The sequence below is a fragment of the Alphaproteobacteria bacterium genome, assembly GCA_005883305.1.
GTDB lineage: Bacteria > Pseudomonadota > Alphaproteobacteria > Sphingomonadales > Sphingomonadaceae > Allosphingosinicella.
Genome location: VBAC01000002.1, coordinates 223,490 through 281,160, shown reverse-complemented (window position 1 = coordinate 281,160; position 57,671 = coordinate 223,490). Strand labels below are relative to the sequence as shown.

Here is a 57,671-nt window from a genome sequence, read left to right as displayed (position 1 = left end):
GGCCAGGGAAAGCGGGTCCGTCGCCGACTGCGAAACCGCGGAAAGAACTTCGACGTACGTGCCGGCCGCCAAAGCATAGTCTCCACGCGCGTAGACTGCGTCCCGTCCTTCGTTCGCCAGCTCGACGACGACGTCACCGGTCGAATCGACCATGATAATGTCGTTGCCCGCGCCGCCGGCCGCCCGGTCGGCACCCGCGCCGCCATCGAGGAAATTGGCCGCCGCATTGCCGATCAGGACGTCGTTGCCGGATCCGCTGACAGCATTCTCGATGACGGCGCCGTTGGCGATGGTGAAGCCGCCGAAGATGCCGGTGGCATAGGACATCCATCCGCCGCCGCCATATTCATATTGAAGCGTCGCGGCGCGCAGATCGATATTGGCGTCACGGGCGCCGTAATAGACGATGCTGTCATTGCCGCCGGCATCCCAGATCGACGAATAACGGGTGCTCTCGCCCTGATAATAGCCGTCGCGCGTCGTCAGCTGATTGGTGGCGTCGTGCGTGGCCGGCTGCCCGGTCGCGGAATCGATATAGACCCCCCACTCGTTCACGTCCTTGAGGACGTAGGTGTCGTTGCCCGTGGCCCAATCCTCGTTGACGCCATATTTGTCCTGGATGACGGCGATGTCGAGCGCCATCAGGCTGCCGAGCCAGCCATAGCCCTCGTTGTTGGTTTCGGCCTGGCCGTAGGGCGATTTCTCCCACCCGTCATTGTAGGACATCATCGTGTAGACGCCCTGATTGAGGTCGAACGCTCCGGCCCCGCCATCGTCGCCGGGAACGCCGTTGGTCTGCACGCCCTGCATGACGCTCGAGCCGCCGCCGGTGTCGTGCGGATGGGCGAGGCCCATGCCGTGGCCGAATTCGTGGATCAAAGTGACGAAGGAGAAGCCGCCCGGCTGAAGCATCTGGGCGCTCCAGCGCTCGTCGGCGGAGTTGAACTGGGCGACGCCCTCGTCGCCATAATCGGGCGGGCTCATCGACCCGAGCAGGGAAATGACCGGCCCGGGCGTGCCGGGATAGGAGAAATAGAAGAAATCGGCGTCGAAGCCGTCGCCATCCACGCCGGTGGCATATTTGATGCCGGCCTCGGGCCCCAATGGTCCGGGCTTGTATTCGATCGTCGGGTCGCGCTCGTAGAGGTGGGTCGTCGTGTTCAATGTATAATTGGAGACGAAGACGACATCGGCGACCTTGGCGAATTCGTTCGCCGCGTTCAGCATGGCCTGGACTTCATACTGATACGGATTCTGGACCACGACCTGGGCCGGAATGGTCGAATCCGCATTCGCGTACAGATCGCCCTCGCCTGCGAAATAGAGGTAGATGACGTTCTTGCCCGGATGGCCGAGGGCGTTGCCCACGACGGTGGCCGGATCCGCCGGCGGCTGCCCGGACGAGCGCGGGCCGTCATTGCCGTCCGGATTGTGCACCGCGACATGCTCGCGGTTGACCATGACGCCGCCCCAGTCGATCGAATGGAGCGGGCTCGAAATGTCGTAAGGCGTGGTATAGGTGGGCCCGGTCGCGGTTTGGGCGAAAATCTCGTAATCGCCGGCGAAATCCCCGATCCCGTCGCCGGTATTGTCGTAGGAGGTGGCGTTGACATAGTAGGTGCCCGAATAGGTCGCCTCGAACGTCATGAGCGCGTCGAGCCCCTGCGGCGTGTTCGGCCCGCCGCCGTCCGCGATCCCAAGCAGATGGCCGGTGGAATCGTAGATTTCGAGATAGGCGTCGGCGAGCGGGACGCCGTTGCCTTCAACGCCCGGAATGCCGCCGACACGGGCATATTCACCGAACTGGTAGGTATGCCCGGCCGTCAGAGTGACCGCGAACCAGTCGTTGTCGCCGGGCGTGTCCAATGCCGCCAGGACGTGGTTGGCATCGTCGACCACGAGCGTGCCGGTGGTGTTCGGGGCGGCCGTATAGGTGTCGATGAGGGCGGTCGGGCCGGGGACGTACCAGGCCGATTCGACCGGCTGGTAATTGTCTGGAAGCCCCGAATCGCCGGCCGCGTCGGCCTTTGCGGGAATGTTGTCGGTGGCGGTCAGGACATTGGGCAGAAACGGCGGCCTGAGGTCGCCCGCGCCGTCGATCGCGAAGGCGGTGGCCGCGCGGTGCGCCGCCGGCGCGCTCGGGATCAGCGCGATGCGCAGAGCGTCGCTCTGGCGGGCGAGCTCGAAGATGGAGTCCTGGTTACGAGTACGGAGTGCCGACATGGTTCTGCTCCCTGATATCGTTTGAGAAGGAGAGCGGCAGGCGGCGGCGCAGGGGCGTGGGGAATTCGGAAACGCGCGACAGGCAACAGGCCGCGCAGCGGGATCGGGCGCGGGACGGCGCGAAACGGCTCCGCGCCATCATCCGATCTGTCTGCCGGCAAACAAGCTGTTGAAAACCCCTGCCAAAGGATTGCGGCCGCCAATGCCGCGGAGCAATCCTTAACCGGCTTTCAACCAAAAGGTTCCCCGGTCCGGCGGCGGCTCACGCTCCATTCTATTGCATCCGGATTCGAGTTGAAGCCTTGCCGGCCGCCTTGCGGAGGGGGGGACTCTAGCGTAGGGTCACGATATTCACGAAACCGGCACTGCAACCTGTATTTTGCGAGCGGCCGAAGGGGGCATCGAGCGCGTATCCATTTTTCGCAAAGACATAATGGGAGGACGACAATGAAATTCCGTACCCTACTTGCAGCGAGCGCAACGGTCATTTCGCTGGGCTTTACCGCTTCGCCGGCCGCGGCGCAGGCCACTCGCACCTGGGTTTCGGGCGTCGGCGACGACGTCAATCCCTGCAGCCGCACAGCGCCCTGCAAAACCTTCGCGGGAGCGATTTCGAAAACCGCCGCCGGTGGCGAGATCAACTGTCTCGATCCCGGAGGCTTCGGCGCGGTTACGATCACCAAATCGCTGACGATCTCGTGCCCCTACACCGAGGGCGGAGCGCTTGCCGGCGGGAACGGCATCACGGTCAATCTGCCGCTTACGAGCGATGTGGTCTTCATCCGCGGCCTCGATATCTTCGGCGTCAACCCGCCGAGCAACGGCATTCGCATGATCGGCGTCGGAACGCTCCATGTCGAGGATTCCGTTATCCGCCGTTTCAATGCCGCGAGCAGCGCGGGAATATCGATCGCTCCGACCGGAACGGCGACCGTGACCATCACCAATACGACGGTGGCCACCAACGGCAACGGCGCCACCGGGGGCGGCGTCGTGATCGCGCCGACCGGCGCGGGCGTCGTCAGCGTCTCTATCGACGACAGCCGGATCCTTGGCAACGCCAATGCCGGCGTCATCGTCTCGGGCGCTTCGACGGTCATGATCACCGATTCGACGGTCAGCCACAATCCGAGCTTCGGCATTCGCACCAGCACGGGTTCACCGACTGTCCGCGTGGGCACGACGACGATAACCGGCAACGGAACGGGGGTCTCGGTCGGTGCAGGCACGATCGAAAGCTATTGCACCAACCAGCTCAACGGGAACAGCGGCGACGGCGCTTTCTTCGGCGCTTGCCTCCCTCTGAAATAACCCCAATCCGTTCACTGCCTTTGCTGCCGGCGCCTTGCGCCGGCAGCTTTCTTTTTGGCATCGGGCACCGCCCGGCAACCATCGACGCGACCGGACGTCCTGACTCTCACCTTTCATTCAGCTAAGTGACGATAGATCTTCGTGATGTCTGAAAGAGCGCTCAAAGTCATGCGACACCTCTGGGCCCTGTTGCTCACCACGCTGCTCGCCGGGTCCGTCTCGCTGTCCGCGCAAGTTCCGTCCTGCTCCAGGCCGGTACAGCGTCCTTTCCGCATATTCGATGCCACCGCCTATATCGGCCGCCCGGATTTCTCCCGTTACGGCATCGAGCCGATCCACATCGTCGATCGCGGCATCTGGCCGGACGGCCGTCGATCGGGCCCGCCCGATCCGGCTCTCGTGAGGCGATACGTAGAGGGCCTGCCGCGGGACAACGCCCCGATCGTGCTGGATTTCGAGCAATATGACCTGACCGGGAGCGACCAAGCCGCAGGGACAGCCCGGGCCGATCTGACGGCGATCGCCGCCGCGTTTCGAGCGGCTGCGCCACGCCGGCCGATCGGGTTCTACAGCATCGTCCCGATCGCCGACAGCGTCCGGCCATTGGCCGGTGCCGGCTCGCCGCCCTATCGCGAATGGCAGCGCCAAAACGATCGAATGCGCTCGATTCAGTCGCGCGTCGATTTCCTGTTCCCGCCTGCTTACACGATCAACCAGGACCGCCGCTCATGGGAGACGATGGCGGCCAGCCAGATCTGTGAGGCCCGGCGGCTCTCCTCCAAGCCGGTCTACGTCTTTTTATGGCCGGAATTCCATGAAGCCTCGAGCCTTTCCGGCCAGTATCTGGATGCCGATTTCTGGCGGCAACAGCTCGAGACGGCCTATCGGCTCGCCGACGGCGTGGTGATTTTCGGCGGCTATGACATTCGCGCCAATCACCCGCGGCCGTGGAACCCGAATGCACCTTGGTATGCCCCGACGCTCGACTTCATCCGCGAGAGGATGGAGGCGGGACGCTAGCCCTTCAGCGGCGTTCAGCGGGACCCCATTCCGGTCAGCACCGTACGGGCGGTGCGGATCAGGATCAGGATGTCGAGCCAGGGCGAGTAGTTCTTGATGTAGTAGAAATCGTAATGGAGCTTGTGATTGACCTGATCGAGCTCAGCGACGTGCCCCTGGTTGACCTGGGCCCAGCCGGTGATGCCGGGCGGAACGATGTGGCGATAGCGGTAGAACGGGATTTCGTGCTCGTACCAGCGCGAGAGTATCTCCGCTTCCGGTCTCGGACCGATCCAGCTCATCTCCCCCTTGAGGATATTGACGATCTGCGGCAGCTCGTCGATGCGCGTGCGGCGCAGGAAGCGGCCCAGGCCCGTCACGCGCGGATCGTTTTGCTGGGTGATCGCCTCGTCGCGATCCGCGGCGCCGGGATTGTGCCGCATCGTGCGGAACTTCATGACCCTGAAGGGCAGGCCGCGGTAGCCCACGCGCTCCTGACGGAACAAGGCGGGGCCGGGGGAATCCAGCCGGATGAGCAGGGCGATGAACAGCAGGAAGGGCGCGAGAAGGGCGCCGACGACCAAAGCGCCGACGAAGTCGACGAAGCGCCGGATCCGGAGATAGGCCATGAACGGTATAAGAGAGCCGAGGCTGTTTTCCGACAGATGCTCGATCTCGACCATGCCGGTGATCGCTTCGCGCAACTGCTTGACGTGGAACACGGCCAGCCCGTCAATCGCGCTCTCCGCCAGGAAGGCCTCCCATTTCGCCGGGATTTCCGCGCGCAGATCGGCGACGAGGGCGTCGTAGCGCCCATTCAACCCCGGCTCCGTCAGCCATTCCCAAGTGAGGCCCCGAGCCTCGGGAAGGTTCTCCACGCTCCCGAACGGGACGACCCCGATCCGGGCGCCGCCGTCGCGCTCCGCCAGCACGTAGATGGCCCAGAACCACGTCACGCACAGCAGGAAACTGCTCAGGAACGCGCCGCGGCTGTAATCCAGGCGAAAAAAGAAAAACAAGGCGAGCGTAAAGGCATAGCTGGCGAGAAATGAAGGAACGACGTAGAAATTGGTTCGCATCCCGGGGAATACGGTGATGCTCCTCAGGAAATAATAGCCGAGGATGATCGATATAAGAACGCCGGTTCCGCTCTGCTGCACCACGGAAACCGGAATCTCTTCGGTCGTGTATCGCAGCACCGCTATGGGAATCGCCGCGGCGAACAAGAAGCCGCCGCCGAGCTGAACCCGCATCCGCGTCCACAGGCGCGCGGGCCTCACTCTTTCCTGCGCGACCATCAGCATCCCGAGTCCAGTCTCTTGTTCGCCATTCTTCCAACCGATCGCACTTCCCTCGCCCCGCGAGAGACGGAGGCGAATCGATCCGGCAGGCCGCGGGCCGCGCGACCCATTACCACAAGATCGAGCCGCTCCTGTCGCGCCCCCTGGCCGTCGGCGCCCGAAATCCGTTCGAGGCAGCGGGCCTGCCCTCAGCGACCCCACCGGCCCATGCGGGCGGCGTCTAGCTTCGGCATCGAGAATTTGCCAGTCAAAACTGAGAGATCGGCCTGCGGCTTGGGGGTTCAGGGCGCCATCCTGCGCCGCGGGCGCGGACGAAACCTATTGACGGAGCCTGCCATCCTTCGTGTATTCCACCCGAGTGACCCTGAGGCCGAAGTCGACGCGTGTCATCCTGGACGCGCCTGCCAAGATCGCCCTCGCGGTGATCGCCTGCACATGGCTGTTCGCCTGCGTCGCGGGGGGGTCGGCCCGGCCGGACGTTGCCTGGTTGCTCCTCGTTCGGCTGGCGGCCGTCATAGGGTCGGCGCTTCTCCTGCTGGTCGTGCCGTGGGGCCGCCTGCGGGCACAGCGGCCGTTGCTGCTTTTCACCTTCGCGGCGGCGGCCGTCGTCGCGCTTCAGCTCATCCCGCTTCCGCCGAGCGTCTGGGCTGCGCTGCCGGGCCGGGGGGCCTATGCAGCGCTCGGCTCGGGCGATCTGGGCGCGCCGGTCTGGAGACCCATCAGCCTCGCTCCGGATCTCACCTGGAACAGCCTCCTGTCCCTTTTGCCGCCTTTGCTTTTTATCCTGGCGGTCCCGGCGCTCGATCTGCATGCCCGGCGCTGGCTCCTGGTCGCGCTCTGGATCACTATCCTGCTCAGCGGTCTGCTGGGCCTTCTTCAAATGGCGGACGGCCCTGACAGCGCGCTGCGATTCTATCGATACACCAACGCCGACTCCGGGACGGGCTTCTTTGCCAATCGCAACCATCAGGCCGCTTTTCTGGCCATGGGCATACCCTTGGCCGCCTGGTGGGCGGGCCGAAGCGACGTTCCCCAGCGGACGCGTCGCGCACGTTGGATGATCGCCGGCTCCTCCTTACTCTTCGTGCTGACGGCGGCGGTGATGACTCAATCCCGAATGGGCGCGGTGGTCGTCATTCTGGCCCTTTTGCTGACGGCCGCCTTCATCATTCGCAGCGCCGGACTTCGCAAGGCAACGTTGGTTGCGCTGACCGCGGCAGGCCTTGCGGCATCCGGCCTCGGTGCATTGGCGCTGACCACCTGGTCGGACTCGCGTTCCGACACTTCAGTCGTCGGGCAAGATCTTCGCATCAAGGTGCTGCCCGAGACGATCGACGCCGCCAAGGCATTCTTTCCCGTCGGCGCGGGTTGGGGAAGCTTCACCTCCGTCTATCCCCGTTTCGAAAGCACCGAAGACCTGTCACCGCAATATCTGAACCATGCCCATACGGAGATTACGCAGATCCTGATCGAAGGCGGCGTGGCAGCGATCCTGCTGCTGATCGCCTTCCTGGGCTGGTATGCACTGTCCGTACGGCGCGCCTGGTCCCGACGCGTCACGCAGGGGGCCTCGGATGGGCGACTTTGCACGATTCTGGTCGCACTGCCGCTGATCGCGAGCATTACCGACTATCCGTTGCGCACGCCGCTGATGGCATGCGCGCTCGCCGGGGCGGCAACGATACTGGCGATGGTCGTGCGAGAGAGCGCGGCGAGCCGACCGGCGGCGGCGGAATGAGGGGTTTCGAGTTCCACTATTGTAGGTTCTGCCATAGTTGCTTTATGGCGCGCGCCGGGGGCTCGTCGAACGCTCGGCCGGCAATCAGGAGAATTTGTTCGTGCGTTTCAAGGCATTGACGCTGCTTCTCGTTGCGGCTTTCACAACGAGCTGTGCGCACACGCCGCCACTTTCCGGCCCGAGCCTGGCCGTGCTGCCGGTCACGGAATTGCCGCCTCCAACGCCGGCTATGGCCGACGGGTCCGAGCGGCCATATCTAATCGGCCCCTTCGACAAGGTGGAAGTCGATGTATTCGGAGTGCCGGAGCTTTCGCGTCGGGAAATTCAGACGGACGCGGGCGGGCGGATATCCTTTCCGCTTGTCGGCACCATCGATGCGAACGGAAAGACGGCTGAGCAAGTTGCGACCGAGATCGGCAACCGCCTTCGCGGCCGCTATGTCCGCGACCCCCAGGTCACGGTCAACCTAACGGAATCAGTGAGCCGCGTCGTGACCGTCGACGGGGAGGTGCGTGAACCTGGCCGTTACCCTGTGGTCGGACGAACAACGCTTATGCGTGCGGTCGCCCTTGCCCGGGGGACCACGGAATTCGCCGCCCTGAGCGAGGTCGTGGTGTTCCGCGACGTTGGCGACCAGCACATGGCCGCGCTTTACAATCTCGGAGCGATCAGAAACGGTCAGTATTCGGATCCGGAGATTTTCGCTGGAGACGTGGTGATGGTGGGCAATTCGCCGGGACGGCGACTGTTCAGAGATATTCTCCAGGCGGCGCCGCTGATCACGACACCGATCATCGCGCTTCTACAGAACAACAATTGACGCAGGGACGGCTGATACAAAGCTCATGAACGAAATGGCATCCACGTCCTCTGCTACTATCGGCCGCGTGAACGGCGGCGCCGGCGACGCATCTCTGCTGGTAATCCGCGACGTGCAGGAAAACTCGACGCTCGTGCGCTACGGCCGCATCGCGCGCCGCTGGAAATGGGTCATCATGGGGTCGATCGCGGCCGGCGTCGCGGCGGCGCTGATCGTCACGTTCATGATGACTCGGCAATACTCCGCGACGACGAGAATCGAAATCGCGCGCGAGGAGGCGCGGATCGTCAACATCCAAGGCGTCCAGCCCGAGGCGGGCACCGTGGACCAGGAATTCTATCAGACACAATATGGTCTGCTGAAATCGCGGGCGCTGGCAGAGCGCGTAGCACGTGAGCTGTCGCTGGCCGACAACCGCGCTTTCCTCGACCAGCACGGGATCACCGACACCCCCGGTTCGCTGGTCAACGAGCGACCGCTCGACAACAGCGCAGGCGCGCGCCAGGAGCGGCTGGCGCGGGTTGTCGGCCTGTTGCTCGACAAGGTCTCCGTTTCCCCGCTGCGTGCGTCCCGCCTCGTCGACGTCACCTATACCGACCCCGATCCCGCGGTCGCTGCGCGCGTCGCAAATGCCTGGGGCCGGCTGTTCATCCAATCAAACATAGAGCGACGCTTCGAGGCGACCGCTTATGCCCGCAACTTCCTTGAGCGGCGGTTGGCCGAGCTTCGGCAGAGACTCGACGAATCCGACCGCGCGCTCGTCGGCTATGCTTCCGCGCAGCGGATCATCAATATCAACACGCCCTCCGGAAACGGGGTGACCGGGGAACGGCCGATTACCGCGGACGATCTCGTCGCATACAACACCGCACTGGCGGAGGCGCGCAACCAGCGGATCACGGCCGAAAGCGTGCTACGCGGCGGGGCCGGTGCCGAGCAGAACGTCAACAACCCCACGCTCGGCGCCTTGCGCCAGCGCCGGGCCGAGGTCGCGGCCGAGCATGCCAGGCTGCTGACCCAGTTTGAGGCGCAATATCCAGCGGTCGAGGCGCTTGCGGCGCAGCTGCGGCAACTCGACCGGACGATCGCCGGTGAAGAGCGCCGGGTCATGACGGGCCTGCGCAGCCAAGTGACCCAGGCCGCGGCGCGGGAGACGGAGCTCGCCGCCCGGGTGGAAGCGCTGAAAACGAGCCTCATCGACCTGAGGCGCCGCAGCATCCAGTACAACATCCTTCAGCGAGAGGTGGATACGAACCGCACGATATATGACGGTCTGCTCCAGCGCTACAAGGAGATCGGAATCGCGGGCGCCGTCGGCACCAACAACATTTCGATCGTCGATCAGGCGCGCGTTCCCGAAGGTCCGTCCAGTCCCCGGCCGCTGATCAACCTGCTCCTCGGACTCATGCTCGGTGCCGGCCTCGGTGCAGCGCTGGCCCTGGCGCTCGAGCAGATCGACGAGGCGATCACCGATCCGGGCGAGATGGAGACGCTGCTCGGCGTGCCGAGCCTCGGCGTCGTGCCGAAGGTGGAAACCGGAGACCCGATCGAGACGCTTCAGGATCGCCGATCGGCCCTGACGGAGGCCTATCTCACCATCCGCACCAATTTGCAGTTCGCGACGCCGCACGGAGTCCCGCGCTCGCTGATGATCACGAGCACCCACGCCGCAGAGGGCAAATCGACCACCGCGCTGGCGCTGGCGCTCGTACTGGCGCGGCAGGGCCTGCGCGTCCTGGTCGTCGACTCCGACATGCGCTCGCCCTCGCTCCACCACCGCTTCAAGATCGGCAACGAGAAGGGGCTCAGCAACATTCTCAGCGGCAACGCGCGCTGGAATGAAGTGGCGCAGGATGCCGAGTTCGCCGGCGTCAAGGCGATCACGGCCGGGCCGCACCCGCCCAACTCCGCAGATCTGCTGTCGGGTCCGGGCCTCGGGACCTTGCTCGCCGAATTGATGGGTGCCTTCGATCACGTCATCGTCGACGCGCCGCCGATGCTTGGGTTGGCCGACGCGCCCTTGGTCGCGAGCAAGGTCGGCGGCGTCGTTTACGTCGTCGAATCTTTCGGGGTGCAGTCGCGCTCGGCGCGCATCGCGATCAATCGGCTCCGCAATTCCGGCGCACACATTCTCGGGGCGGTTCTGACGAAGTTCGAGAGCAAGAAGGCGGCCTATGGCTACGGATATGATTATGGCTATGGCTACGGCAACGACAAGGAAGCCTAAGGCCTCCTTCGGCACGGCCGGCTGATCGGGCCGAGGGTGCGCAAGGCGCTGATCCGGGCAGGCATTGTGCTGGGAGCGCTGGTCCTGGCGTGGCTTTCGGTTGCCGTCACTTTGTCGAATGCGCTGGCGGCCGCGGCGCCTTCGCTCGCGCTGCAGATCTGGCCCGGGCACGCCGCAGCTCACGCTCGGGCGGCGGACACGCTGATCGGTGCCGGCCTGCCAAGTGCAGCCAGCGAACAGCGGGCGCGCATTGATCAGGCGGCGCGAGAGGCTGCCGCTGCGCTTCGCCGCGACCCTTCTTTGGCAGGGCCGGCCCGAATTCTGGCGCTGCAGGCCGCCTTGCAGGGGAATGCGCGCCGTTCGGAAAGGTTGATCGAATATTCCGAGCGAATGTCGCGGCGCGACATTCCCACTCAGTTCTGGCTTATTGAAAATCGCGTTGCGGCCAATGACGTCCGCGGGGCTCTCCGTCATTTCGGCATTGCGCTGCAGGTGGCGCCGAGCACCAGGGAGGTGCTCTTTCCAGTGCTCAGCTCCGCGTTGACTCACGCCGATCTGGTGGGCCCGATCGCGGATCTCGTTCATCGCGGCGATTCATGGCGCTCGGACTTTCTTTATCACGTAAGCCAGAATGCGGATCCAGCCAGCGCGGGATCGCTCTTCCTGACTCTCGCCCGGCTCGGCACGCCGCCCGCGCCCCCTCATCTGCAAGGGTTGATCGAGCGCCTCGTGAGGGGAGGCAACTTCACCGGCGCGGCACGGATTTATGCTCTCGTGGACCGCCGTTGGCGGCTCAATGATCCGCCAGCCCAGCTCGACGGCGATTTTGCCCGGGAGGGGGATCTTCCCCCGTTCGGCTGGGAACTCAACCAAAACGTCGCCTGGCGCGGGGAACGGCCGGATCGGCCCGGAAACCCCTCGCTGCTGATCAACATGCCTGGAACCGGCGAGGATTGGGCGGCGCACAAGCTGCTGCTTCTGCCTACCGGGGTGTACCGGCTGTCCGCCTCATACGGCGTTTTCGAAGGCCAGGGAGGAGCCCTTCGCGTCGAGATTAGCTGCTCGCGCGGCGGGACGGTGGCCGCCGTCGTGTCCGCTCCGGCGAACGGACCCGTCGGCACCCTGAGCGGAGTGCTCGCAATACCTCCGGGATGCACCCAGCAATGGCTGACGATTCAGGCCATCGCGGCGGCCGACGCGACGGTTCCAGCGAAGCTGTGGCTGGACAATCTCGGTCTGGCCCGCTCAGCCGGGTAGAAGGCGCTGCCGCCAGCCGGCCTCAGGCAACCGCGGCCAGCACGCGTTCGGGCAAGTCGCTGAGCGGGAACCGATCGATCGAGCCCTCATTCTCGAGACCGCTGTCGGCGAAGTAGCCGATTCCGTTATGCGCCCCGTTCTTGAGGGCGACGAATACGACGTCGTCCTTGAGGCCGGAAAAAGTCTCGTTGCCGACTGAAAAAACGAAGTCCTCCGCGATGTCGTGGGAATAGATCAAGCTCACGAACAGGCTGTCGCCCCGATTGTCGCATTCGAACAATGCCTCGCCCTCCGGCCCCCGCGCGGCGCCAAGCCGCCGTTCTGCGTCCCGCGCCTCGGATGCATCACGAAAACTGACGAGGAAATCCCGCGACATGCGAGGTGCCACCTCGGCGAAGGAAACCCCGATCCGCCGCAGGAAAGCGGCATGGTCCCGCAGCCGCCAATAATAGGTCACTTCGGGATGAGGATCCTGATGGAGGCCTGTCGCCAGCATGATCCGGTAGTCGGGGAACGCCCGCTGCACTTGCCCCAGCACCCGGTCGTACAATGCATAGACGTCGAATACCGGATCCTGACCTTCGGCGATGTACCATTCGGGGTTCCGCAGCGGACCCCGGTAGACCGTCGAGGAGAACATATAGTGGTGCTGGATATGCGCCGCGCCGTTCAGGAACAGAGTGGCGAAATCGGGCTGGGTCCGGCGCACCAGGCGAACGAACAAATCGGCGAGCAACTGATCCAGAAAGGCGGCGCGAAGCCAAGGCCGCCGCCGGGCAGCCGCCGCATAAGCGAGATAGTGCCCGTAATTGACGGGTCGGGCCGCCCGGGCCGCACCGCTGATGAGGTGGACCAGCGAGTGGGCGTCGAGCCTTGCCTCCGCATTGTCCGATACGGCCTGGACGATAGCCGCGTACAGTCGCCGATAGGCTGGAGGCGCGTCGACCCGCGTGCGCGTCCAGGGATCGGGGACGAAGAAGGCCGGGGACTTGAGGTTGTTGCGGGCGTTCATCGGGCTGATCGCGCCCACCTTGCGGCCCGCCTGCTCAAGCCGTTCCCAAATCTGAAGATGATCCGCCCCGGCCATATCGCCGAGCCGGAACACCCGATGGTCGCCAAAGGGCAGGCCCGTATGGGCGGTTACCCACTGGATCCACGGCTCAAGCAGCTCATACGTCTCTTCAGATATCGTCTCGTGATAGCCGTGCGCACCAAGGAAAGCAGCCAGGTTGGGCAGCTTTCCTTGGGCGACATAATCCTCGATCGCGCCGAAATTCACTTCATTCAGCTCGAGAAACAGCAATTTGCGTTGCACGGCGCTCATCTTCACCTCTTTCGCGGCGCTGTTACCATCCTACCGGCCGCTCTTCAAAGGGGGGTGCCTCGTGCGTTTGGCCGGCGAAGCCATTCGACGTCGATTCCGCTTTTCGGCCAGCGATCCACGCCGTTCAGGCGGCGCCAAATCCGCAACGGGAAGCGAAGCAGCGTCCGCGCCGGGGCCGCAGAGTAACCCAGCGCCCGGATGGACCTTTGCTTGTCCGCCGAGATCCGCCTTATCGATTCAAGCCCCTGGGTCGAAACGCCGCCCTGCCGGAAGCAGGTGAGGATCCGCCCGGCTACCAGCCACCGCGCCCCGCGTCCAAGGATCAGGCGGGCAATCAGATCGAAATCAGCGCCGACCCGGAAGCTGATGTCGAACCCGCCCGCCGCCAACAAAAGCGCGCGCCGGGCGTAGAAGGAAGGATGGGGCGGCATCGCCCCGATCGTCAGCCACCAGGAGCGAAAGCCGCGAGCCGAATAAATATAGGGCGTCGGCCTGCCATCGGAATCGACCAATGCGGTGTCGCCCAAGATGCAATCGGCGCCGCTTTCGGCTGCGCGGGCGATGAACCCGAGGGCGTCCGGTGCGGCCAGAAAATCATCCGCATTGAGAAAGCCGACATAGTCGCCCGTGGCCAAATGAAGACCCTTGTTCATCGCATCATAGAGACCGTCGTCGTGGCCGCTGACGAACCGCAGTCGATCGTGCCGCAGGCGCTCGACCAACGCGGCCGTCCCGTCAGTCGAGCCGCCATCGACGATGATATGCTCGAAATCGGCCCAGTCCTGGGCGGCGACCGACCGGATCGTATCCTCGATCGTCCGCTCGGCGTTCAAGCACACGGTGACGACGCTGATGGTGGCGCCGCTGGCGGCTCGATCCCCTTTCATCCGCGCGCGTACGCCTCGCGGAAGACGTCGGCCAGCGCGCGGCCGAAACCTGCATGGCGCGCTTGGGCCCGGAGCCGGGCCTCGGGGCGATCTCCCACCAGATCGGCCTCGTCCATTCCCTCCACGACTGCCAGGTGGCGGCACAGCTGGTCCGCGTCGCGGGGATCGAAAAACAGCGCATCGTCCAGCGCCTGCTCGCGATGGACTTCTATGTCCGAAAGGATCATCGGCAGGCCGATCGATTTCGCTTCCTCTACGGTCGTGCTCCATCCTTCGAACAGGGACGGATTGATCAGCACCGCCGCGCTGCGCATGAGAGCCTGGAGCTGATCGTAGGGCACCGAACCGAGAAGCCGGACCTGCTGATCCAGACCGTTCTCCGCGATCACATCCCGGATCCGGTCCAGGTGGCGTGGGGCCCGGGGATCCACCCCATGACCCGTCATGGCGAGGACCAGCCCGCCGCCCTGGTCGCGTAGCTTGGTCATAGCCTCGACCGCGAGCAGATGATTTTTGTGCACCCAAAACTGATTGGGAAGCAGCGCGAAGCGGGCCGGCAGGCCGAGCGGCGCGATGCGCTCGCGGGCCTCACCGTAGCTCAACGGCGGCGGTGCCGGCACAGCGAAACGCACCACACGCGTCCGCCCCCGGCTCGCCGGATAATGATCGACGCAATCCGCTTCGGCGCTGGCGCTGCTCAGCATGATCGTACGCCCGGAAAGGATCTGCGCACGAAAGCCCAGGCTCCGCCGCAGCCGCCCGCCCCGGGAGAACAGACGCGGCAGGTGCAGGTGCTGGAAATCGGGCATCCAGGCGACGGCCGGCAGGGGAAAGCGCCAGCCGAAGAAAGTGGCGGGCTCGAAGACGACGTCGATCGCCTCGCGGCGGAACAATGCGAGCGCCTCCCGGTCGAGGCCGGTCGCCAGGGCGCGGACCAGGCGGGCGGATTTGCGGGCCGCATCGAAGACCGGATCCTGCACGATCCGAGTCCCCGGCAGAGTGGCGATGGCCGCCAGCCGGGCAGGCGCCACGTCGGTTCCGATGAACAACACGGTTTCGACGTCGTCGCCGCCGCCGCGGGACAAGGCCGCGACCATGTTGAGCATATAGTGCCAGCCGCCAAGCCAATGATTGCCACCGATCGGTGGAATTCCGATCCTGATCACGCGCCGGCACCCGTCCTGCCGCGGAACCAGCGCACATAATCGGCGATTCCGGTTTCGGGCGTCACGTGCCAGTCGAACCCCCAATCGTCGAGCCGCTTGCGACCCGCTACCAGGCTGAATGGGTCGCCGAGGCGGCGCTGCCCGTCGAACGAAACGTTCGGCCCGTCACCCCACGCGGAGCGGGCCATTTCGGCGATCGCGCGTACCGTGACGCCTTCCCCGCGGCCGCCATTGGCCAAGGCAACGTCTTCCGACGCGCGCGATGCTGCCTCCCGCAACAGCCGGGCGACATCATCGACGTGCAGCCAGTCCCTAAGCTCCTCGCCCGAGCCGCCCAGAGTGACGGGCTCGTCGCGCTCCAGCTTCAGGCAGAGTTCCCACAGCAACTGCTTGCTGAGCTCCCTGCCGTACACGGAAAAGGGTCGTACGATCGCGATCCTGAGCCCGAAATTTTGCGCGAAGGATCGGCAAAGCTCCTCCATCACGACCTTGTGGGAACCGTAAGGAGAAACTGGGCGAAGAGCAGCATCCTCATCGATCGGCCCGGCATGGCCCTTGCCGTAGACCGCGGCGGAAGACACAGCGACAATCGCCGCGGACGGAGCGTTCAGCCGGGCCCATTCGAGAAGCGCGGCGGTCGAATGCGCGGTCCGGCGAAAGTCTTCCAGCGGCGCCACGAGAGACTTCGCCACCGACGAGCCGCCGGCGAGATGGTAGATCGATTCCGGCGCGCCGCCGAGCGCGGCGAGGCGCTCGAGGCTTGCCGCATCGACTTCACCCTCGACCCAGGCGCTCACCCCCCACCGGGCGGATTCCGCCTTCGGCCAAGCGCCGTGACCGATGCCCCCGACCTCGTCGCCGGCTTCGGCAAGGTGCTTGGCCAGATGCCGTCCGATGAAGCCGTGAGCGCCGGTGATCCACGCCGTTGCCATCAGCCGGCCGGCGCTTCGCCGATCCTGTCGAGGTCGGCAACGGTCAGCATCGAGCCATTGGTGACGTCCTCAAGCGGCATGTCGGCGATGATCGCCCTTCGCTCGGATTCGCGCGGAAAGGTCAGCGCACCCGACCGGTCTCTCGCCTCGCGGAACGGGGTCGGACGGAAGGTTGCGCCGATACTCGCAGGACGGACGACATCGTTCAGCAGGTCGTCGCGAACGAAGAAGGCGTTGCTGCCCGCGGAATTGCCGCCCACGAGGCTGTAGCCGCGGCGCCGCGCCAGCCAATCGAACGCCCCGAGGCTGGCGCCGTAATAGATGTTCGAATGGTGCGCACTAGTCCGGAAGAAGGCCGCGTCGTAGGGCACGGTCACGGTCGCCGTCGGGCCGAACACCCCGTTATATTCAACGATCAGAATGGCCGGGCGAAGGTGCTCCAGCGCAGCGAGCACGTGCCAGTCGACGCCATCGATGTCGACGGAAAGGATGCCGATCTCGTCGAAACCGGAAGTGGCGATAAGCTCCGCGATGTTTTCGCGCGTGATGAAGGCGTTGATCGCCCGCAAATCGTGCTTCCAGAAATAGCTGCCGGACCTCAGGCGCGCGATATTCTTTTCGGAGCCGTCGATAACGAAGCCGCGCCAATTGTCCTTCATCATCAGGAAGCGGCAATTGGATTCGGAAAAATCCTCGACGCCGAATTCGACGAACGTCCTGTCCGGGATGTCCAGATTGGCAATGAGGTGCTGGATGATTCCGTCCTCGCCCCATTGTGAGAACACCTTGAATTCGTAGTCGGCAAGGGTCTCGCGGCGCGCGCTCCGATTGAGTTCGGCGAGGATCCGCCCCTGGTTGATGCGTACCTCGTCGAGATTGCGCTGCAGCAGGCCGATCGACCTCAAATGGCGCCAGGCGCTGGCTATGCTCGTCGGCAACTTAAGATCCCCCTTCCGAGCGGCCTAGTTCGGCCCGCTTACTTGTTCCGCCGCGGCAGAGATAACCATGACGTAGGTCATCATATGGCTGGCTTTGTAGCCGAACAGCTTGCGAACGGTCTTGCGGATCAGGCTCTTGGCGGTCCCGATGGGGCGCCCGGATATGTGGCGCTCATAGGCGGTCGAAGACGGATAGACGTCATGCGCTGCGACCGAAAAGCCGCTGGTTTCCAAGAGATTGATCAGCGTCATCGGGTGATAGTAATTGATGTGCCCCATCCCGCGATAGACGCGACCCCTGGCGCCGCCTTCGAGCGGGGCGACCAGATAAAGGTGCTTCGCCACGCGGGCGACCTCCCGCAGGAACAGCCGTTCGTGCTCGACATGCTCGATGACGTGCGCGCACACCGCGGTGTCGAAGCTTCGGTCCGGGAAAGGCAGTTTGTAACCGTCGAATAACTCCGCCGAGCGCAGCGATGGAAGCTTGCGATCGAGGATTCTCGCGATGCCGGCCTTGGAAATTTCGACCGCAACGATCTCGCTGGCGAGGCCGCGCCGGTCAATCTCGGTCGAGACCGCTCCCTCACCGGCGCCGACGTCGAGCGTTCGGCCGAGATTCGAGCCGCCGAGCCGGACGATCTGGTCGACGCTGTCGCGCGCGGCCAGGTCCCGCTTCAGGTCCTCGAAGGGATCCGGCTGGTAATAATCCTCGTAGAGATCCGAAAGGTGGGGCGATACGTTGGACAAAGGGGAGTGCTTTCCGATTGCTGCCGCTGGGGCTGGCTTAGCCGCGGGCCGCGCGGACGATGGTCGCCGGGTTGCCGGCGACGACCGCGTCCGCCGGCACGTCCTGCCGCACGACCGAGCCGGCCGAGATGATTGCCCTGTCGCCGATATTGACTCCGCGCATGATGATCGCATTGGCTCCTATCCAGACATCGTCGCCGATGACGACCGGCCGGTCCCCGAGATCGACCGTCTGGCCATGACGATTACCGATCGTCGCCTGAGCGTGGGCGCGCCGGGCCAGATGGTCGATCGGATGCGTGAAATTGTCCATTATCATCACATTATGGGCAATCAACACATAGTTGCCGATGGCAATTGACGCTCCCGACCAAATTCGGCTGTTCTGGCCGACATAGCACCATTCCCCGAGCGCGATTCGGCCGCCATGGCCGAAAGTCATCAATTGCCCGAGCACGAGACTGTTGGCGCCGATCGAAATCGCCTCGCTGCTCGGCTGGTGGTTGGCAATCTTGGCTTCCAGGGCGAGGCGCGCGCCTTCGCCCAGCCGGCACGTCCTGCGGCCCACCAGTCGCGCCTTGACGATCGATGGGTTGATGAAATTAGCTATTCGCACAGTCTCTGAAACGCTTCCCATTGGGCGGATTTGCTATAGCGGGTCGAAATCATCGCGTGCGCGCGCCGGGCCATGGCTTCACGCTCCCCATCCCGTTCGAGCAGCTGCTCTATCGCCGCGATCATCTCCCGCTCGTCGCTATAGTCGAGGAAGGTTTCCCCCGCCACCATCCCTTTCGGATAGTCCCCGGCATCGCTGACGACCGCGGCCCCGCAGCCCATTGCCTCCCACATGCGCATGTTGCCTCGCGCCCGTCCCGCCATGTCGATCGCGCCGTTGAGCACCAGCTTGGCCTGGCCGATCATCGCATAAAGGTCGCGCCCGTAGGCCGGGGCCGTCGCGACCGAGCGGATCTCGGCGGGGCGCCGATGGCGGCGCAAGGGGCCGGCCAGGCCGAGCGGGGTTTCGGCAAGCCGGGTCAGCCGCGAAGGATCGAGGCAATAGACCACGCGATAGCCGCCACCGATAGTCGCGGCCCGGCGCAAGGCTTCGGCCCGACCGCGGTGGTGGCGCGAGAAGCCGCCCACGAACAGCAGGTCGACCGGCCGTTCGTCGCGCGCCGCGTAGGTATCCATTTCGGGATCGTGACCCGGCGTGAACAGCTCGGCGCGCACGCCCTGGGCGCGATACTGGTCCAGCAGGCTCGGGAAGTTGTTGACGATAATGTCGTGATCGAGAAAGTCCGCCCCCTCTGACGGCGCCGCGCGCCAGGCGATGGTCCTGCGGACCGAGCCCGGCAGGCGTCTCAGAAACGCGTTGCCGAAATTCACTGGATCGCAATTGTAGAAGACCTCCGTCCGGTGCGCCTCGATCTGGGCGAGCAGGATGTCGTCCGGCCGCGCCGTGCCCGGAAGGCCATTCTCGCGAGCCCACGCGCGCTGCAGGTCTGTGTCATTGCCCGCCGTCAGGAAGGCGGAGGGATCGCCGGCGAGGCAGGGCTCCAGCAAATGGATCGCGCCGAACCGGTCGTCCAGGAGTATTGCGCGCATCTCGTCAAACGACGCCGCGCCCCGGCGCAGCGCGCGCAGGCGGGGCTTGTAGCTGGCCTGGAGCCCGTAGGTCTGGAAAATGCGCATGATCGCCCGGGGCCTTGTCGGCGCGTCAAATGGACGGCGCGTGCCGCGCCGGGCCGGCGGCCGCTGTCGCCGCGTCCCGCCGCACCCAGACCAGAATCAGGCCGATCATCGTCAGCAGGCTGCCATGGCCCCAGATGCTGCCCGAAAATTGCGCCGCCATGAAGAATTGAATGACGAGCAGGGCGACGAGCAGCCGGCCCTGCCTCATTCGCGCCACGGCGGTTCGAGCCGCCTGGAACGTGAAGATGAATAGCGGGATGAGACCGGCAAGACCCATCGCCATGGCTGCGTCGAGGATCAGATTGTGCGGGTAATCGAGCGTTGCGAGCTCGATATAGGCGTTGCCGACGAAAGGGTGGTCGAAGAAATCGGCGATCGCATAATCCTGGCTGAGCAACCGTTCCGAGACTGACGCGTCCCAGCCGACTGTCGAGAAGCGGTCGAGGATCACAAGCTGGTCGGGCGAGGATCGCAGCGCGACCGCCGCCACGGCGGCCAGAGTCAGCAGCACCACCCCCCAGCGGCGCGCGATGACGCAATAGACGACCACGCAAACGCCGACCGCGACGAACGGGCCGCGCGATCCCGCTTGGATCATGGTCGCCACCCCGATCGCGGCCGCGACGGCGATGAGGATCTTTGGCACCAGCCGGCCCGGATGGTACCAGGCGACGACGCAGGAGATCAGCAAAGTCGCTCCGACGTGCCCGATGCTGATCGCGTTGACGGTCTCGAGGCTGAGCCGGCCGCCGGTCTGCTCGAGCGAGTTGACGATCTCCGATTCCAGGCCCAGCAGGCCGATCAGCAGCAGCAGGGTGGCGGCGACCAAGGCGGCGGCGAATGTCGGCCGGATCAACTGATGCTCATCGAGCGTCCGGCCTGCGAAGAAGACGGCGAGGACCGGCGGCAGCACCCCGCCAACGTAGAATATGATCGCCAGATCGGCGCGATAGATGCCGAAGGCGAAATTGTCGACGTAGAGCCGGACGAGATAGGCCAACAGAAAAACGGTGAGCGCCATCGGAAATATAGGGGTTTGATTCCGGACCAGCGCGGCCACGATCGCGAGCGCCGAGAGGGCGGCGACGATGCCGCGATAGCCGTAGGTGACCGTCGTCGGCTCGACAAACGGCACGAAGATGGTCGAGGCGCCGGCGATCGGATAGCCGACGATGACCAACGGAATGAACCAGGCCATCAAGAAGGCGAGAGGGTCCCACGCGACGCGGCCCCCCTTGCGGCCCGGGATGTCGGCGCCGTCTGCGGATGGCGCGGCCGGGAGGGCGCCCTGCTCCATCATGCCGCCTCGCTCCCGCGCGGCGCTCTCTCGCGCAGCCAGCGGCGGATGGACATCATGCGCGAATGGAACTGGCGGTCGCTTTTGTAGGCGCTGTGCGGCACCGGCGGGGAGGCGAGCAGCCCGGCGAGCTCCTCGGCGGTGATGCCGAGCTTCTTGGCCACGAACCGCATGTCGAGCCGCGCGTGGCGCTCGTCGATCGGCGGTCGGGCGACTTCGTCCAATGCTTGCTCGCGCGTCATCTGCCCCGAGACGATCAGGCTGGAGAGCTGGAGGCGGCGTTTGTCGACCATGTGCTTCCGCGGCAAATAGATTTCCTGGTAGAATTTTGTGAAGCGCGATTCGCTGTGCTTGCTGCCATAATCGCGCCACCCGTAGCGCGCGTCGAGCACTCGCTTGGCCTCCTCCTTGTCGTAATCGAGGAAGTTGAGCGGCTTTTCGATCACCGGCCGGCGAAGGACGCGGGTCGTCCACAGATATTCGCTGATGCGCATGACCGGATAGGTCTTGAGGGGGACCGTCCCGAATTGCCTGTGAATCGCGGCAACGTGGGTGCCGTCGATCGACGGGGGCGCGTCGATGCCGGGGATCGATACGGATTCCGACGTGAAGTTGACGCCGCTGAGAAACGTGCGGATGCCGAAGCGCCGCGCTGATCTGAACAGAGTGGCGAAGAAGGCGTGATCTTGCGGGAAATCCTGGTTCAGTACGCCGGCGCGCAGGAACGCGAGCTGCAGATCGCGCATCTCCTGCCATTCGATCACCTTGGTATGCAGATCGAGATCCAGGGCGCGGACCAGCGTCTCGATGTTGCGCACCGCAGGGGCGCTGTTCCATCCTCCATCGACGTGAACCGCCAACAGCCGCAGCCCATATTCCGTGACCATATGATGGACCAGGTAGGCGCTGTCGATGCCACCGCTGAGGCCGACCATCGCATCATAGCGCCGGCCTTTGCCTTCCGCGCGAAGGCGTTCGACCAGCCGCTTCATGCGTTCGGCGCCTTCGGCATCGGGCCACCATTCATGCGGGCGGCGTGCGAGTGCCTCCCGGCAGCAGTTGCACTGCCCGGTTTCGTCGAAGCGAACGCCCCCTTCGCTTTCATCCATTATGCAGAAGCGGCAGACCTGAAGATTGGTGGGGCGAGCCTTCATGATGTGGCCAGCTCCACCGCGTCGGGATAGCTGATCAGCACGGCGCGCAGTCGCCCGATGAAAGCAAAAGCGCTGCCAGAGGCCGCGGCCGAGGCCCCGGCGCGTAGAGCGTCGAGCAAATGGGGGGTCTCCCCAGCGCCGCCAAGGGCCACTAGCGGAACTGGAAGAGCGCAGGCTATTTTCTCAATCAGATCGAGGTCCATTCCTGCGCGCGTGCCATCGAGATCAATCGATTGCAGGATGATTTCGCCCACGCCCGCCTCAACCAGACCGCGGGCATGATCCAGCGGATTACGGCCAAGTGGGATTTGGCCGGACTGGGTGTAGCAGACCGCGGCGGTTCCGGGGCGACTTCGATAGTCGACGCACCCGACTACGGCTTGCTGACCGAACACCGCTGCCATCTGGCTGATCAGCCCCCGGTCGCACGTTGCCGAACCGATCACGAACTTCTCGACCCCCGCCGCGGCCAGCGCCTGGCACGGGCCGAGCGAGGTGAGACCGCCGCCATAGGAGAGCGGCATGAAACATTCCGAAGCCAGCTCGGTGACGAACCCAATGTCGGGTCCGCGCCCATCGACGGCCGCGTCGATATCGAGGACGCAGATCTCGTCCACTTCCTTTTCGTTGAACAAGCGCATCACGTTGAATGGGTCACCGATATAGGTGCGCTCGCCGAATCCGACGGTCTTCACCAGGCGGCGATCCCGATCCACCAGAAGGACGGGAATCAGGCGAGGGCGGCGCGCAATCATAAGCGTGCGAAGGCCGCCAACAGGCGCATGCCGAACCGGTGGCTCTTTTCCGGATGAAATTGGACGCCGTGGATGTTGCCGCGCGACACAGCCACTGTCACCGGGCCGCCATAATCGATGGTCGCGGCGATATCCGACCGGTCGTCGCAGGCGAGATGGTAGGAATGGACGAAATAGAAGCGTTCCCGGGCGCCTGCATCGCGAAAAAGGGGCGCGCCGGGCGTTGAATCGAGTTCCGCCCAGCCGATGTTGGGTACCTTAAGGCCAGTATTCGGATCGGGAGACAGCCGCCTGACCGAGCCCTCGATCAGGCCCAGACCCGGCATTGCACCCTCTTCGCTGGCACCGGCAAGCAGCTGCATGCCGAGGCAGACGCCGAGCAAGGGCGTGCCGCCCTCCGCCGCCTCGCGTAGCGGATCGTAAAGGTCACGCTCGTTCAGGGTGGACATGGCCCGATCGAAGGCGCCCACGCCCGGAAGGATCAGCTTTTCGGCCGACGCGAGTTCCTCGGGCCGGCTGACGATGCACGCATCCACTCCCAGATAATCGTACATGTTTTGCAAGGAGGCGACATTCCCCACTCCGTAATCGACGATCGAGATCATCTCACGCGGCCTTGGTGAAGATAGCGTCGCCCCAGCACAATTCGCCGCGGTGATTATGGTGCAGGTCGTAGAAATTGTGCAATTGGTAGCCGTGGGCGCGCAGCTTGGCGATGACCTGATCCGCGTGCGCGGCGCCCTCGTAGAGCTCGGCGAACTGGATCTCGGTGTAAATGAGGCCAACGGCGCCGCCGGCGAGCATCCTCTCCGCGCCTTCGAGTACCAGCAGCTCGGCGCCCTGGGTGTCCATCTTGAGCAGGTCGATGCGCTCTATCTCGTGACGCAGGCAGAAATCGTCGATCGTATCCGTCTCGACGTCGATTGCGCGCGACGAGGCTTGGTATGCGTCGAACGTCGCGCCCGTGGCGCGCGGCTTTAGGAGCGAGCTGGCATCAACCCAGTTGGCGAGGTTGAATCGCGCAGTGCCCTTGCGGTTGCTCATTGCGCAGCGGTGGCCGTGCAGCCTCGGGTGCCGGGCCGCATGCTCCATCACGCGTTCGAAGCTTTCCGGCACTGGTTCGAACGCGTGAACGTCCGCCTCGGGATACCAAAGTGCATATTGCGCTGCGTCCCGGCCATCGGCGGCGCCGACTTCAAAGATGGTGTGGACGGGCGACGAGAGCAGTCTCCGTTGCTCCGAGGCGGCGTCGTCAATGACGACGCCGGGGTCTAGCCGGCGGATCTGATAGCCCGCGCGATTGGCGAGCGATTGGATGAACAGCTTCAGGGCCCCGGCTGCCATAACTTTCAATCCTGTCCCGGCTGGATAAGGGGCTCGGCTACGGTGTCGCCATGCTTTTGCAAGGCGTAATAAGCCATTGCGAGATATGCGACGCAAGATCCGCTGGTGACCAGCGAATGCAGAATGACCGCTGTCATGGCCGAAAGGCCAAGCAGTGGCACGGCCGTCCAGAGCGCGAGCATCGCTACGAGACGGCCAACCTCCCAAGCCATTTGCGTCTTCTGACGGCCAAGCAGCATGATCGTCATATTGACGGCGCCTGAGATCAGCAGCAGCCAATAGGCTGGCGCCAGGATCCTCGCGAACTCGCCGGCGACCTCCCATTGCGGGCCGAATGCGGTCGTGAAAATGATCGGGCCGAAGGCGAGCAACAAGAAGACGGGGAGAACGCCGAGCCACGCCATTCCCACCACCACCTTGCGGAATTGTGCCGGGGCCGACTGGGCGGGGTTGCGAACGGCTTCTGCGAAACCCGCCATGTACACTTGTGAGACGGCGGTGATGATGAGCGCGATGGGGATGGTGAGGCCGCGTTCGACCAACCCGAACTGTCCCGAGACGAAGGCCGAGAAGCTGGCATAGATCATCATTGGCGTCAGTACGCCGCCAAGCGTATTAACGATGCCGCCAGGGACGGAGATGAGCGGAAATTCCCGAAATTTCGAAGCGGCTGCCAGAATGTCGGCCTTGCCGACGGGCGCGAACAGGCGGCGGTCTCGCCGCCACGCCCATCCAAGGAGGAAGGATGCGAGCGTAAAGCGGCCGAACAGGTCGGCGAGGATGATGCCCGAGGTGATCGGCGCCGCCGCGCCCAGCCCCGTGCCGGCCGCAGCATAGGCGCCGCTTTGCGCAACCTTGCTGTTGGCGCTAACCGAGAATGCGGATTCTCGCGTCACCAGATAGCTCATGCACTGCGCTGTGCCGCCAACCAGCAAAGCGACAGGAATGAGCCATATCGTGAAGGGAAGCGCCGCCGCGGAGCCCGGCCATCCAGTGGCGGTGATCAGCCCGGCCGACAGGGCGACGAGGACAGTCATCGACAGGATGACGCCGAAGCACAGCCGCAGCAAGGCGCGAAGCTCGCCCTCGTCTTCGGCCCGCAGCAAGGCGACCTCGAAGCGCATCGAGGCGACGACAAGGAGTATCGCGACGATCGACTGGAACAACTGGTACGCGCCGAACGCCTCCGGGGCGAACAAGCGCGAGAGGATCGGCAGGATCAGGAAGCCGGTTGCCTGGGCGATGACCGTCCCGCGCAGGACGATGGCGATGCTCCTCAGCATATCCCGGCCGCAATCCGGGCCCGCACGCGATCAACGAAAGGCTCCGGAAGCGAGCCGCCGAACGCCGACTCCACTTCCATCGCGGAGTCGGAATAGGCTCGGACGATCATTTGCGCGGGATGGCAAAGCCGCGGCGCCCCGCCCAGGAACGCACCCCAAAGGCTGAAGCCCGACCCGGACGATATCACCGCGCTTCCCCGGCCGATGTCGAGCAGATCGGTAACCGACTGGCGCCCGCGAATGCGCCGAACGCCCGGCTCGGCGAGGATCGGCCGTAACTCCTCGTCGCGACCATCCGAAAAGAGTACCGCCGGAACAGTCTCTCCGATAGCGGCGCGGAGCGCCCGCAACCGATCCGCATACCAATCGACGGGAAGGCGCACGTTGTTTCGCCCCCCGAGGATCGCTGCATCGTCCGCCGCGGAGAAGTCTCCGGCGCGAACGTGAATCGCGATGAACGGCCCGGCGTGGGGCTGAGGACGAAAGCGGGGGCGGGTCATCGCCTCCAGCCGCTCGCGCAACAGCGCTTCGTAGCCGACCACCTGGTCGAAGGACTTCTTCTCATTGTCGGCCAGCGCATTGAAGAAGCGAACCACCAGCGGCCGCCCGTGGGCGGCCATGCCGGGCGTTGGGCGACCCTCGTGGACATCGACCGTGCGCGCTGTGGCTAGAAGCCAGGCGCGCTTCATCCCGGCCAGGTCGCCGGCCGGACGGAACAGCCGGTGGTAAGCGCGCTTGTCGAGCTCGCCGCGCAGATAGGGACCGATTCGTGGCGTGAACCAGACGGGCGCGATCATCTTCGCTCCGCTCTCGCGGCACCAAATTGTGCAGCGCGCCCAGGACAACATCGAATGGGCAAGTCCGGTGCGTCCGATCACCGGGAAGCCGTAGAGATTGCCCCTCGGCACGGTCAGCCCCTGCAGAATCGGCCGATCGAGGTCGCAACACGTTCGATCTGCTCCTCGCTGATCTCGGCGAAGATCGGCAGCGACAGAATTCGAGACTGCATCGCGTACGAATGGGGGAATTGCTCCGGATGATGATCGAAGCGGGCATAAGCCGGCAGGAAGGGTAAAGCGGTCGGGTAGTTGATCACCGTCTGAATCCCATCCGCCTTGAGGTGGGATGCGAGGCCGTCGCGGTCCTCATGCTCGATCACATAAAGGTGGTAGACGTGCTCGCGCCCCGCTGCGACGGGTGGGGTGCGCACCGCGTTGCTGGCGAGCAGGGCGTCGTAGCGTCTCGCGGCGGACCGCCGCGCCTGGGTCCAGCGGGCGAGATGGGGCAATTTGACACCAAGAATGGCGGCCTGGAGGCCATCGAGCCGGCTGTTGATCCCCTCGATCTCGTGCACGCCCTTGATCACTCCGCCATGGCGGGCGAAGCGGGCCATCCTGCGCGCCAGATCGGCGTCGTCGGTGGTGATCGCGCCGGCGTCGCCCATGGCGCCGAGATTCTTGCCCGGGTAGAAGGACCAGGTTGCCGCATCGCCGAAGCGGCCGACTTTCTTGCCCTGGTAGGTGGCGAGATGAGCCTGGGCGCAATCCTCGATCACCCAGAGGTTGCGGCGGCGAGCGATCTCCATGATCGGAGTCATGTCTGCGGACTGGCCGTAGATGTGAACGGGAATGATCCCGACTGTTCGCTCGGTGATCTTTTCTTCGATCCGTGCCGGATCGATCGTGTATGTTTCCGGATCGATGTCGACGAACACCGGCACTGCGCCATGCTGGCTGATGGTCTCGGAGGTCGAGATCCAGCTGTGAGCGGTGGTGATCACCTCGTCGCCCGGGCGAATGCCCAAAGCGTGCATCGCGATGTAGATTGCCGCGGTGCCGTCAGCACAGGAGACGCAGTGAGCAGCCTCCATCGCCTTTGCATAATCCTCCTCGAACTTTTCGACGAAAGGGCCGCGCACGAAGGCCGAACGCGCGATCACGGCGGCGATCGCCTCGTCGATCTCATCCTTGATCGACAGATATTGGGCGTGAAGGTCGGCGAACGGAACGATGGTCATTCGGAAAAAGTCCTGATTCAGGGAAGGTCTTTGAGGAAACGCGCCGGGTTTCCGGCGTAAACGCCGGGCTTTTCAATCGACCGGGTGACCACGGCGCCGGCCCCGATAACGACACCGTCGCAAATCGTCACCGGCATGATCGTCGCGTTCGAGCCGATCGATACGTTGTCGCCTATCACGGTCTCTTCCCAAAGATCGCGGTTGCCACGAGCGGGACCCCCTTGCGTGAAGCGGTCGTTGACGAACATCACACCGTGACCGACGAAGCAATCCGCGCCGATCGTAACGAGTTCACAGACGAAGGCGTGGCTCTGGACCCTCGTGCGGGCGCCAATCTTCACATCCTTCTGGATCTCGACGAACGGGCCGATGAAACAGCCGTCGCCGATTTCGCAGCCGTAAAGATTGCTCGGGCCGATGACGCGCACGCCCTCGCCAAAGATGACGTCCGCGATTCCCGCCTCGCCGCTCTGGAAGGAGCAGCTCACCTGCCCGCGCCCAGCCGGCTGTGCCGCGCGTTGAGCCTCAGCGACACCTCCTCGCCGGTCTCGATCGATTCGTAAAGGGCGGTGATCAGCTCGAGGCTGCGCCGGCCTTCGAGCCCGTCGACCAGAGCCGCGGAATCAGTCTGGAGGCAATGAACGACATGCTCATAATAGGCCTGGTGACCATAGCCGTAGACGTTGGGCGGGTTGACCGAAAAGTCGGCCAGGACCGAGCTGTCTTCGGGCCTGTCTTCGGCGAAGCGCCATTCGAGCATCTTGTTGACCGCGAAGCCTCCGATCACCACCGTTCCGGTAGCGCCGAGCACGGATAGCGACCCTTCGAGATCCTTTGGACGGGCGGCGTTGGTGGCCTCGATCACGCCGAGTGCCCCGTTCGCGAATTCCAGCGTGGCCACGGCCGTGTCCTCGGCCTCGATCTCGACCAATGCGGTTTTGGCGCGGGCGTGAACCGACCGTACGGGGCCCATGAACCATTCGAGCAGATCGATATGATGACTGGCCTGGTTGGAAAGGACGCCGCCATCCTGCGCCCAGGTGCCGCGCCACGGATCCTGATCATAATAGGCTTGGTCGCGGCACCAGCGGACTCGGACGGTGCCGAGGACGAGTTGACCGAAGCGGCCCTGCTCCAACGCCTCGCGCGCCTTCATCACCGGCACATTGAAGCGATTCTGCTTCACCACGAAAAGCTTGACCCGCGCGGAATCACAGGCACGGATCATGGCGTCGGCGTCGCTCAGGCGGAGCGCCATCGGCTTTTCGACGACGACGTGAAGGCCGGCCTGCGCCGCGCGGATCGCATGATCGGCGTGCATCCCGCTGGGGGTGAGGATACTCGCCACGTCGCTCTCGACCTCGGCAAACATCCGCTCCATGTCGGTAAAATGGGCAACGCCATATTGCGCGCCGAACGCCGAGGCCCGCGCGGGGTCGACGTCGCATACGGCGGCGAGCCGGGCGCCCGCGATCTGCCCCTTGCCGAGGAGTTCCGCATGCCGCTTGGCAATGCGGCCACATCCCACCAAAACGAATCGCAGCATCTAAACTTGCCCTACCTCAAGCGAAATGTCGGCCGGCAGGTCCCGGCCGAAGGGTCGCCCCGCGCGACGCCTTGCTTTTGCCGTCTCCTGAAACAAGAAAGCCTCGCATACAAGGCACCAAGCGGAGCCGGGATAGTCCTCAATCGAGCAATCGGCTCGCGGCCAGCTCGTCCCAGGTTCTCCTGATCCCATCCTCGAGCGAGATCGAAGGGCTCCAACCAAGAGCGCGGATCTTTCCGACGTCGAGCAACTTGCGGGGCGTTCCATCCGGTTTGGTCGGATCGAGCTCGATTCTCGGCTCGATGCCGGCGATACGGCAGACGAGGCGGGCGAGCTCGACGATCTTGATATCCTCGCCGGTACCGACATTGACATGTTCGTCCCCGGAATAGTTGCGCATCAGGAAAACGCACGCATCCGCACAATCGTCGGCATGGAGAAATTCGCGCCGCGGCTCCCCGGTGCCCCATACCGGCAGCTTGTCGGCCTGCCCGGTCTTGAGTCGATGCGCTTTGCGGATAAGCGCCGGGAGGACGTGGCTGCTGGCAGGGTCGTAGTTGTCGCCGGTTCCATACAGGTTGGTCGGCATGGCCGAGATGAAATCGCTGCCATGTTGGCGCCGGTAGGCCTGAACCAGCTTGATGCCGGCTATCTTCGCGATCGCATACCACTGGTTGGTCGGTTCGAGCGGGCCGGCAAGCAGCTCGCTCTCCTTTATCGGCTGCTCCGCCAGCTTGGGATAAATGCAGCTCGATCCGAGGAAGAGCAGTTTCTCGACGCGCGACCTATGGGCGGCCTCGATGACGTTCGCGGCGATCATCAGATTGTCGTACAGAAAATCGGCCGGATAGCTGTCGTTGGCCAAAATTCCGCCGACCTTGGCTGCCGCGAGGAAAACCAGGTCGGGCTTCTCGCGCGCCATCCAGGCCGAGGTAGCCGCGGGGTCGCGCAGATCGACCTCGTCGCGACCGGCCGTGAGGATGGTGCACCCCTCGCCCGAAAGCCGGCGGACGATGGCGCCCCCGACCATGCCGCGATGGCCGGCGACATAGACTCGCTTGCCGGCGAATTCCGTCACCTCAGGCTTCCTTCATCACCGCGGCGGTCTGCATAACCATCAAGTCTGCGCGAACCATTTCACGGGCGAGGTCTCGGGCGTCGGTCTCGTGACGCCAGCCGAGTTTCTGGTGAGCCTTACTCGCATCGCCAAGCAGCAATTCCACCTCGGTCGGGCGGAAATAACGGGGATCAACCTCGATCCGACACTGCCCCGAGCGCGCGTCATAGCCTTTTTCCTCGACGCCTTCGCCGCGCCACTCGATCGGAATGCCGACATCCTCAAACGCCCATTCAACGAAGCTGCGAACCCGGGTGGTGACCCCGGTGGCGAGGACGTAATCGTCGGGCTGGTCTTGTTGCATCATCATCCACATGCCGCGCACATATTCGCGCGCATGGCCCCAGTCGCGCTGCGCATCGAGATTGCCGAGGTAGAGCTTTTCCTGGCGCCCCAGGCTTATGGCGGCGGCGGCGCGAGTGATCTTGCGGGTGACGAACGTCTCGCCGCGCAGCGGGCTTTCATGGTTGAACAAGATCCCGTTGGAGGCGTGCATTCCATAGGCCTCCCGGTAATTGATCACGATCCAGTAGGCATAGAGCTTCGCGGCGGCATAGGGCGATCGCGGATAGAAAGGAGTGCTTTCGCGCTGCGGCACTTCCTGGACCAAGCCGTAGAGTTCCGACGTCGAGGCCTGGTAGAAGCGGCAGGTTTTCTCCATTCCGAGGATTCGGATGGCCTCCAGCAGCCGAAGCGTTCCAAGCGCGTCCGAATTGGCAGTATATTCGGGCGTCTCGAAGCTCACCATCACATGGCTTTGCGCGGCGAGATTGTAGACCTCGGTCGGACGCACTTCCTGCATGATCCGGATCAGGTTGGTGGAATCGGTGAGATCGCCATAATGGAGATGGAAGCGCGCATGTTCGACATGCGGGTCTTCGTAAAGATGCTCGATGCGGCCCGTGTTGAACGATGAGGACCGGCGCTTGATCCCATGTACGTCATAGCCCTTTTCAAGCAAAAGCTCGGCGAGGTAGGCGCCGTCCTGGCCAGTCACACCGGTGATCAAAGCAGTCTTAGCGGCAGCGTTCGTCATAAGAATCCAGCAACTCCAGTCGATCTCGAGATTTCCACGGGGAAAGGCCGTGTTCACGGCCCCTTGTCGCCCGTGCCGCAATCAGGGAATGGCGCTCTTACAGGCGCGGCGGCGCCTGTTCAACCGGCGCGCCGCTGCTCGTATTCGCGATACCAATCGACAAATTTGGGTATGCCGACTTCGACCGAGGTCGCCGGGGTGAAGCCGAGATCGCGCTGGGCCGCATCGATGTCCGCATAGGTTTCGGGCACGTCGCCCGCCTGCAGCGGCTCCAGTCGCATCTCCGCTTCGCGGGCGCAGCTCCGCTCGATCAGCGCGATCACCTTCATCAGTTCCTCGGAACGGTTGTTGCCGAGATTATAGATCCGGTGGGGCGCTTCGCTGCCCCCCGCCTTAGGCAGGCGGTCGTCGGCCGGCGGACGATCGAGTGCAGCCAGAACGCCACTGACAACGTCCTCGATATAGGTGAAGTCGCGTCGCATCCGGCCTTGGTTGAAGACCTCGATCGGCTGCCCGGCCATGATCTTTCGGGTGAAGTCCCACACCGCCATGTCCGGTCGCCCCCACGGCCCGTAGACCGTGAAGAAGCGAAGGCCGGTCATCGGAATTCGGTAAAGATGGGCATAGGCTTCGCTCATCAGCTCGTCCGCCCGCTTCGTCGCGGCATAGAGGGAGACCGGTCGGTCGACCCGGTCCTCGACCCGGAAGGGCAGGCTGGAATTGCCGCCATACACCGAAGACGAGGAAGCGTAGACGAAGCTGGCGACCCGGCGCGCCCGGCCGACCTCGAGCAGATTGAGGTGGCCCATCAGGTTGGCCGACACGTAAGCGCGGGGATTCTCCAGAGAATAGCGCACTCCGGCCTGGGCTCCGAGATGGACGATCCGGTCGAATTCGGCGCCACGCAACGCTGAATCGAGCGCCTCCGCGTTCGAAAAGTCGAGCTTCTCGAAGCGAAAACGCCCCGTTTCGAGCCCGTCCAGCTCGGCGAGACGGTCAAGCTTCAGACGCGGATCGTAATAGGCGTTGAGATCGTCAATACCGACCACTGCCTCGCCGCGTTCGAGCAGAGCGCGCGACACATGATAACCGATGAATCCGGCGGCGCCGGTTACGAGAATGCTCATGGCGTGTCCTTAGACGTTCGCCGTGGCGCTTACAGCTTCCATCTGTCCATGCCCCCCGGGAAGGCGTCATCGGGCCAGATGCCGTGGAGATCGGCAATCAGCCCTCCGGGGCGGGCGAGCGCCGCTGCCTCCTGCGCGGTCATTTCACGATAGCTGCGATGCGCCACTGCGGCGACGACGACGTCATACCGACGCGAAAGTGCGTCCGGGTCGATCGCAAGGCCGTATTCATGGCGGGCAAGATCATCGGAAGCCAGCGGATCGTGGATGGTCACCTGGTGGCCGAGCCATTCCAGCCGCCGCACGACATCGACGACTTTGGAATTCCGCAGGTCCGGAACGTCGGGTTTGAAGGAAAGGCCGAGGACGAGAATGTCGCCGGGCCGGCTGTTCCGGCGGCTGTGGATCTGATCGGCGATCCAACCGCCCATGCCATCGTTGATCGCGCGGCCGGCGAGGATCACGCGCGGCAAATGTCCCAGGCTTTGGGCGCAGTGGCTGAGATAATAGGGGTCGACTCCGATGCAGTGGCCCCCGACCAGGCCGGGCTGGAAACGCAGGAAGTTCCACTTCGTCCCGGCTGCGTCCAGCACATCGAGTACCGACAGGCCGAGCTTGGCGAAAATCTGGGTGATTTCATTCATGAAGGCGATGTTGATGTCGCGCTGGGCGTTCTCGATGACCTTCGCGGCCTCGGCCGTCATGATCGACTTGGCGCGGAAGGTGCCGGCCGAGGTCACCCGATCGTAGATGGCGGCCACGCGGTCGGTCACTTCCTCGCTCTCGCCCGCGACGACCTTGATGATCCGCTCCACCGTATGCTCGCGGTCGCCCGGATTCACCCGTTCGGGGGAATAAGCGAGGAAGAAGTCGGTTCCCCGCTTCAGCCCGGAGGTGCGCTCGATCAGCGGGCCGCAGAGGTCCTCCGTAACTCCGGGATAGACGGTGCTTTCGTAGATGACGATCGCGGGGCGGCCAGGCTCGATCAGGCGTGCTACCGATTCGGTCGCGGCGAGCAGCGGCGCCAGGTCGGGCCGGTTGGCGTGGTCTACCGGGGTTGGGGCGGTGACAAGATAGACGTCCGCGCCCCGCGCCTCGTCGGGCTGGTCCGTCACGCTCATGCGCGAGGCCTGAAGGCGGTCGGTCGACAGCTCGAGCGTGCGATCGTAGCCGCGCTTGAGCTCGGCGACTCGCTGCGGATCGATGTCCAGCCCGATCGTCGGGAAATGCTCGGCCAGAGCGACCGCCAGCGGCAGGCCGACATAGCCGAGGCCGATTACGACGATTCGGGGCGTTTCCGGGAAATCCATGCCGCCCCATAGGCGCACACGCGTAAAGCCGCGGTTAGCGCGGCATCTTCCGAAGGCAAAAAAATAGCGGCCCGAAAGCCGCTATTTTTCAAATTCGCGAACCGAATCAGGGGCTGTGCGGGCCGTCGCCGTTGCCGCCGGTCAGCGCGAGAAGGCCGAGGATGACCGCAATGACCGCGATCACCGGAATGATGAAACCGCCGCGAATATCGTTCGAGTCGGCGGTGGTGGCGCCAGTGCGCGCGGAGACGGACAGCGGGGCCGCCGACTGCGCAAGGACGGGCGTGCTTGCCATGGAGACCGCGAGCGCCGCAGCCACGGTTGCCTTCTTGAAACTCATCTTGAACTCCCTGTTGAGCTGTTCGGCCTTGGCAGTGCCACAGTGATACAATGTTGACAACCCCAAATTTGCCGCCGGTTTTGCGCCTCGCGAGTGACTGTTGCCCATTTGCCCCTATGACTGTTGCAGGACGATTCCGCAATTCAAACGGCCGGGTTTGAACTTCATGCCGGTTGGCGGTTACCAGCCGGTTACCGGCGCCGATTCCGCGCCGATGCGAAGAGAGGATCGATGCGCAAGCTGCTCGTTGGATTGATCGGCGCCCTGGCCGCGGGATCGATCCCGCACGGCGCGGCGAGAGGACAGGCCGCCACCGAGCAATCGCTGGTCGCGATGCGCGCTCTGGACCAGAGGGTGGCGACGATCGGGCATCGCCTCGCGGTCGCCAATCTCGACCTCTGCCGGCAACGGATGAACCTGCCGGGCTTCGCCGTGCACGACCTCAGCCAATACGGGCCGGATTTCCGCGCCGCGGCGATCGCCGCCTTCGGGCTGGACGCCGGTCCCGGAGTGCTCGCGCTGGTCCCGGACTCCCCCGCGGAGCAAGGCGGCCTGCGGCTCGACGACGTCCTGCTCGGCATAGACGGCCGAAGCCTTGCCGGCGCCGGCCCGGCGAGAAGCAGGACGTTCGACCGCATGGCCGAGATTCTCGATATCCTGGAGGCCGCGTTCGCCGATGGATCGGCCGATATGCAGGTGAGACGGGCGGGCGCGTCCCTGTCCCTCCACATCGGCAGCGCCGCCGGATGCGCGACCCGCTTCCAGCTGATCCCCTCGCGCCGGCTGAACGCCCAGGCCGACGGCCGCTACGTGCAGATCACGACGGCGATCGCCGACTATGTCGCCGACGACGACGAATTGGCGGCAGTGATCGCGCACGAATTCGCGCACAATGTCCTCGGCCATCGCGTGCGGCTCGATCGGGCGCACGTCTCGCGCGGCTTCTTCGCCAATTTCGGCAGCAATGCGACGCGAATCCGGGAGACCGAGGCGGAGGCCGACCGGTTCAGCGTCTATCTCCTCGACCGCGCCGGCTACGATCCGGAGGCGGCCGTGCGTTTCTGGGAGCGATTCGGCCGCAGGGGCCTCAACTTTCTGGGCAGCCCGACCCATCCCAACTGGCAGCGCAGAATCTCTATGATCCAGGCCGAGATAGCCGCGATCCGGGCCGCCCGCGCGCAGGGGCGGATACCGGTGCCGCCGCTCTCTGCGCCGGCGGAGTGATCAGGTCGACAGGTACCAGCGCTCGTCGCCCTCAAGGCCGATCGCCGTGAGCTTGCCGGAGGCGAAGGCGCCGGTGTCGATGCCGATGCGGTTGCCGCGTTCGTCGATTTCGTCCGTGATGCTGTGGCCGTGGACCACGATTTTTCCGAAGCTGGTTCGGCAACGCAGGAAGTCGTCACGGATCCACCGCAAATCGGCCGGCTTCTGCGCCTCGAGCGCGACGCCGGGCCTGATGCCGGCATGCACGAAAAGATAATCGCCGGCCTCGATCCAATGCTCGAAACCGGCCAGGAACGCGATGTGCGCGCGGGGAACGGCTGCACGGAAGGCGGCCATCAGTTCATCGTAATCGAGGTTCCGGTAATCCTCTTCGGAAATCCCGTAGCTGAGCAAGGTTTCGCGCCCCCCGATCCGGATGAGGAAACGCAATGCTTTCAGATCACCCTCCAGCGCCCGCAAAAAGACCTCTTCGTGATTACCCATCAGAAAGCGCGTCGCACGCTGGCGTGCGACAGCCATCAGCCGCTCGACCACGCCGCTCGACTGCGGGCCGCGGTCGACCAGATCGCCCAGGAAGATAAGCTCGGTCTGGACGCGGCGTCGCCGCGAGTCGTCTTCGTCGATCATCGCCAGCAGCCGATCGAGCAGGTCGAGCCGGCCGTGAATGTCGCCGATGGCGTAGATTCGCCGGTCGGGCGGAATCGAAAGCGGCGCCGGCTTGGCGCGCGATACGAGATTGAGGAGGGTCCGAACCGGCATTTTCCTCGAGCGTCTCAATGGTTCAGGCGGGGACGGGCACATAGGGGGCGGCGCGTGCGACTTCAATCCGCTGGCCTTCTCGATGGAGTCGGGACGGATGGGTTGATCGACCGGCGCGAGCCGACTATCCGGCTGGAAACTCTAAGAATCGGATGGATTGATCGTTGACTGAAGAATGGTTGTGGGCGGCTTGTATTTGTGCCGTTCCGTTTATCGCTTTCGCTGCATTGGAAGCTGCGGGGGCGGTCAAGCGCCGCCGGATCGAGGCGCTGGGCCGGCGCTCCAAATCCCGACATCAATGGTGATGCCAAGACCGGCCTGGTTTCGCCTGTGGCTGCTCGCGCTTACGCTATTCGTTTTCCACGCGCCCGCCGCCGCGGCCGTCGAGATCGCCTTCTATTCGCGCGAGCTCGGCGGCAACAATTTCCCGCACGCTTTCGTCGCCCTTCGCGGCACCGTCGACGCGACCGGGGAAGCGGTCGACACGAGCTACGGCTTCACCGCCAAGGCGGTGACTCCGGCCCTGCTGTTCGGCTCGGTCCCGGGCGAAGTGGTCGTTGAGGGCGAGCGGCAGATCGCGCGGAGCGACCGCCAGTTCGCGCTCACGCTCTCCGACGAGCGCTACGCCGCGCTGATGGCCGTGATCGAGCGCTGGCGCGACGCGCCGCAGCCCTCCTACAACCTCAACCACCGCAATTGCGTCCACTTCGTCGCCGAGCTCGCCGAGGCCGTGGGCCTCAGGGTCGAGCGGACCGAGCGGCTGATGAAGCGGCCGCGCTCCTTCCTGCTGCATGTGCGCGAGCTCAATCCCGGGCTGCCGCCGCCGGTCCCCACCACGCCCCCGACAGATGCGGCTCCAGCCAATTAGGCCCCGGCTCCCCGGCCAAGTTTTTCAACGCGTTGAACTTTCGCGCTCGTTGCACGTTCGAAACGGGTTGTTGCCCTTTGTGAGAGTGGGCGGGGCTGTTTGAAGGAAGCACGACTCCTGGTTGCGGCCTTGGCCGGCGCCCTCGCGGCGCCCGCTTTCGCGCACGCCCAAACAGCGCCCCCGCCGCCGCCGGACGATCGGCCGATCGTCCCGGATTCCCAGTTCGAAGAGGCGCTGCCGCCGCTCGATCCGGCGTTGAACGCCCCGCTCGAGCCGATCGATCCCAACGCTTCTCCGTTCCCGCCGGTGCCCGGACCGGTCGAGGACACCCCGCTGGGCGACCCGGCCCTCAGCGAGCCGCTGCCGCCGATTTCCGGCTTCGACGTGCAGCCCGCCCCGGCGGCCGAGGCGGCGCAGGGAGACGACGACCAGCCGCCTCCGGTCCGTTACGCCCTCGTCGTCGAGGGGATGGCCGATACCGGGCTGGAGGGCCGCTTCCGCGATCTTTCGGCGCTCGAGGACGCCGAGGGCGAGGCGGTGAACGGGGCGATGGTCGCGGCGCGCGCGCGCGAGGACGAGGCGCTCGCCGTCCGCCTGCTGCGCTCCGAGGGCTATTACGACGCGGTCGCGACCTCGGCGATCGAGCAGGCGGCGGACCAGCCCGGCCGCCTGACCGTGACCATCACCGTCGCCGCCGGCGCGCGCTACACGCTCGGCGCCATCGCGGTCACGGGGCCGGACACCGTCCCGCCCGGCATGGCGCGCGACTTCCTCCGGCTCAGCACCGGCCATCCGATCCGCGCCCTCGATGTCGAGGCGGCGGAAGCGAATGTGATGCTTCGCCTGCCTCAGGAAGGCTATCCCTTCCCCGAGCTCGGCCTTCGCGACATCCTGCTCGATCCGCAGACCCATGTGGGCGACTACACGCTCCCGCTCGATCCGGGGCCGCGCGCGCGCTTCGCCGGCTTCACCACCGAGGGCGATCTGGCGTTCGACGCGCGCCATGTCGGCGTTCTCGCCCGCTTCCGGCGCGGCGATCTCTACGACCGGCGCAAGGTCGACGACCTTCGCGAGGCGATGGTCTCGACCCGGCTGTTCCGGACCGTTTCCGCCGAGCCGGTGCTGACCGGCGAGACGGCCGAGGACGGCACCCAATATGTCAACGTGCTGGTTCGCCAGGAGGCCGGCCCGCCGCGGACGATCGACGCCACCGCCGGCTACAGCACCGGCGAAGGAGCCCGGGTCGAGGTGGCGTGGGAGCATCGCAACCTGCTTCGGCCCGAAGGTTCGCTGCGCATCGCCGCGGTCGCCGGCACTCAGGAACAGGATCTCAACGTCCGCTTCCGCCGCAACAATTGGGGCAAGCGCGACCGCGCCCTTCTGCTTCAGTTCGAGACCGGGCGGCGCGATTATCCGGCGTTCGAGGGCTACACGACCCGCCTCTACGGCCTGATCAGCCGCGAATCGACGCCGATCTGGCAGAAGCGCTGGACCTACGCCTATGGCGCCGAGATCCTCGCCACCAACGAGAACCGGGTCGACCGGGCGCACGTTTCGCTTTCCGACGCCTATTTCATCGGCGGGCTGATCGGGCAGATCGGCTACGACCGCTCGAACAGCCTGCTCGATCCGACCCGCGGCTTCCGGCTGCTCGCGCGGATCAACCCGGAAGGGTCGCTCGGCAACGGCACCGATTATTACATCCGCAACCTCGTCGAAGGCAGCGTCTATTATCCCGTGGGCGAGAGCTTCGTCCTTGCGGGACGGGCGCGGTTCGGATCGATCTTCGGCCTTCCGCGCGACGAGCTTGCGCCGTCGCGCAGGCTCTATTCGGGTGGCGGGGGATCGGTGCGCGGCTTCGGCTTCCAGGAATTGGGGCCGCAGGAGATCGTCGCCAATCCGGATTTCGACCCCGACCATCCCGAGGACCATCCGGCGACGATCCGGGTGCCGCTGGGAGGCCGCGGCCTCGCCGAGTTCGCCGCCGAGGGACGCTACCGTTTCGGCAATTACGGCGTGGTCGCCTTCGTCGACGCGGGCTCGCTGACCGAGCGGGAATATCCGGACTTTTCGGACATGCGCTTCGGCGTCGGAGTCGGCGCCCGGCTCTATACCAATTTCGGGCCGATCCGGCTCGACGTCGCCACCCCGATCGGTCGGCGCGAGGGCGAGGCCCTGGTCACCGTCTACGTCTCGATCGGGCAGGCCTTTTAGATGGCCGGCGAGGAGCAGGTGGTGGTCGTCCGCCGCGGGGGCTGGCGCAGGGCGGCCAAATATGCGGCCTTCGCGCTGCTCGGAATCGTGCTGCTGCTCGCCGCCTTCCTCGCCTGGCTCAACACCGACCCGGGCAGGCGGTTCATCGTCCGCCAGATCAACGCGTTCGAGACGGTCTCCGGGCTCCAGGTGCATGTCGGCCGGATCGAGGGATCGGTGTTCAGCCGGATGCGGCTGGTCGATCTCAGCCTCGCCGACCCGCAGGGCACCTTCTTCCGCGCGCCCGTGGCCGACGTGGAGTACCGGCCGTTCGCCTATCTGCGCAATCATATCGACCTTCGAGAGCTCGACATCCCGGCGGCGCGGATGAACCGTCTGCCGGCGCTTCGCGCTGGCGACCCCAACGCGCCCTTGCTGCCGGACATCAGGATCGACGTCGGCCACCTGCGGATCGGGCGGCTGCTGATCGACCCGGCGGTGACCGGCCGGCGGCACCTGCTCGGCCTCGACAGCCGGATCAGGATCGCCGAGCGCCGCGCCCAGATCGGGCTCAACGCCCGGACCATCGCCGCGCCGGGCTTCGCCGGCGGCGACCGCGCGATCCTCAACCTCGACGCGGTGCCGGAGGCGAACCGGTTCGACGTCGCGCTGGCCCTGCGCGGCCCGGCGGACGGCTTCATCGCCGGGCTGATGGGGACGAACAGGCCGGTCGCCGCACGGATCGCCGGACGCGGCGACTGGAACAGCTGGCAGGGCCGGGCCCAGGCCGCGCTCGGCGGCCAGGGGCTCGCCGATTTGGCGATCGGCGGACGCCGGGGACGCTTCACGCTCACCGGCCCGATGCGGCCCGGCCTGATCCTCACCGGCCCCGCCCAGCGCCTCGCGGGGCCGCTCGTTCAGACCAGCCTCGTCGCCACGCTCGACCAGCGCCGCGCCGACATCCGCCTGCGCGCCTACAGCCGCTCGCTGGCGATCGCCGCCGAAGGGCTGGTCGATCTCGGCCACAACCGCTTCCAGGACCTGCGGCTGGCGACGCGGCTGACCGAGCCGGGGGCCATCGCTCCCGATCTCAGCGGCCGCGACGTCCGGCTCGCCATGGTACTCAACGGCCCGTTCCGGACTCCGGGCGTCGCCTACGAGCTGACGGCCGCCAGCCTGACGATGAGCGGCACGACGCTCGAGAACCTGCGCGCGGTGGGCAGCGCCCGGGTCCGCGCCGACGACATCGTCATCCCCGTCTCGGCCCGGGCGAGCCGGATCCTCGGCTTCGACATGATCGCCGGCGGAACCTTGCGCGACATCCGCCTCGACGGGCAGGTCGGCATCGCCGGCACCCGGCTCGTCTCCGACAACATGATCCTTCGCTCGGACCGGGTGAACGCCCGGCTCGCGCTCGCCTTCGATCTCGCCGCCGGCCGCTACCTCGCCGCGCTTCAGGGGCGGGTGAACAATTACCTGGTCAACGGCGTCGGCCTGTTCGACGTCAACACCGATCTCGACATGACCAGCTCACCGGCCGGCTTCGGGCTGACCGGGCGCGTGGCGGCGCGCAGCCGGCGGATCGACAACGACACGATCCGCGGCCTGCTCGGCGGCGACGCGACGATCACGGCGCGCTTGGCGATGGAGCCCAACGGGCTGGTGCGGGTGGCGAATGTGCGTCTCGCATCGCCCGACCTCCACGTCGCCTCGGGGGGCGGCCTCTACCGGCGCGACGGCAGCCTCGACTTGCGCTTCAACGGCGTCAGCGACGCTTATGGCGCGCTGTCGGTCCACGTCACCGGGTCGGCGCGGGCGCCGCAGGTCGCGCTGGAGGCGGCCAATCCGGGCTTCGGCATCGGCCTTGCCCACGTCACCGCCAATGTCCGCGCGGTCGCGGGAGGCTGGGCGATCCTCGCGCGCGGCGATTCGGCTTACGGGCCGTTCACAGCCGACGTGCGCGTGCTGAGCGGACGCGGGCCGATGACCATCGCCGTCAACCGGCTGACCTTCGCCGGGATCGACTTCCGCGGCCGCCTCGTGCGCACCGCTGCGGGGCCCTTCGCGGGCGAGCTGACCATGGCCGGGCAGGGGCTGGACGGAGTCGTCCGGCTTGGCGCCGCCGGGCGCTACCAGCGGATAGACATCGCCGCGACGGCCAATGGCGCGCGCACCCCGGGGCAGGTGCCGATCCTGATCCAGCGGGCCATCGTCAACGCGACGATCATCCTCTCGCCGCAGCCGACCATCCGGGGCGACGCGCAGCTTGCCGGCCTCAGGAGCGGCGCGCTGTTCGTCCAGCGGGCGCGGATCCGGGCCGATCTCACCGGCGGCAGCGGGCCGGTCCAGCTCTTCGCCGAAGGGCGCAGCGGCGTGCCGTTCCGAATCGCCGCCAACGCGGTCGCCTCGCCGGACATGATCCGCGCCGCCGCGCAGGGACAGATCAACGCCATCGGCTTCCGCTTCGCCCAGCCAGCGGTGATCCGCCGCGCCGGCGGCGAATGGCGGCTTCAGCCGCTCACCGTGGCGCTCGACCGCGGACGAATCCGCCTTGCCGGCACGTGGGGCGACGGCCTCGTCATCCAGTCGCGGCTCGACAGCTTCGATCTGTCGATGCTCAACGCCTTCTCGCCCGGCCTCGGCCTCGGCGGGCAGGCGACCGGCAGCCTCGATTTCTCGCAAGCCGCGGACGGCAGCTTCCCGCGCGCCGAGGCGCGGATCAACGTCGCCAACTTCACCCGCACCGGAATCGCGGTCCGCTCCGCCCCGGTCGACCTGTTCCTGGCCGGAAGCCTGCGTCCTGAGGGCGGGCAGATGGGCGCGGTCATCCGCCGCGGCGGCGCCGTGATCGGCCGCCTCCAGGCCCGGCTTCAGCCGCTCGGCCCGGCCGCCGGATCGTGGACGACCCGGCTGCTCGCGGCGCCGCTCGCCGGCGGCGTGCGCTACAACGGGCCCGCGGACGTACCGATGTCGTTCGTCAACATGCCGGGCCACCAGCTGACCGGCCCGATCGCCATCGCCGCCGATTTCTCCGGCCGGGTCCAGCAGCCGCAACTGACCGGCGTGGTCCGCGCCAACGATCTGACCTACCACAACGAGACTTACGGCACCCGGATCACCAACCTTGCAATCGACGGGCGCTTCAACGCCTCCCGGCTCGAGATCGTCCGCCTCGCCGGCCGCGCCGGGGACGGCACGATCGAGGGGCGGGGGAGCATCGGCCTGGCTTCGGCCGCGGGCTATCCGATCGACCTTCGCTTGGCCTTCCAGAACGCCCGGCTCGCGCGAAGCGACGATCTCGCCGCGACGGCGACCGGCAATCTGGCGATCGTCAACAATGCCCAGGGCGCGGTGATCAGCGGAACGCTCGAGCTCGGCGAGGCCCGCTACCAGATCGTCCGCCAGGCCGCGGCCGAGGTGCCGCAACTCGCCGGGGTGCGCCGCCGCGGCGAGCCGCTCCGGCCGCCGGGCGAGCAGGAGGCGGACGACGCGCTGCCGAGCGTGTGGCGGCTCGACATCCGGCTCAACGCGAACAATCGCGTGTTCGTCTCGGGGATGGGCCTGGAATCCGAATGGCGTGCCGAGCTTGCCGTCCAGGGCACCACGGCGACGCCGGCGCTCGTCGGCAATATCGACCTGATCCGCGGCACGCTCGGCCTCGCGGGACGCAGGTTCCGGGTGGACCAGGGCCATATCGCCTTCCTCGGCAGCCGGCCGCCCAACCCGCAGATCGATCTCGCCGCGACAGCCGAGATCGAGGATGTGAACGTGACGATCAACGTCAGCGGGCGTGCCAACAACCCGCAGATCGCCTTCACTTCCTCGCCCTCGCTTCCGCAGGACGAGGTGATGGCGCGGATCCTGTTCGGCAGCTCGGTCACCCAGATTTCCGCGCTTCAGGCGGTCCAGCTCGCCGCTTCGCTCAACTCCTTGCGCGGCGGCAGCGGCGGCCTCAACCCGCTCGGCCAGCTTCGCTCGGCGACCGGGATCGACCGGCTGCGGCTGATCGAGGCCGATAGCGCCACCGGGCGCGGGACGGCGGTCGCCGCCGGCATGTACCTCAGCGACGACATCTATGTGGAGATCATCACCGACGCCAAGGGCTTCACCGCGACCCAGCTCGAAATCTCGCTCTCGCGCTCGCTCAGCCTGCTCTCGCAGTTCAGCACCAACGCCTCGAACAATGCGAGCATCCGCTACCACAAGGATTATTGAGCCAAGCCATTCAGTCCAAATCGTTTCACCGGCGGAACCGCGCCCGTGTGACGGCGTTTGTGGGCGGGGATCGGTGGAGGCTCATGAGACTCGAACTCGACCATAGCTCGCTCACGGCGCTGAGACGGCAGACGGGCGCCTATGCGGTCGTCAGCGACGCCGACGACCGTGTGCTGCTCGTCCGCGCCGGCAACGGGCGCTTCTATCTGCCGGGCGGCCGGGTCGAGCCGTTCGAGACTGCGGAAGAAGCGGTTCGGCGCGAGATCGAGGAGGAATGCGGCTGGTCGGCCCGGATCACCGGGCGGCTGGGCGCGGCGGCTCAGCCGATCTTCGGCGGGGCCGTGATGCTCGACTCGAGCTACTGGAGCGCCGAACTCGTCAACCTCGTCCACGAGGAGCCGGAGCATCTGATGCTGTGGACTCCGCGAAGCGAAGCCGCGTCGCGGGTCCACCGCGCGGGCGATGCGAACGCCATTCTCGGAAAGATGGTGCCCAGGGGCGGGATCGAACCACCGACACCGTGATTTTCAGTCACGTGCTCTACCAACTGAGCTACCTGGGCGTATCCGCTCGATGCGCGGAAGCGGCGCTATAGAGGCGCTCAGCGCTCGCTGTCCAGCCCGTCCTCGCCATTCGGCAAAGTCTCCGGACCGGCCGGCGGGCCGGGCACGCGATAGCCGTCGCCGAGCCATTTCAAAAGGTCGCGGTCCTTGCAGCCGCGCGAACAGAAGGGCTTGTGCGCGGGCTCGGCCGGCTTGCCGCACAAGGGGCAGGACTCAGCTTTGGACGGTCTGGACATGGCCGGCGGATATGGCGAGGCCCGGCTGGGCCCGCAAGACGATCTCGCCGCCGGTCCGGCGCGCAAGCGCCTTCAGCCAGTCCGGCCGCTCCTCGAGGAACGCGACCAGGCGGGGCGTGGCATTGAGGGCGACGGCACCGGTTTCGCGCCCGGCACGGCGCAGGAGCGCGCGCGCGGTGGCCGCCACGGGATCGCCCTGGACCAGCTCCGGGATGCTCGGCCGTTCCCGGCGCCGGACGATCTGAAGGAAGCCGAAGCCGTTCACCGCCGTGCGCTCGAAGGGCTGGGGGAGAATGCCGTCGACCGCCGCCGCGGCCCGCTGGCGCCTCTCGCGGGGCAGAGTGGGAAGGTCGATCCCGATTGATCCCGTTATGCCCAGCCGTCGTATCGCCTTCGCCGCCGCTTCCGCCCCGACTTCGGCCAGCTCCTCCGCCGGAAGGCTGCCGTCGACGTCGAACAGGGTCATTGCCGGCGTGACGCTCATCCGCAGGGCGCCGCCGGGAAAGGCGATTTCGCCGGTCCGCGCCTGCTCGAGAAGCTCGGACCAGCCCGCCTGCTCGAACAGGTCGAGGCGGTGCGCGGGAAGGGCAGGGGATCCGACGCGGTCAGCGAGAGACGGCCCGGCCCGAAACGCCAGCTCGGTCGGGCGGACCTTCGGCGGCTTGGGACGGCCTCGCTCGGGGATCGTCTCGCGCAGCACCTCGGCGCGGAATGCCGCCCCTTCGCTCAGCCTGCCGACCGGCGAGACCATCGCCTCGGTTCCGTCCTCCAGCGTGGCGCTCCCCGCGGCGCTGGATAGCCTCGCCGGGACCACCGCTCCGGCGCGCAGACCGGGCAGCTCGATCGCGGCTTCGACGATCTCGCCGCCCTCGACGAGGATCGCGCGGTTCTCGCCGATCCCTTCCTCGTAGAGCCACTCAGCCAAGCGGATAGCCCGCCGCTCGGAGCAGGGCGCGGGTTTCGAACAGGGGCAGCCCCATCACGCCCGAGAAGGAGCCGGACAGCGCGCGGATCAGCGCCTCGGCGCGGCCCTGGATCGCGTAGCCGCCCGCCTTTCCGTGCCATTCGCCGCTCGCGAGATAGGCGGAGAGCTCGTCCTCGCTCAGCCGCTTGAAGGTAACGATCGAGGTGGAGAGGCGGTGCCGGGCGCGGCCTTCGGCGTCGATCAGGTTCACGGCGCTGTAGACCCGGTGCCGGCGGCCCGAGAGATGCAAGAGCGCGGCGCGCGCTTCGGCTTCCGTCTCCGTCTTGGGCAGGATGCGACGGCCGGCGGCGACCACGGTGTCGGCGGCGAGGACGAGCGCGCCTCCTTCGCGCACCGCCTCGGCCTTGGCCGCGGCGATTCGCCGCGCATAGGGGATGGGAAGCTCGCCCTTGAGCGGAGTCTCGTCGATCTCGGCGGGAGTGACCGCATCGGGGGTCACGCCGATCCGCGCAAGCAGATCGAGCCGTCGGGGCGAGGCGGAGGCGAGGATCAGCCGCATGATGCGGGCCTACGCTTATTTGAAGCGGTAGGTAATCCGGCCCTTGGTAAGGTCGTAGGGCGTCAGCTCGACCAGCACCTCGTCGCCGGTCAGCACGCGGATCCGGTTCTTGCGCATCTTGCCGGCGGTGTGGCCGAGGATCTCGTGGCCGTTCTCGAGCTTAACGCGGAACATTGCGTTGGGCAGAAGCTCGACCACCTGCCCGCGCATCTCGAGAAGCTCTTCCTTGGCCATTCAAATCCCTGGGGTCCAAAAAATGCGGGGAGGCCTTAGCCGCTCGCCGCAAAAATGCAAAGCCGGGCCCTAGCGGGTTCCCGACGCCGCGATCCGCGCCACCGCGGGAGCGGGCGGCGGGCCGGCAGGATTGTGCCGCGCGAGGAAGGATTCGACCCGGCGCATCCAGTCGGCCGCTTCCGGAGCGTCGCTGAAACCATGGCCCGATTTGGGGAAGAAGACGGATTCGACCGGCGTCGGGTTGCGCCCCAGCGCGCGCACGAACCGGTGGCCCTGGTCTACCGGCACGGTCGGGTCCTGCTCGCCATGGCCGAGCAGCAACGGCACGCGAAGCATCTCAGGGTGCCGAAGCGGCGATATCGCGTTGAGGTCCAGCCGCTCCTCGCCCTGCAGCTGAAGGCGAAGCTCGCGGGCATAGCGGCGGGCGAGGAAGAAGCGGCTGTCGTGATGGAGCATGGCGCGAAGGTCGGTCGGCCCGGCGAAGCTGATCGCGCAGCGATAGCGATCCGGGCTGCGCATCGCGCCCCAGATCGCCGCATAGCCGCCGTAGGAGCTGCCCATGATGCAGGCGCGGCGGGGATCGGCGATGCCCTCGCGGACCAGCCAGTCCATGCCATCCTCGATGTCGTTGAGCATCCCCCCGCCCAGCTGGCCGTAGCCGCGCTCGACAAAGCTGCGGCCGTAGCCGGTGGAGCCGCGGAAATTGGGCTGAAGAACCGCATAGCCGCGGCTGGCGAGGAACTGGACTTCGGGATCGAACGACCAGCTGTCGCGGAAGAAAGGGCCGCCGTGCGGCAGGACGATCAGCGGCAGGTCGCGCTCGCCGCGCCCGGGCGGCAGCGTCAGATAGCCGCGGATGGTGAGGCCGTCCCGGCTCTGGTAGCTGACCGGGCGGACCGGCGCGAAGCCGCGTCCGACGAGATTGTCGTAGGGGCTGGCGAAAATCTCCATTCGCCGCGCCGCCTGGTCGAACACATAATAGGTGCCGGGATCGTCGGCGGCGGACGAGAAGATCAGCACCCGGTTGCCGTCGCGGCTTCGGTTGACGATCGAATTGGTGTGGTCGGGCAGGCTGCGGTCGATCCTGGCCTGAAGCCGCTCCATGTCCTGGTTCAGCCAGCGCACGCGCGGACGATCGTCCTCGTAGACGACTCCGTCGAGCCGGCCGTCGGTCCCGTAGATCGCGCGCGTGACGTCGACGTCCGGGTGGGAAAAGAGCGCGGCGCCGCGCGTGTCGGTGGCGAAATCGTAGTCGTAGACCGCAAAGCGCCCGGTTTCGGCATTGGTGACGATGGTCCCCCGGCTGGTGTTGGTGACGAAGCGGACAGCGTCGATCACGCTGTCGTCCTCCAGGTTGCGATGAGTTTCGACGAGCGCCAGCGGCGCGGTCGCCGAGCTGCGATAATAGATACGGGTGCGCCGCTCGCCGTAATCGACGCCGACCCGGACCACCCCCTCGCTGTCCGCGAACCAGCTGTAGACGCCGCGCTGACCGGGCTGAACCACGGTCGTCGCCCCGCTCTCGAGGTCCACGCGCACCACGCTGGGCGGGCGATCGAACCGCTCCCCGTTCGAAAGCAGCACGTAGCGGCCGGCCCGGTCGATGAAGATCAGCTCCTGCAGGAAGCCCGCATCCGAGCCGAGCGGGGTGAGCTTGCCGGAGATCAGGTCGAAGCTCTGAATCCGCTGCAGGCGGAGGGGCACAAGCTCGCCTGGGCCGGCGATGACGATCGTCGTGCCGGTGGTGACGAGCAGCTTGGTGTCGCTCGCCCAGACGAACGATTCGCTACCGCTTACCGCGATCTGCTGGGGGACCTGCTCGGCGCCCTCGCCAAGCGTCCAGATGGCGATGCCCTCGGTGCCGTCATGCGACACCCGGCCGGCGATTCGGCGCCCGTCGGGCGACAGCAAGGCGTCCGAGAGGAACGGGAGCCGGGCGAAATCCTCGATCGACACCTGCGGCGAGGGCGTCGCGGCGGATGGCGGCGCCTTGCCGCGCTCGGGCGGCTGCTGCGCGCCGAGCGGCGTCCAGACGGTCAGCAATGCCGCGCAGATCAGCGCGGAAAAGCGCTTCGGCACCGATGCAAGTCCCCCCGAAACACGATAAGCCCGTGCGGCAAGCGCTGTAAAGACAAGAAAAAGCCCGCCGGACCGAAGTCCGGCGAGCCTTTTTCGCGACCTATTCGAAACGATCAGCCGGCGTGGCCGGCCAGAGCCGCGAGCAGAAGCAAAGCGACGATGTTGGTGATCTTGATCATCGGGTTCACCGCCGGGCCGGCGGTGTCCTTGTAAGGATCGCCGACCGTGTCGCCGGTCACCGCGGCCTTGTGGGCCTCGGATCCCTTGCCGCCGTAATTGCCGTCCTCGATATACTTCTTGGCGTTGTCCCAAGCGCCGCCGCCCGAGGTCATCGAGATGGCGACGAACAGGCCGGAGACGATCACGCCGAGAAGCATGGCGCCGAGCGCCGCGAAGCCCTCTTCCTTGCCGGCCACCTGGGCGATGATGAAGTAAACCGCGATCGGGCTCAGCACCGGCAGAAGCGAGGGAGCGATCATCTCCTTGATCGCCGCCTTGGTCACGATGTCGACCGTGCGCCCGTAATTCGGGCGGCTGGTGCCCTCCATGATCCCCGGATTCTCGCGGAACTGGGCGCGGACGTCCTCGACCACCGAGCCCGCGGCCCGGCCCACGGCGGTCATTCCGAGCGCTCCGAACAAATAGGGCAGCAACGCGCCGAGCAGAAGGCCGACGATGATGTACGGATTGCTGAGCGAGAAGTTGACCGGGCCGGTCAGGCCGAGCTGGGCCTGGTAATGTTCGAGGTCGGTCGTGTAGGCGCCGAACAGGACGAGCGCGGCGAGCGCGGCCGATCCGATCGCATAGCCCTTGGTCACCGCCTTGGTGGTGTTGCCCACCGCGTCGAGCGCGTCGGTGCGGTGGCGGACCTCGTCTTCGAGGCCGGCCATCTCGGCGATGCCGCCGGCATTGTCGGTGACCGGGCCGTAGGCGTCGAGGGCGACGACCATTCCGGCCAGAGCGAGCAGCGAGGTCGCCGCGAAGGCGACTCCGAGGATTCCGGCGATCTGGAAGGTCGCGATCACCGCGATGACGATCACCAGCGTCGGCAAAGCGGTCGATTCGAGGCTGATCGCCAGGCCCTGGATGACGTTGGTGCCGTGGCCGGTGGCCGAGGCTCGGGCGATCGACTTGACCGGGCGATAGTTGGTGCCGGTGTAATATTCGGTGATCCACACGAGCAGCCCGGTGACGGCGAGGCCGATCATCATGCACAGGAACAGGCTCTGGCCGGTGAATTCCTTGCCGAGGTCCATCGAATCGGCGGCGGCCGGCAAGGTACCGATCACAGCGCTCATGTCGCCGGCGAACGAGCCGGTCAGCGTATAGGCCGTGGCGAGCCAGATGGCCGGGATCGACAGGACCACGGTCAGCCAGAAGCCCTTGTAGAGAGCGCCCATGATCGACTGGCTCTTGCCGAGGCGGACGGCATAGGTGCCGACGATCGAGGTGATGATGCACACGCCGCCGACGATCAGCGGCAGCGACATCATCCGCGTCAGCATCTCCGTGTCGAGGTTGCTGAGCAGAAGCGCGATCGAGACCATGGTCAGGCCGATGGTGACGACGTAGGTCTCGAACAGATCGGCGGCCATTCCGGCGCAGTCGCCGACATTGTCGCCGACATTGTCGGCGATGACGGCCGGGTTGCGGGGATCGTCCTCGGGGATTCCGGCCTCGACCTTGCCGACCAGGTCGGCGCCGACGTCGGCGGCCTTGGTGAAGATGCCGCCGCCGAGACGCGCGAAGATCGAGATGAGCGAGGCGCCGAAGGCGAGCGCGGTGAGCGCGGCGATGATCGTTCGCCGATCCTCCTCCGCGGCGAGGCTGAGCCCGCCGGGACCGGTGAGATACCAGAAGATTCCGGCGATCGAGAGCAGGCCGAGGCCCGCCACGAGCATTCCGGTGATCGCGCCCGAGCGGAAGGCGAGCGTCAGGCCGCCCTGGAGCGAGCCGCGCGCGGCCTCCGCGGTGCGGACGTTCGCGCGAACCGAGATGTTCATGCCGACATAGCCGGCGGCGCCCGAGAGGATCGCTCCGATCAGGAAGCAGATCGTCGAAAGCCCGCCGAGCGTGAAGAACAGGATCACCGCGACGACCACGCCGACGATGGCGATGGTGGTGTACTGGCGGCCGAGATAGGCCTTGGCGCCTTCCTGGATGGCTTCGGCGACGGCGACCATGCGCTCGTTGCCGGGCGAGGCGCGCAGCACCTGCGCGCTGGTGATGATGCCGTAAAGCACGGCGATGATGCCGCAGCCTATGGCAATGAGCACGACGGTCATGAAATCGTCCTTCCCCTGAACTGGACTTGATCCGGCGCTGATCGCCCGAACGGGCGCGCCGCAATGGCGCGCTCCTTAGGGTGGATGGAAAAAGGTTTCAACCGGTCGAAGGGTTCCCTCGGCCATGCTCGTAACCGAGCCGCCCGGGGAGCGGAACCGCGAGCCCCTTCTCGGTGAGGGTCAGCCCGGCGCCTTCGACGAAGCGGCCGATGCGCGTGAAGGGCAGGCCGATCTCCTCGGCCAGGGCGAGCACGGCCGCGGCGCGGCCCGGCGCGAGCGCGAAGAGCAGCTCGTAATCGTCGCCCGCCGTCACGGCCTCCGTCGCGGTTCCGGCGAAGGAGGGGGATCGCGGCACCGAGTCCAGCGCGATCTCGACGCCGCATTCGCTCGCCGCCGCCATTCGCGAGGTGTCGATCAGGAGCCCGTCCGAGACGTCCATCATCGCGCTCACCAGCGGCGCCAGGCGCTGCCCGGCCTCGAGGCGCGGGCGCGGCGTTCGGTAGCGCTCGATCAGCGCCGGCGCGTCCTCGCCCGCACGGAGCGCCTTCAGGCCCGCGCCGGCATCGCCGATCGTGCCGCTGACCCACAAGGCATCGCCCGCCGCGGCGCCGGCGCGCGAGGGGACCGGCCCCGCGGCCTGCCCGAGCGCGGTCAGGCCGAGCACGCGCGAGGGCGCGGAGACGCTGTCGCCGCCAAGCAGCGGGATGCCGAAGGCCGCGAGCGCGGCGCCGAGGCCGACGGCGAACGCCCGGTCCCATTCCTCGTCGCCGAGGGTGAAGCCGAGCAGCACGCCGATCGGCCGAGCGCCCTTGGCGGCGAGATCGGAAAGGTTCACCGCGACCAGCTTCCAGGCCACGTCGGCGGGCGGATCGTCCGGCAGATAGTGGACCCCCTCGACGATCATGTCGTGGGTCAGCACCAGCGCGCCGTCCCCCATCTGCAGCACCGCCGCGTCGTCGATCAGGTCGCGGGCCGCGGGGTGGGTGGCGATCGCGCGCAGCGTGTCGATGAAGGCGGATTCACTCACGAAGATCCTCCCCGTCCCGGGGAGGATCTGAGGTCACGCCCTCACCTCCCGGGCGATGGCGTCGAGGAGGCCGTTGACGAAGCCGGTCTCGCGGGCGTCGTAGAAGGCCTTGGCGACGTCGACATATTCGCTGATCACCGAGGCGGTCGGCACGTCGGCGCGTGCGGCGAGCTCGTAGGCGCCGGCGCGAAGGATGGCCTTCATCGGCTTGTCGAGCCGGGCGAGCGACCAGCCCTGCGCGAGGCGCCCCGCGATGAGCGCGTCGATCTCCCCGCGCCGGGCGTCGGCGCCCTTGACCACGTCGTCGAAGAAATCGACCTCGGCGTCGGCATATTCGACCTCGTCGATCGTCGCGCCGAGCCGGTGGTGGTGGAATTCGTGGAGCAGGGTGGCGATCGGCGTGCCTTCCATCTCCTGCTGGTAGAGCGCCTGGACGGCGGCGAGCCGGGCGGCGGAGCGGGATTGCGAGCGCTTGGGGGAGGTGGCCATGTGCGGCCCCTTAGCTCATCCGGCCTCGGCCACGAAATCCCGGATTGCGGCGATCACCGGCCCGGGCTGCTCCCAAGGAACGAAATGGCCCGCGTCGGGCACGGTGACGATGCGCAGATCGTCGACCAGAGCATCCAAGCCTTCGAGCTGAATCGGGAGCAGGGCGACGTCCTTCAGCGCCCAGACGACCAGGGTCGGCTGGGTCACGTGGGGGAAGGGAAGCAGGGTCCAGGCCGGGGCGCCGGCCTCCTCGCCCGGCTCCGGCACGACGATCTCGCTCGCCCGGTACCAGTTGAGCATCGCGGTCATCGCGCCCGGCTGGCTCCAGTCGTCGAGATAGGCCTGGCGCTCCTCCGGCGGCAGGCGGGAGATATCGGCATGACTGGCGAAGGTCCTGGCGAAGAAGGCCTCGTAGCCCATTGCCGCGATGCCCTGCTCCATCGCCGGGTTGCGGAAGGCGCGGATATATTGCGAGGCGGCGCGCTGGGCCGAGTCCTCGATCAGCGTCTTCTGGAAGATCAAAGGGTGGGGCGCGTTGACGATCGCCAAGCGCCGAACGCGGTCCGGGTGCTTGAGCGCCGCAAGCCAGGCGACCGCGCCGCCCCAATCGTGGCCGACGAGCGTGAAGCGGCCGATGCCCAGCGCGTCGGCGAGGGCGATCAGATCCTCGACGATGCGGTCGGTCCTGTAATTCTCGACGCCCTCCGGCTTGTCCGACGCGCCGAAGCCGCGCTGGTCGGGTGCGACGACTCGAAAATCGCGGGCCAGCGCGGGCGCCACCTCGCGCCACGTCCGGTGCGATTCGGGGAAGCCGTGGAGGAGGACGATCGGCTCTCCATTCTCCGGCCCGCCGGTCTGAACGTTGAGCGCGACTCCGGTGGGGAGGGGGATGCGGGTGAGGGCGAGCGTGCTCACGGATAGCTCACCGTCTTCACCACCTCGGGGAGGGGAATGAACTCGTCATGGTCGTCGGGGGGCAAGGTAAAGCGGCCGGCCTTCCAGTCTTCCTTGGCCTGGTTGATCCGTTCGCGGCGCGAGGAGACGAAGTTCCAGAAGACGTGGCGCGGCCCGTCCAGCGGGGCGCCGCCGCAGAGCATCACCCGGCCGCCTCTCTCCGATCGAAGCGTGGCTCGAATGCCGGGGCGCAGCACGTAGAGCGTCGCAGGTTCGAGGTGCTGGCCGTCCAGGCTGGCCTCGCCCTCGGCGACGTAGAGGCCGCGCTCCTCGGCCTCGGGATCGACCGGCATCGCGCCGCCCGCGGCCAGATGGATGTCGGCATAGATGGTCGGGCTGTGACAGGTGACTGGCGCGGTCTCGCCCCAGAGCGTTCCCATGACGATCCGGGCGCGGACTCCATCCCCCTCGACCAAAGGCAGATCGGCCTTGGGCACATGCTCGAAGGCGGCGTCCATCTCCTCCTTGGCCGCGGGCAGGGCGAGCCAGGTCTGGATGCCGCTGAGCTCGGGCCCGTCCGGACGAAGCGCCGCCGGCGAACGCTCCGAGTGGGTGATCCCCTTGCCCGCGGTCATCAGATTGACCGCGCCCGGCTCGATCGTGGCGAAGGTGCCGAGCGAATCGCGGTGGTCGATCGCCCCGGCGAAGAGATAGGTGACGGTGGCGAGGTTGATGTGCGGGTGCGGGCGCACGTCGATTCCGGCGCCCGGATCGAGCTTCGCCGGCCCCATCTGGTCGAAGAAGATGAACGGCCCGATCGTCGTGCGCTCGCGATGCGGCAGCGTGCGATGGACCTTGAACCCGCCGAGATCGTGAGTCGTGGGCAGCAAGGTCTGGAGGAACAGCTCGTCATCCGTCATGTTCGAACGCCCGGCGGAAGCGTTGGAAGTTTCCGAAGTTTCCGCTCCCTAAGAACGAAAAAATTGAACCTTCCGCAAGGACGCATCCCACTTCCGGATCGACATGTCCTGCGCGCGTCCATCGGCATAGCGGAACAGATGAAATCCTGTTTTGCAAGGGCCAAGGCTCACTCCCCCGGCGCCCGAGCCCTGATCGCCAGAGCGTGGACCCGCTCCTTCATCAGGTCGCCGAGCGCGGCGTTGACCGCGCGCTGGCGCTCGAGGCGCGTCATGCCGGCGAACCGGGCCGCCTCGATCTCTACAGTGAAATGGCTTTCGCCGGAGCCGTCGTCGCCCGCATGGCCGCGGTGCCTGGCCGAATCGTTGGTCACGCACAGGCTGGCCGGAGCGAGCGCGGCGGTGAGGCGTTGCTCGATTTCGCGGGCGACTGATCCGGTTAAAGGCGCACTCATTCGCGCCTATATAGTGAGGTCGCGAAGGAAAGGGAGTTGGCATTGGCCAGCGCAGGCAGGAAATTCCACGGACGGGTCGAGGGACGGGCGGCGCATTGCGCGCACCCCGGATGCGACGCGCCGGGAGAATTCCGAGCGCCCGGAGTCCACGGCCCCGATTTCGACGGACCGGGCGAGTGGCGCTGGCTCTGCCTCGATCATGTCCGCGAGTTCAACGCCGGCTACAATTGGTTCGAGGGGATGACGGCGGAAGAGATCAGCGAGGCGCAGACGCCCTATGGCGGCTGGGAGCGCGAGACCCGCGCGTTCGGCACGGCCGGCGCCTCGCCGCCGCCGCGCTGGGCCGATTTCGTCGATCCTCTCGACGCGATCGGCGCCCGCTTCCGCTCCCGTCAGGCCGGGGAGCGCAGGGACGGCAAGCCGTTGAGCGAAGGCGACCGGCGCAACCTGCGGACCATGGGACTCGGCCTGGACGCCGACCGAAAGGCGCTCCGCACCCGCTATGCGGAGCTGCTCCGCCGCTACCATCCGGACCACAATGGCGGCGACCGCGGCCACGAGAAAGCGTTGCAGCAGGTGATCGAGGCTTATACGGCGCTCAAAGGACGACCGATATTCGCGTGACGCGGGTCCTTCGATACGGGCCTTCGCCAAGCTCAGTCCCTACTCAGGATGAGCGGGTGGGAGATTGATCGGACCGGATCCGCTCATCCTGAGGAGCCGGTGAGCTTGTCGAACCGGTGTCTCGAAGGACGCATCGAAGGACGGAATTTCGAGAAAAACCATGGCAGACATTCCCAACGTGAACCCCGACAGCCGCGCCGCGACGGTGATGGACGCGCCCGACCGGATGGCGAAGGTGCGCGACCTGTTCGGAGTCGATTCGGACATGGAGGTGCCGGCTTTCTCCGAAGCCGACGAGCGCGTGCCGGACCTCGATCCGGCCTACGTCTTCGATCCCGACACGACGCTGGCGATCGCCGCGGGCTTTTCGAAGAACCGCCGGGTGATGGTCCAGGGCTATCACGGCACCGGCAAGTCGACCCATATCGAGCAGGTCGCGGCAAGGCTCAACTGGCCGCTGATCCGGATCAACCTCGACGCCCATATCAGCCGGATCGACCTGGTCGGCCGCGACGCGATCGTCCTTCGCGACGGGCAGCAGGTGACCGAGTTCCGCGAGGGTCTCCTGCCCTGGGCTCTGCAGACGCCCACCGCTTTGGTGTTCGACGAATATGATGCGGGCCGGCCCGACGTGATGTTCGTCATCCAGCGCGTGCTCGAGACCGAGGGCAAGCTGACCCTGCTCGACCAGAACCGGGTGATCCGCCCGCATCCCTATTTCCGGCTGTTCGCGACGACCAACACGGTCGGCCTCGGCGATACGACCGGCCTCTATCACGGTACCCAGCAGATCAACCAGGGCCAGATGGACCGCTGGAACATCGTCGTCACACTCAACTATCTGCCGGCCGAGACCGAGGCGCGGATCGTGCTGGCCAAGTCGGGCGAATACGACCACGAGGGCGGCCGCGCCGAGGTCGAGCGGATGATCAAGGTCGCGGAGCTCTCGCGCCAGGGCTTCGTCAACGGCGACATCTCGACGGTGATGAGCCCCCGCACCGTGATCAGCTGGGCGCAGAACGCGCTCATCTTCGGCGACGTCGGCTTCGCCTTCCGCCTCACCTTCCTTAACAAGTGCGACGAGGCCGAGCGGGCGACCGTGGCCGAATATTACCAGCGCGTGTTCGGCAAGGATCTGCCCGAGAGCGTGGTGGGGGCGGCTTGATCGCCCCTCTCCCATTTGGGGAGAGGGAGGGGCCCGCCGCGAAGCGGTGGGAGGGTGAGGGCCCGAACTTCGCCCGCTCTTGCCCTCACCCCCCCATTGCTGGCGCAATGGGTCCCCCCCTCTCCCTAAATGGGAGAGGGTAGGTGGCCGAGGACAATCCGCTCGAATCCTTCCGCCAGGCGCTTGCCGGGGCGACTCGGGCGATGGCGCGGGATTCCGAGGTCGAGCTCGGCTTCACCAGCGACGTTCCCGGAATCAGCGGCAAGAGCGTCAAGGCGCCGATGCCGGGGCGGACGATCGGCGCGCGCGAGGCGGCGGAGGCGCGGGGCTTCGCCGACGCTGCGGCGCTGCGGCTGCGGCACCACAATGAGCGGATGCATGCGCGCCACGCGCCCGGGGACGAGGTGGCGCGATCGGTGTTCGACGCGGTCGAGCAGGCGCGGGTCGAGGCGCTCGGCGCCCGTGGCATGGCCGGGGTGCGCGCGAACCTCGGCCACCTCGCCGAGCTGCGCCTGCGCACCGACCCGCTGGTCCGGGCGCGCAGCCGGGAGGAGGTGCCCCTGGGCTCCGCGCTCGGGCTGATCGCGCGCGAGCGGCTGACGGGCGAGGCGCCGCCCGAGGCCGCGCGCGAGGGGATCGCCTTCGTCGCCGAGTGGATCGAGGAAAAAGCCGGGGCCGACCTCGACGCGCTCGGCCTCGCCATCGACGACCAGCAGGCCTTCGCCGCGCTTGCGACCAAGCTGCTGCGCGACCTCGATCTGATCGAGGGCGAGGCCGACGCCGATCTCGATCCCGACTCGGCCGACGAAGGCGAGGGCGACGACGAAGCCGAGGGCGCCCGGGACGACGAAAGCGACCAGGAGGATGAGGGCAGCGGCCGCGGCGAGGCCGAGATCCGTGGGGAAGCCGAGCAGGAAGGAGACGAGAGCAGCGAGCAGGACTGGTCGGAAGAGGAGATGGGCGAATCGGCCGACGCGCTCGGCGAGGAGGGCGAGGAGGGGATGCTCCCGGTCCGTCCGAACCGGCCCGTCTCCGATCTGCCGCCGAAATTCGACTACCGGGTGTTCACCGAGCAATATGACGAGGAGGTCGTCGCCGCCGAATTGTGCGACGAGGAGGAGCTCGGGCGGCTGCGCTCCTATCTCGACCAGCAGCTCGTCCACCTCCAGAGCGCGGTGACCAAGCTCGCCAACCGGCTTCAGCGGCGGCTGATGGCCCAGCAGTCGCGCTCATGGGATTTCGATCAGGAAGAGGGGCTGCTCGACGTCGCGCGGCTCGCCAGGGTGATCGTCAATCCGGCCCAGTCGCTGTCCTACAAGGTCGAGCGTGAGACCGAGTTCCGCGACACGGTCGTCAGCCTGCTGCTCGACAATTCGGGCTCGATGCGCGGGCGGCCGATCTCGATCGCCGCGATCAGCGCCGACATCCTCGCCCGGACGCTCGAGCGCTGCGGCGTGAAGGTCGAGATCCTCGGCTTCACGACGCGGGCGTGGAAGGGCGGCCAATCGCGCGAGAAATGGCTCGCCGACGGCCGGCCGCCGCAGCCGGGCAGGCTCAACGACCTCAGGCACATCATCTACAAGCAGGCTGACGAGCCATGGCGGCGGGCGCGCAAGAGCCTCGGCCTTATGATGCGCGAGGGGCTGCTCAAGGAGAATATCGACGGCGAGGCTTTGTTATGGGCGCACAACCGGCTGATCGGCCGGGTCGAGGAGCGCAAGATATTGATGGTCATCTCGGACGGCGCCCCGGTCGACGATTCGACGCTCAGCGTGAACAGCGGCACCTATCTCGAGCGGCACCTGCGCCAGGTGATCGGCTGGATCGAGGCGCGATCGCCGGTCGAGCTGATCGCCATCGGCATCGGCCACGACGTCACCCGCTACTATCAGCGGGCAGTGACGATCATGGACGCCGAGCAACTCGGCGGAACGATGGTCGAGCAGCTGGCGGGGCTGTTCGACAAGGAATAGGGCGTCCGCAATTATCCGCTTATCCTGAGGAGGGACTGAGCCTGACGAAGGCCCGTCTCGAAGGACCGTCCTTCGAGACGCCGTTTCGACAAGCTCAAC

At 66.3% G+C, this 57,671-nt stretch carries 51 protein-coding genes and 1 tRNA gene (1 of these 52 cut by a window edge); 14 read left to right on the top strand and 38 right to left on the bottom strand.

All coding sequences use genetic code 11. The annotated features are described in order from the left end of the window. On the bottom strand, positions 1-2,223 hold the 5' portion of the coding sequence (locus E6G92_14520; GenBank protein TMJ17522.1) for a hypothetical protein. 927 nt of this gene lie to the left of the window's left edge; 2,223 of the gene's 3,150 nt are visible here — the first part of the coding sequence; its start codon is at positions 2,221-2,223; the stop codon falls past the left edge of the window. Between the two features lie 447 nt (positions 2,224-2,670). Between E6G92_14520 and E6G92_14515 the strand changes: the two genes are divergently transcribed. Beyond that, a complete protein-coding gene (locus E6G92_14515) occupies positions 2,671-3,534 on the top strand; it encodes a right-handed parallel beta-helix repeat-containing protein (GenBank protein ID TMJ17521.1) in 864 nt (287 codons plus the stop codon). Between the two features lie 168 nt (positions 3,535-3,702). After that, positions 3,703-4,554 carry a hypothetical protein gene (locus tag E6G92_14510; protein ID TMJ17520.1) on the top strand — a complete coding sequence of 284 codons (852 nt, stop codon included), beginning with the start codon at positions 3,703-3,705 and terminating at the stop codon, positions 4,552-4,554. 14 nt (positions 4,555-4,568) lie between these two features. Here E6G92_14510 and E6G92_14505 read toward each other — a convergent pair whose 3' ends face one another. Next, entirely contained in the window at positions 4,569-5,837 is a 1,269-nt protein-coding gene (locus tag E6G92_14505; GenBank protein ID TMJ17519.1) for a polyprenyl glycosylphosphotransferase, read from the bottom strand. Between the two features lie 355 nt (positions 5,838-6,192). On the opposite strand from E6G92_14505, the gene E6G92_14500 reads away from it, so the two are divergent. The 4 genes from E6G92_14500 to E6G92_14485 all read left to right on the top strand — a co-directional run bounded on the left by E6G92_14500 (position 6,193) and on the right by E6G92_14485 (position 11,876). Continuing rightward, a complete protein-coding gene (locus E6G92_14500; protein TMJ17518.1) occupies positions 6,193-7,572 on the top strand; it encodes an O-antigen ligase family protein in 1,380 nt (459 codons plus the stop codon). Positions 7,573-7,801: 229 nt separating this feature from the next. Continuing rightward, on the top strand, positions 7,802-8,392 hold the full coding sequence (locus E6G92_14495; GenBank protein ID TMJ17628.1) for a polysaccharide export protein: 591 nt from the start codon (positions 7,802-7,804) through the stop codon (positions 8,390-8,392). A gap of 25 nt (positions 8,393-8,417) precedes the next feature. Further along, positions 8,418-10,619, top strand: a complete 2,202-nt coding sequence (locus E6G92_14490; protein ID TMJ17517.1) for a polysaccharide biosynthesis tyrosine autokinase — start codon at positions 8,418-8,420, stop codon at positions 10,617-10,619. A 36-nt stretch (positions 10,620-10,655) separates the two neighbouring features. After that, positions 10,656-11,876, top strand: coding sequence for a hypothetical protein (locus E6G92_14485; GenBank protein ID TMJ17516.1), 1,221 nt, complete (start codon positions 10,656-10,658; stop codon positions 11,874-11,876). A 22-nt stretch (positions 11,877-11,898) separates the two neighbouring features. Here E6G92_14485 and E6G92_14480 read toward each other — a convergent pair whose 3' ends face one another. From E6G92_14480 to E6G92_14370, 23 genes are all read right to left on the bottom strand, one after another. Beyond that, complete coding sequence (locus tag E6G92_14480) at positions 11,899-13,200, bottom strand: hypothetical protein (GenBank protein ID TMJ17515.1); 1,302 nt, start codon at positions 13,198-13,200, stop codon at positions 11,899-11,901. 44 nt (positions 13,201-13,244) lie between these two features. Then, positions 13,245-14,087, bottom strand: a complete 843-nt coding sequence (locus E6G92_14475) for a glycosyltransferase (GenBank protein TMJ17514.1) — start codon at positions 14,085-14,087, stop codon at positions 13,245-13,247. Further along, entirely contained in the window at positions 14,084-15,253 is a 1,170-nt protein-coding gene (locus E6G92_14470) for a glycosyltransferase family 4 protein (protein TMJ17513.1), read from the bottom strand. The genes E6G92_14475 and E6G92_14470 overlap by 4 nt, the downstream gene beginning before the upstream one ends. After that, on the bottom strand, positions 15,250-16,185 hold the full coding sequence (locus E6G92_14465; GenBank protein ID TMJ17512.1) for an SDR family oxidoreductase: 936 nt from the start codon (positions 16,183-16,185) through the stop codon (positions 15,250-15,252). Before E6G92_14465 ends, E6G92_14470 begins: the two co-directional genes overlap by 4 nt. Then, positions 16,185-17,123: a hypothetical protein gene (locus tag E6G92_14460; protein TMJ17511.1), complete on the bottom strand. Its 939-nt coding sequence runs from the start codon at positions 17,121-17,123 to the stop codon at positions 16,185-16,187. Before E6G92_14460 ends, E6G92_14465 begins: the two co-directional genes overlap by 1 nt. A gap of 24 nt (positions 17,124-17,147) precedes the next feature. After that, positions 17,148-18,044 (bottom strand): methyltransferase domain-containing protein, encoded by an 897-nt coding sequence (locus tag E6G92_14455; protein ID TMJ17510.1) that lies wholly within the window; start codon positions 18,042-18,044, stop codon positions 17,148-17,150. Continuing rightward, positions 17,908-18,507, bottom strand: a complete 600-nt coding sequence (locus tag E6G92_14450; protein TMJ17509.1) for an acyltransferase — start codon at positions 18,505-18,507, stop codon at positions 17,908-17,910. The genes E6G92_14455 and E6G92_14450 overlap by 137 nt, the downstream gene beginning before the upstream one ends. After that, positions 18,477-19,562 (bottom strand): glycosyltransferase family 1 protein, encoded by a 1,086-nt coding sequence (locus tag E6G92_14445; protein ID TMJ17508.1) that lies wholly within the window; start codon positions 19,560-19,562, stop codon positions 18,477-18,479. Before E6G92_14445 ends, E6G92_14450 begins: the two co-directional genes overlap by 31 nt. 25 nt (positions 19,563-19,587) lie before the next feature. Further along, positions 19,588-20,862 carry a hypothetical protein gene (locus E6G92_14440; protein ID TMJ17507.1) on the bottom strand — a complete coding sequence of 425 codons (1,275 nt, stop codon included), beginning with the start codon at positions 20,860-20,862 and terminating at the stop codon, positions 19,588-19,590. Then, positions 20,859-22,013 (bottom strand): N-acetyl sugar amidotransferase, encoded by a 1,155-nt coding sequence (locus E6G92_14435; GenBank protein TMJ17506.1) that lies wholly within the window; start codon positions 22,011-22,013, stop codon positions 20,859-20,861. Before E6G92_14435 ends, E6G92_14440 begins: the two co-directional genes overlap by 4 nt. Next, on the bottom strand, positions 22,010-22,768 hold the full coding sequence (gene hisF / locus E6G92_14430) for an imidazole glycerol phosphate synthase subunit HisF (protein TMJ17505.1): 759 nt from the start codon (positions 22,766-22,768) through the stop codon (positions 22,010-22,012). Before hisF ends, E6G92_14435 begins: the two co-directional genes overlap by 4 nt. Then, positions 22,765-23,373, bottom strand: coding sequence for an imidazole glycerol phosphate synthase subunit HisH (gene hisH / locus E6G92_14425; protein TMJ17504.1), 609 nt, complete (start codon positions 23,371-23,373; stop codon positions 22,765-22,767). Before hisH ends, hisF begins: the two co-directional genes overlap by 4 nt. 1 nt (position 23,374) lies before the next feature. Then, on the bottom strand, positions 23,375-24,436 hold the full coding sequence (locus E6G92_14420) for an FkbM family methyltransferase (GenBank protein TMJ17503.1): 1,062 nt from the start codon (positions 24,434-24,436) through the stop codon (positions 23,375-23,377). After that, positions 24,118-25,395 (bottom strand): lipopolysaccharide biosynthesis protein, encoded by a 1,278-nt coding sequence (locus E6G92_14415; GenBank protein ID TMJ17502.1) that lies wholly within the window; start codon positions 25,393-25,395, stop codon positions 24,118-24,120. The genes E6G92_14420 and E6G92_14415 overlap by 319 nt, the downstream gene beginning before the upstream one ends. Beyond that, the gene (locus E6G92_14410; GenBank protein TMJ17501.1) at positions 25,389-26,303 is read right to left on the bottom strand and encodes a hypothetical protein; all 915 of its coding nucleotides are present in this window, start codon (positions 26,301-26,303) and stop codon (positions 25,389-25,391) included. The genes E6G92_14415 and E6G92_14410 overlap by 7 nt, the downstream gene beginning before the upstream one ends. 2 nt (positions 26,304-26,305) lie before the next feature. Next, a complete protein-coding gene (locus E6G92_14405) occupies positions 26,306-27,412 on the bottom strand; it encodes a DegT/DnrJ/EryC1/StrS family aminotransferase (GenBank protein ID TMJ17500.1) in 1,107 nt (368 codons plus the stop codon). A gap of 17 nt (positions 27,413-27,429) precedes the next feature. Next, positions 27,430-27,900 carry an N-acetyltransferase gene (locus E6G92_14400; GenBank protein ID TMJ17499.1) on the bottom strand — a complete coding sequence of 157 codons (471 nt, stop codon included), beginning with the start codon at positions 27,898-27,900 and terminating at the stop codon, positions 27,430-27,432. Then, entirely contained in the window at positions 27,897-28,958 is a 1,062-nt protein-coding gene (locus E6G92_14395) for a Gfo/Idh/MocA family oxidoreductase (GenBank protein TMJ17498.1), read from the bottom strand. The genes E6G92_14400 and E6G92_14395 overlap by 4 nt, the downstream gene beginning before the upstream one ends. Positions 28,959-29,097: 139 nt before the next feature. Further along, the gene (locus E6G92_14390) at positions 29,098-30,036 is read right to left on the bottom strand and encodes a GDP-L-fucose synthase (protein ID TMJ17497.1); all 939 of its coding nucleotides are present in this window, start codon (positions 30,034-30,036) and stop codon (positions 29,098-29,100) included. Between the two features lies 1 nt (position 30,037). Further along, on the bottom strand, positions 30,038-31,111 hold the full coding sequence (gmd, locus tag E6G92_14385; GenBank protein ID TMJ17496.1) for a GDP-mannose 4,6-dehydratase: 1,074 nt from the start codon (positions 31,109-31,111) through the stop codon (positions 30,038-30,040). Positions 31,112-31,230: 119 nt separating this feature from the next. Then, positions 31,231-32,238 (bottom strand): NAD-dependent epimerase/dehydratase family protein, encoded by a 1,008-nt coding sequence (locus E6G92_14380; GenBank protein ID TMJ17495.1) that lies wholly within the window; start codon positions 32,236-32,238, stop codon positions 31,231-31,233. A 29-nt stretch (positions 32,239-32,267) separates the two neighbouring features. Next, positions 32,268-33,548 (bottom strand): nucleotide sugar dehydrogenase, encoded by a 1,281-nt coding sequence (locus tag E6G92_14375; GenBank protein TMJ17494.1) that lies wholly within the window; start codon positions 33,546-33,548, stop codon positions 32,268-32,270. Between the two features lie 106 nt (positions 33,549-33,654). Next, a complete protein-coding gene (locus E6G92_14370; GenBank protein ID TMJ17493.1) occupies positions 33,655-33,888 on the bottom strand; it encodes a hypothetical protein in 234 nt (77 codons plus the stop codon). 231 nt (positions 33,889-34,119) lie between these two features. Between E6G92_14370 and E6G92_14365 the strand changes: the two genes are divergently transcribed. Then, positions 34,120-35,112: a peptidase M48, Ste24p gene (locus E6G92_14365; GenBank protein ID TMJ17492.1), complete on the top strand. Its 993-nt coding sequence runs from the start codon at positions 34,120-34,122 to the stop codon at positions 35,110-35,112. Here E6G92_14365 and E6G92_14360 read toward each other — a convergent pair whose 3' ends face one another. Next, complete coding sequence (locus tag E6G92_14360; GenBank protein ID TMJ17491.1) at positions 35,113-35,871, bottom strand: serine/threonine protein phosphatase; 759 nt, start codon at positions 35,869-35,871, stop codon at positions 35,113-35,115. Between the two features lie 304 nt (positions 35,872-36,175). On the opposite strand from E6G92_14360, the gene E6G92_14355 reads away from it, so the two are divergent. The 4 genes from E6G92_14355 to E6G92_14340 all read left to right on the top strand — a co-directional run bounded on the left by E6G92_14355 (position 36,176) and on the right by E6G92_14340 (position 43,671). Continuing rightward, positions 36,176-36,739, top strand: a complete 564-nt coding sequence (locus E6G92_14355; GenBank protein ID TMJ17627.1) for a hypothetical protein — start codon at positions 36,176-36,178, stop codon at positions 36,737-36,739. Between the two features lie 99 nt (positions 36,740-36,838). Then, entirely contained in the window at positions 36,839-38,953 is a 2,115-nt protein-coding gene (locus E6G92_14350; protein TMJ17490.1) for a hypothetical protein, read from the top strand. Beyond that, entirely contained in the window at positions 38,954-43,147 is a 4,194-nt protein-coding gene (locus E6G92_14345) for a hypothetical protein (GenBank protein TMJ17489.1), read from the top strand. It begins immediately after the preceding gene. Positions 43,148-43,230: 83 nt separating this feature from the next. After that, positions 43,231-43,671: an NUDIX domain-containing protein gene (locus E6G92_14340; GenBank protein ID TMJ17626.1), complete on the top strand. Its 441-nt coding sequence runs from the start codon at positions 43,231-43,233 to the stop codon at positions 43,669-43,671. Here the strand turns inward: E6G92_14340 and E6G92_14335 are convergent. The 12 genes from E6G92_14335 to E6G92_14280 all read right to left on the bottom strand — a co-directional run bounded on the left by E6G92_14335 (position 43,634) and on the right by E6G92_14280 (position 53,810). Further along, a tRNA-Phe gene (locus E6G92_14335) sits at positions 43,634-43,709 on the bottom strand. The two genes, E6G92_14340 and E6G92_14335, sit on opposite strands and share 38 nt — an antisense overlap. Before the next feature lie 39 nt (positions 43,710-43,748). Continuing rightward, positions 43,749-43,946: a DNA gyrase inhibitor YacG gene (gene yacG / locus E6G92_14330; GenBank protein ID TMJ17488.1), complete on the bottom strand. Its 198-nt coding sequence runs from the start codon at positions 43,944-43,946 to the stop codon at positions 43,749-43,751. Beyond that, positions 43,924-44,871, bottom strand: a complete 948-nt coding sequence (locus E6G92_14325; protein TMJ17487.1) for a ribonuclease — start codon at positions 44,869-44,871, stop codon at positions 43,924-43,926. Before E6G92_14325 ends, yacG begins: the two co-directional genes overlap by 23 nt. Then, entirely contained in the window at positions 44,864-45,430 is a 567-nt protein-coding gene (gene maf / locus E6G92_14320) for a septum formation protein Maf (GenBank protein TMJ17486.1), read from the bottom strand. The genes E6G92_14325 and maf overlap by 8 nt, the downstream gene beginning before the upstream one ends. Before the next feature lie 15 nt (positions 45,431-45,445). Beyond that, on the bottom strand, positions 45,446-45,664 hold the full coding sequence (gene infA, locus E6G92_14315) for a translation initiation factor IF-1 (GenBank protein ID TMJ17485.1): 219 nt from the start codon (positions 45,662-45,664) through the stop codon (positions 45,446-45,448). 69 nt (positions 45,665-45,733) lie between these two features. Next, a complete protein-coding gene (locus E6G92_14310) occupies positions 45,734-47,743 on the bottom strand; it encodes a S9 family peptidase (protein ID TMJ17484.1) in 2,010 nt (669 codons plus the stop codon). Positions 47,744-47,856: 113 nt separating this feature from the next. After that, positions 47,857-50,028 carry a sodium-translocating pyrophosphatase gene (locus tag E6G92_14305; protein ID TMJ17483.1) on the bottom strand — a complete coding sequence of 724 codons (2,172 nt, stop codon included), beginning with the start codon at positions 50,026-50,028 and terminating at the stop codon, positions 47,857-47,859. 97 nt (positions 50,029-50,125) lie between these two features. After that, positions 50,126-51,055 (bottom strand): thiamine-phosphate kinase, encoded by a 930-nt coding sequence (gene thiL / locus E6G92_14300; protein TMJ17482.1) that lies wholly within the window; start codon positions 51,053-51,055, stop codon positions 50,126-50,128. Positions 51,056-51,088: 33 nt separating this feature from the next. Then, positions 51,089-51,544 carry a transcription antitermination factor NusB gene (nusB, locus tag E6G92_14295; protein ID TMJ17481.1) on the bottom strand — a complete coding sequence of 152 codons (456 nt, stop codon included), beginning with the start codon at positions 51,542-51,544 and terminating at the stop codon, positions 51,089-51,091. Between the two features lie 15 nt (positions 51,545-51,559). Then, the gene (locus E6G92_14290) at positions 51,560-52,459 is read right to left on the bottom strand and encodes an alpha/beta hydrolase (GenBank protein TMJ17480.1); all 900 of its coding nucleotides are present in this window, start codon (positions 52,457-52,459) and stop codon (positions 51,560-51,562) included. Then, the gene (locus tag E6G92_14285) at positions 52,456-53,358 is read right to left on the bottom strand and encodes a pirin family protein (protein ID TMJ17479.1); all 903 of its coding nucleotides are present in this window, start codon (positions 53,356-53,358) and stop codon (positions 52,456-52,458) included. Before E6G92_14285 ends, E6G92_14290 begins: the two co-directional genes overlap by 4 nt. Before the next feature lie 167 nt (positions 53,359-53,525). Further along, positions 53,526-53,810, bottom strand: a complete 285-nt coding sequence (locus E6G92_14280; GenBank protein ID TMJ17478.1) for a BolA family transcriptional regulator — start codon at positions 53,808-53,810, stop codon at positions 53,526-53,528. A 36-nt stretch (positions 53,811-53,846) separates the two neighbouring features. On the opposite strand from E6G92_14280, the gene E6G92_14275 reads away from it, so the two are divergent. The 3 genes from E6G92_14275 (at position 53,847) to cobT (ending at position 57,572) form a co-directional block, all read left to right on the top strand. Next, the gene (locus E6G92_14275; protein TMJ17477.1) at positions 53,847-54,434 is read left to right on the top strand and encodes a J domain-containing protein; all 588 of its coding nucleotides are present in this window, start codon (positions 53,847-53,849) and stop codon (positions 54,432-54,434) included. A gap of 160 nt (positions 54,435-54,594) precedes the next feature. Next, positions 54,595-55,599: a cobaltochelatase subunit CobS gene (gene cobS / locus E6G92_14270; GenBank protein ID TMJ17476.1), complete on the top strand. Its 1,005-nt coding sequence runs from the start codon at positions 54,595-54,597 to the stop codon at positions 55,597-55,599. A 143-nt stretch (positions 55,600-55,742) separates the two neighbouring features. Then, positions 55,743-57,572 carry a cobaltochelatase subunit CobT gene (gene cobT, locus E6G92_14265; GenBank protein ID TMJ17475.1) on the top strand — a complete coding sequence of 610 codons (1,830 nt, stop codon included), beginning with the start codon at positions 55,743-55,745 and terminating at the stop codon, positions 57,570-57,572. Positions 57,573-57,671: the final 99 nt, after the last annotated feature.

Excerpts from the sequence above, each read along its gene's own strand:
- E6G92_14515 (TMJ17521.1), top strand. The coding sequence starts at position 2,671 with ATGAAATTCCGTACCCTACTTGCAGCGAGCGCAACGGTCATTTCGCTG.
- E6G92_14510 (TMJ17520.1), top strand. The coding sequence starts at position 3,703 with ATGCGACACCTCTGGGCCCTGTTGCTCACCACGCTGCTCGCCGGGTCC.
- E6G92_14505 (TMJ17519.1), bottom strand. The coding sequence starts at position 5,837 with ATGCTGATGGTCGCGCAGGAAAGAGTGAGGCCCGCGCGCCTGTGGACG.
- E6G92_14495 (TMJ17628.1), top strand. The coding sequence starts at position 7,802 with ATGGCCGACGGGTCCGAGCGGCCATATCTAATCGGCCCCTTCGACAAG.
- E6G92_14490 (TMJ17517.1), top strand. The coding sequence starts at position 8,418 with ATGAACGAAATGGCATCCACGTCCTCTGCTACTATCGGCCGCGTGAAC.
- E6G92_14480 (TMJ17515.1), bottom strand. The coding sequence starts at position 13,200 with ATGAGCGCCGTGCAACGCAAATTGCTGTTTCTCGAGCTGAATGAAGTG.
- E6G92_14475 (TMJ17514.1), bottom strand. The coding sequence starts at position 14,087 with ATGAAAGGGGATCGAGCCGCCAGCGGCGCCACCATCAGCGTCGTCACC.
- E6G92_14465 (TMJ17512.1), bottom strand. The coding sequence starts at position 16,185 with ATGGCAACGGCGTGGATCACCGGCGCTCACGGCTTCATCGGACGGCAT.
- E6G92_14455 (TMJ17510.1), bottom strand. The coding sequence starts at position 18,044 with ATGCGATCATCATGCGCGGAGTCAATATCGGCGACAGGGCAATCATCT.
- E6G92_14450 (TMJ17509.1), bottom strand. The coding sequence starts at position 18,507 with ATGGGAAGCGTTTCAGAGACTGTGCGAATAGCTAATTTCATCAACCCA.
- E6G92_14445 (TMJ17508.1), bottom strand. The coding sequence starts at position 19,562 with ATGCGCATTTTCCAGACCTACGGGCTCCAGGCCAGCTACAAGCCCCGC.
- E6G92_14440 (TMJ17507.1), bottom strand. The coding sequence starts at position 20,862 with ATGATGGAGCAGGGCGCCCTCCCGGCCGCGCCATCCGCAGACGGCGCC.
- E6G92_14435 (TMJ17506.1), bottom strand. The coding sequence starts at position 22,013 with ATGAAGGCTCGCCCCACCAATCTTCAGGTCTGCCGCTTCTGCATAATG.
- hisF (TMJ17505.1), bottom strand. The coding sequence starts at position 22,768 with ATGATTGCGCGCCGCCCTCGCCTGATTCCCGTCCTTCTGGTGGATCGG.
- hisH (TMJ17504.1), bottom strand. The coding sequence starts at position 23,373 with ATGATCTCGATCGTCGATTACGGAGTGGGGAATGTCGCCTCCTTGCAA.
- E6G92_14420 (TMJ17503.1), bottom strand. The coding sequence starts at position 24,436 with ATGGGAGGTCGCCGGCGAGTTCGCGAGGATCCTGGCGCCAGCCTATTG.
- E6G92_14415 (TMJ17502.1), bottom strand. The coding sequence starts at position 25,395 with ATGCTGAGGAGCATCGCCATCGTCCTGCGCGGGACGGTCATCGCCCAG.
- E6G92_14405 (TMJ17500.1), bottom strand. The coding sequence starts at position 27,412 with ATGACCATCGTTCCGTTCGCCGACCTTCACGCCCAATATCTGTCGATC.
- E6G92_14395 (TMJ17498.1), bottom strand. The coding sequence starts at position 28,958 with ATGCTGCGATTCGTTTTGGTGGGATGTGGCCGCATTGCCAAGCGGCAT.
- gmd (TMJ17496.1), bottom strand. The coding sequence starts at position 31,111 with ATGACGAACGCTGCCGCTAAGACTGCTTTGATCACCGGTGTGACTGGC.
- E6G92_14380 (TMJ17495.1), bottom strand. The coding sequence starts at position 32,238 with ATGAGCATTCTCGTAACCGGCGCCGCCGGATTCATCGGTTATCATGTG.
- E6G92_14375 (TMJ17494.1), bottom strand. The coding sequence starts at position 33,548 with ATGGATTTCCCGGAAACGCCCCGAATCGTCGTAATCGGCCTCGGCTAT.
- E6G92_14370 (TMJ17493.1), bottom strand. The coding sequence starts at position 33,888 with ATGAGTTTCAAGAAGGCAACCGTGGCTGCGGCGCTCGCGGTCTCCATG.
- E6G92_14365 (TMJ17492.1), top strand. The coding sequence starts at position 34,120 with ATGCGCAAGCTGCTCGTTGGATTGATCGGCGCCCTGGCCGCGGGATCG.
- E6G92_14360 (TMJ17491.1), bottom strand. The coding sequence starts at position 35,871 with ATGCCGGTTCGGACCCTCCTCAATCTCGTATCGCGCGCCAAGCCGGCG.
- E6G92_14355 (TMJ17627.1), top strand. The coding sequence starts at position 36,176 with ATGCCAAGACCGGCCTGGTTTCGCCTGTGGCTGCTCGCGCTTACGCTA.
- E6G92_14345 (TMJ17489.1), top strand. The coding sequence starts at position 38,954 with ATGGCCGGCGAGGAGCAGGTGGTGGTCGTCCGCCGCGGGGGCTGGCGC.
- E6G92_14340 (TMJ17626.1), top strand. The coding sequence starts at position 43,231 with ATGAGACTCGAACTCGACCATAGCTCGCTCACGGCGCTGAGACGGCAG.
- yacG (TMJ17488.1), bottom strand. The coding sequence starts at position 43,946 with ATGTCCAGACCGTCCAAAGCTGAGTCCTGCCCCTTGTGCGGCAAGCCG.
- maf (TMJ17486.1), bottom strand. The coding sequence starts at position 45,430 with ATGCGGCTGATCCTCGCCTCCGCCTCGCCCCGACGGCTCGATCTGCTT.
- infA (TMJ17485.1), bottom strand. The coding sequence starts at position 45,664 with ATGGCCAAGGAAGAGCTTCTCGAGATGCGCGGGCAGGTGGTCGAGCTT.
- E6G92_14305 (TMJ17483.1), bottom strand. The coding sequence starts at position 50,028 with ATGACCGTCGTGCTCATTGCCATAGGCTGCGGCATCATCGCCGTGCTT.
- nusB (TMJ17481.1), bottom strand. The coding sequence starts at position 51,544 with ATGGCCACCTCCCCCAAGCGCTCGCAATCCCGCTCCGCCGCCCGGCTC.
- E6G92_14285 (TMJ17479.1), bottom strand. The coding sequence starts at position 53,358 with ATGACGGATGACGAGCTGTTCCTCCAGACCTTGCTGCCCACGACTCAC.
- E6G92_14280 (TMJ17478.1), bottom strand. The coding sequence starts at position 53,810 with ATGAGTGCGCCTTTAACCGGATCAGTCGCCCGCGAAATCGAGCAACGC.
- cobS (TMJ17476.1), top strand. The coding sequence starts at position 54,595 with ATGGCAGACATTCCCAACGTGAACCCCGACAGCCGCGCCGCGACGGTG.